A 57,671-nucleotide genomic window follows, 5' to 3' on the forward strand; every position below is an offset into this window, starting at 1 on the left:
CCCAGGTCTCCCAGTCGTTCAGCAGCAGGCCGCCGGTGTCACCGGAGTTGGGGTTGAGGCACCAGAAGGTCTGGTGGATGCGGTGCTCGACGACGAGGTCGCGCAGCGCGGTCATCCACTTCTCGTTCGGACCGCCGTCGAGGAAGCCGCCCCACTCCCCGATGAGCAGCGGGGCCTTGTTCTCCTTGTGGAGGTAGAGCCAGTTGGGGTCCCAGACGTCGCGTTCGAGGGTGGTGCGGTTCCAGTCGCCGGTGAACCAGGGCTGGAGGTGGACCAGCGGTCCGTAGTCGTGCGGGGAGTACACCAGTTGGTCGCTCTGCGCGCCGAGGTCGACGGGATGGTCGCGGACGCCGCGCAGGTTGCCGCCCCACCAGGTCGAGTGGTAGTCGGTCGGGACGGTGGAGGCCCAGTCCGCACCGGCCTTGGGGTAGATCTCGATGCCTTCGCAGAGCACCAGCAGGTTCGGGTTGACGGCGAGCATCCGCTTGCCGGCGGTCTCGCAGACGTGCTTGAAGTTGTCCTGGTCCGTCGAGCCGTCCCACTTGGCGCGCGGGCTCGTACCGGCCGTGCCGTGCGGCTCGTTCTTGACGTCCACGGCGACGATGGTGTCGTCGTCGCGGTAGCGGGTGGTCACCCACTCCCAGGCGGTGTAGAAGTCCTCGGACGTGATGGTGCCCTTCCACCACACCGGGTGGACGTGGCCGGAGTTGTCGGCCTCCGCGCTGTGCACGTCGAGCATGACCTTGATGCCGAACTGCTTGCACAGGTCGAGCCAGTGGTCGAAGACCTCCAGGGAGGTCCTGCCCGCGATCTCGGGATTGGCGTAGGCGTTGACGCCGCTGGGGACGGTGGCCTGGCCGTTCTTCCACTCCAGCAGGAGCTGGGTGGAGATGGGGACGCGGACGATGTTGATGCCCCGGTCGGCCATGGCCTTGGTGATGTCGGTGATGTTGCCGGACCACAGCCCGTGGAAGACCCGCTCGGTGGCGTTGAAGCCGAACCAGTTGGCGCCGGTGAGCCAGACCTCGTCGCCGTTCGCGTCGACGATCTTGTTGCCTTCGGTGTGCAGCCAGTCGTCGCCGGGTGCGGCGACGGACGCCTTCGGCGCGGCGGCTGTGCCGGCGTGCGCGGCAGCCGGCCGGTCGGCCGCCCAGGCCGCGGGCCCGGCCGCCGACAACAGCCCCGCGGCCAGCACCGCGGTGAGCAGGGCTCTGACGCGCCGGAGCGGACCACGGGGTCGGCTCCGTGCTGATGGTTGTCCCACGGTGTGCCCTTCTGTCGTTTTGCCGAACGAGAAGCACGTACGAAGGTGGGAGCGCTCCCATGTATGCGTTGTTCATGAAGCCAGGCGTCCCAGGAGCTGTCAACCGCCCGGACGGCACCGGATGGCCCTCTGCGACGCTCCGCCACAGCGGACGAGCGGGAACCTGGCCTGTCCCACCGCCGGCCCCGGTCCGGGAGGCCGCGTTCCGGGAGGCCGCGTTCCGGGAGGCGGTGCGGAGGCTCGGCCGAGCTGGTCCGGGCCGGGCCGGAGAACCTGCTGCTGCCGCGCGCCGGACGCGCGCGTGTCCCACCGGCGCTCCACCGGGTGGCCGCCGGTCCGCTCTCTGCGCCGGTACCGCGCGGTGCCCTCCGGGGCAGCGTCCTGGCCTCGCCGGATGACCGCGTCTGCGGGGACTGCCGCCCGGGGCGACTGCGGGGACGCTCGGACGTCCGGCACCGCCGATCGCCTCCGTGGCGACGGTCGCGGTCCGTGCCGCGGACGGCGACGTGCCCGGGGTGCGGCCCGGAGCAGGCGGCGGCGCGGTGGTCGGCGGGACGCCGGCCGTGGCCCGAGCGGACAGGGGAGCCGAAGGAGCCGGGCCGGCGGGACGCGTCGCGGGGAACGGGCGTCGGCCGGCGTCGACGGCCTGCGGACTTCCGTCTCCGCGACCGAGCAGGAGCACGGCGTCCACCACCGGGGCGAGGGCGGCGAGAAGGCGACCGGGCCACCGACGCGAGAACGAGGGCGTCCCGTTCCTCGCCGAGCAGATGGTTGCCGACGGCGAAGAGGCCGACCGGCACGGCGTACGCGGCGGCCAGGGGCAACGCCTTCACCGGACCACGTCGGCCGGGCGGCCGGTGCCGCGGCGCGCCGTGGGGGAAGCCCGCCGAGGCGAAGGCGAACACCCGGGGAGCGACGGACCAGGCCACCTCGGGAAGCCCGAACGGTTCGTGCGGCGTGCCGCTGAGCGCGTCACCGGGCAGCGCGTGCACCCGGGCCGGCGAGTCTGCGAGGGGCGCGGGGACGGGGACGGCGTACCGGGCGCCCGCGCCATTCCCGACGAGGCCCGGGCCCGTCCTCGGCATCCGCACGCGGAGCGAGACCGCGCGCACCCGCACCGTCGAACCGGACCGTGACGCGCACCGCGAGGTGTTCGGCCCGGAGGGGTGCTGGAGTACGACCCGACGACGGGCGGAGAGGACTCCCTCCTCCTCGGAGTGCGCGAGCACAACGGCGGTGCGGGGCGGCACGCCCCGGCCGGTCTGGAACGCGGTGCGGGACAGCCCGGCCGTCGAGGACGAAGCGCGCCGCCGTCAGCTCAGGCCGAGGACGCTCATGGTGTGCTCGGCCATGCGCCGCTCCCCGAGGGCGTTGGGGTGGACGGGGACGAGGCTGTTGCCGAGGAGGAGGGGTTCGATCCAACGGGTGCCGCCGGGCTTGCACGCGTCGTGGCCCTCGGACACCCGGGAGAAGTCCACGTAGGTGGCGCCGGTCTCTTCGGCGGCGCGCTCGACGGCCGCGTTGAGGTGTGCCTGTATGCCGCGTACGTAGGGCACGTCACCGGCGGCGACCGGCAGCTTCACGAAGCAGGACGGGTCGGCCTCGGCGGGTGTGATCCACGGGTAACCCAGCACCGCCACACGGGCGTTGGGCGCCTTGGCACGCACGGTCCGCAGGGCGGACCGGAGCGCGGGGTAGGTGTTCGCGTCGATCTGGTCGGTGAAGGACGTGCCGTAGGTGTCCTTGCAGGGGCTGCCCTTGCCGCCGGTGAGGACGCCGGCGGTGCCGCAGGCCGTCAGGGCGTTGACGAAGGTGCCGTTGTCGTTGCCGCCGATCGTCAGCGTCACCAGGTCGGTGTCCGCGCCGAGTGCGTCCGCCTGGGGTGCGACCCCGGGGTACTGCGACTCGGTGAAGTCCTTCGTCCGGGCGGCGCCGCAGGTCACGTCCTTCAGGCGGGCGCCCGTCCGGGCGGCGATCACGTGGGGGTAGTTCGCGGTGGAGCGCAGGCACAGCAGGTTGGTGGGATCCACGGGCAGCACGCCCGAGCCGGCGCTGTAGCTGTCGCCCAGGGCGACGTAGTCCAGCGACGTGGAGGCGTGTGCGGCGCCGCCGGTGAGGCTGAACGCGAGCGCACCGACGAGCGCGGATGATGTAGTCATGACATTCCGGAGGGTGTGCTTCGGCATGGGGTCCCTCTTCTCGGGGTGGGTGCGGAGCGGCGGTGCGGCGGCCCGCCGGGCGCGTCGACGGCGGGAACGGAGCGGCTCGAGCGTGGGGGAGTGCCGGACTGCGCGGTTACCGAGTGGTTCTACCGTCAGGTAATGTGCAGGCCCCCCGACGGGGAGTCAACATTGTTGACCGAACTTCTCGAAAGGCTCACGAAAGGCGTCCGGCCCGCCCCGCGTACGTGCGAACCCGCAGTTGCGAAGCAGCAGGTCCCCTATCCTGTCCCGCATGCTGCAGACCGGCTCTCGTACCACGACCCGCGAGGCCATCCACTCAGCCGCTGCCCGGCTGTTCCAGGATCAGGGCTTCTCCAGGACCACCGTCCGTCAGATCGCGGCGGCGGCCGGCACGGATCCTGCGCTGGTGATCCGCCATTTCAAGAGCAAAGAACTCCTGTTCCTGGAGACGATGCACCTGACGATCGACGACGAGCCACTGCTCGACGCGCCGTTGGAGCATCTGGGGGAACGGCTCGCCGAACTCCTCGTCGAACTCGACGGTCCTGCGCGGGGCGTGTTCCTGGCCCTGGTGCGCGGCAGCAACGAACCGCAGATCCACGAGCGCCTGCGCGACACGCACGAGCACGTCTTCATCGCGCCACTGCGCCGCCGCCTGTCCGGTCCCGACGCCGACGTCCGCGCGCGCATGGCGGCCGCCTTGGCCGGGGGACTGCTGTACGCGCTGTGGGTGGCCGGGGACGAGGGCCTGCTCCGGACGGACCGCACGGAACTGGTGTCACGGTACGGCGCCCTGTTCCAAGGGGTGCTGACCCCTCGGAGCGGGTGAGCCGGTCCCGAGGCCTCGTCCCGCCACGTGAGCCGTTCCCCGTCTCCGGCGAAGCGAGCGCGGACCGTTCCGGCCTGCGCCGAGGGACCGGGCGACACCGCGGTGACCGCCCGCCTGGACACCGACCGGGCAACGGCGGCCCGATGGCGGGACGGCGTCGGAGGCGTCCGGCAGTTCCGGGCGTCGCCGAGCGCACCATGCCGACGAAGTCGGCATCGGCGTCCAGGCCACCGGAGGTGCCGTCGGTGAAGTCGCTGATCAGGCGTCGGCGTGCGCGGCCGTGACCTGGGGCACCGAGACCCTCCGGTCCGGCACTGCAGGGTGACGACCAGGTCGAGCCCCGGGCCACGCAGGATACGCACCGGGTCCGGACGCGCGAGCGCGCCGATGCCGCAGAGAGCGGAGCGATCACGCGGGGACGGTGCCGGCCGACGCCGTGCCGGTCGTTTATTCGTTTGGTGCTCGCGCCCGTCCGTGATGGGATCAGGGGCAACGGGGGCGGCTCCCCGGCGTGCATCCTTCTCACCTTCTGCAAAAAGACCCAGCGCGCCCACTCTCCGCCCCCGTTCTTCCGCCCCCGGATCGTCGTGGAGGGGATCCCCTGTTGCTCGCTGCCGAGTCCGTACTGCTGCGCCGTGTCCAGACCGTGTACGTGGACGGGACGTCCGCGTCCGGTGGGGGAACAGGACCGGCACTGCGCCGGCTCGAGGCCGAACTGCTCGCCCGCGGTCACGTCCTCTCCCCCCGACTGCACGCGGCACTCGGCTCACTGGCCCCCGAGGAACTGGCGGCCGCGCACGCGCGCCTGGTCGGGCTGGCCGACGGCCTGCTCGGCTCCGACCGCAGCCACGTCCCGCTCTTCCGCCGCTTCCCGCGCACCGTGCCGCGGAACACCGAGGCGCTGTACGTGGACCGGGTCTTCGCCTTCCTGCTGCAGCAGCCGGAGCAGCCGTGCGTGCTGTGCGGCGAGGCGCGCACGGTGTTCCCCGTATCGCCCTGCGCGCACCTGGTGTGCCGACTGTGCTGGGACGGATCCGACTACGCGGGCTGCCCGGTCTGTCACCGCCGGATCGACGCGGACGACCCCTTCCTGAGGCCGGTCCGTGCCGTCGGCGCCGCCAAGGCGCCGGTGCCCGGCCCGCTGCGCCTGCTGCGCCTGGGCACCGACCGGGCCGCCGACGCCACCGCCGTGGTGGACACCCTGCTGGCCCGTCGCACCCCGCTGTCCCCGCAGGACCGCGACGACCTGCTGACGCTGCTGCCCCTCACTCCGGTCGGCCGGGGCCTGCTGCCGCAGGACATCCCGGTCCGGGAGACCAAGGCGACGGTGCTGGGCGCGCTGGTGCGCGAGGCGCCGGACGGCCTGTCGGTGCGGAAGCTGCTGACCGAGCGGCTCACCACCGCCACCGACGTACTGCGGCTGCTCACCGTGCTCTCCGGCGGTGACGCCGGACTGGTGACGCCGTCGCGCTTCACGAGCCCGCCGCGCCCGCTGCGCCGCGAACTGCTCTCGGTCCTCGACGGCTTGCCGACGCCGTACCTGGTGGAGGACGTACTGCGGCACCCCACGGCGTGGAAGCGGGCCGCGGAGGTCCTGCACCCCTTCGAGCATCACGCCCGGCACCCGCGCGCCGCCCTCGCCTTCGCGGTGCTGCGCGGCACCGCGGTGGATTCCGGCACCGCGTTCGGCGCCGCCCTGCTGGAGACGGCCGCCGTCCACCCGGACGCCGTCCGGGTGGACGGCACCCGGATCCGTCCGGCCACCTGGGCCGGCCGGCTGGAGCAGGCGGTGGCCGAGGGCGACGCCGGCGCAGCCGCGGCCCTCGCCGGGGAACGCCCCGGCGAACTGGTGCGCCGCCTGGACCAGTTGCTGCGCCTGCACACCACCGAGGCCCTCGAACCGGAGCTCGAGAAAGCCCTCCTGCGCGGACTGCCGAAGGTGGGTCCGGGCCCGCTGCTGTCGGCGCTCGGGGCACTGCGGGTGCGGGCCGAGGACCGCGCCGGCCGCCGCCGCGTGTTCTTCCCCCGCGGGGAAGTCACCCGAGCCCTGGCCGTTCCGGAGCGACGGACTCCACTGCCCGCCGGGCTGGTGACGGCGACGGTCACGCTGCTGCAGGCGGAGGTGCTGCGCCGGTTCGCCGCCGGGGAGCCGTACGAACTGGCGGTGCTGGACACCGGCCTGGCCGACCTCACCGTGCCGTTCACCGAGCGGTCCACCGCCAAGGCCCTGGTCGCGGTGCCCCGGGGCAGCATGCAGAACCTGCCCGAGGGCGCGGTGCTGCGGCTGTTCCTGCACTGGACCGAACCACCGGGCAACCGCACGGACCTGGACCTCTCCGTCGCGTTCTTCGACGCGGAGTGGAAGTTCACCGGCTTGTGCGACTACACCGGCCTGGTGCACGGCAAGGACGCCGCGGTCCACTCCGGCGACCTCACGTCCGCCCCGGCGCCGCGGGGCGCCACCGAGTACGTGGACCTGGACCTGGAACGGCTGGCGGAGCGGGGGGACGTGTACGCCGTCCCGCTGGTCTTCAGCTACAACAACGTGCCGTTCGAGGAGTTGCCGGACGCCTTCTCGGGCTTCATGGCACTGCCCGCGCACGGTCCGCGGGACGCCTCCTACGATCCGCGCACGGTCCGCCAGCGCTTCGACCTGGCGGGCGACTCGCAGGTGTGCCTGCCGATGATCGTGGACCTGGGCCGTCGCAGGACGCTGTGGACGGACACCCACCTGCCGTCCACGGGCGGCTTCCAGAGCATCGGCTCGCACGGCGGTGGCGTGCTGGCCGCCGTGGCTCGGGACTTGTGGGAGCAGTTCGGCTCCGGCAGCCGGACCACCCTGTGGGACCTCGCGGTCTGGCGAGCGGCGGCGCGCTCCGCCGAGGTGGCCGTGATCTCCCGGGAGCCGGAGCCCGCACTGCTGCGGTACCGGCGGCGGCCGGACGAGGACGCGGCCGCATTCGCCGCCAGGGTGTCTTCCGGGGAAGACGGCGAAGAGCACCTCCCGCACCCCGACCCTGACGCGGCGGCGGCCGAACTCGCGTCCGGCAGGCGGGTGTTCCTGGCGACGGTCCACGGGACGGTCGGGCCGGCACGGGCCTCGGGCACCCTCTACCGGCTGTTCCCCGGCCCCGGAGAGGTCTCGGAGGCCCTGATCCGTGTGACAGCCGGCGACATGGTCGCCGAGCTCGAGTGAACGGGCGCCGGGGGAGGGGCCGCCGGATTCCGGCCGCTGCCGGTACGGCCGTCGTGCGGAGGCGGGAGCGCGCCGTCCGGCACCGGCCCTGCGGGCCCCGGAAGCTGTCCTCGACCGGCCGCGGGTGCCCGCACGGCACCGGCCTGCCCCGGCTGCCGGAGCACCGGACCGTCCGTCACCCGCGAGGGCCGGGCCCGCTCGGCGTTCCCGCGCTTCGGCCGTTGACCGGCATCGGCACGACGCTCCCGGAATGGACGAGTCGGTGCGGGGGTTCGAACAGACATGACGAACGATCAGCGCGCCATCACCAATCCGCCCGCCCTTCATGACCCGACACCGTTCGGCTACAGCCACGCGGTCTCGGCACCCGGCGAACTCGTCTTCATCGGTGGCCAGTACGCGTCCGACGACACCGGCGCTCCGGTCCCCGGTGACTTCGCGACCCAGGTGGACCTGGCCTTCGACCGGTTGCGGTCGGCGCTGGAGGGGGTGGGCCTTCGCTATGAACACGTGGTCCGCCTCGGTACCTTCGTCGTCGACCACGACCTCGGCAAACTGGAGATCCTCGGCAAGGCGCTGCACGCCCGTTTCGGCGACAGGCTGCCGGCCCAGACGCTGAGCGGCGTGGCCTCGCTCGCGCTGCCGGGAATGCTGTTCGAGGTGGACGCGGTGGCAGTACGCCCGTAGCGGGTCTTCGTGCCCTGGGGCCTTCCACGGCCCGCCCTCCTGGAAGGGTTGCCTCCGAAGGACCGGCCGGTCGGCGGGGCGGCCTCCCGGCCGCCCCGCTCCGGCGCCTCCGCCGCGGAGGCCGTCCGCATCCGGAAGCCGGCCGTGCGGGACGAGGAGGCGGTCGCCTCCGGAGCGCCGCGACGTGCCGGCCGGCGGCTGCCTTAAGGTCGTGCGCATGTCGAGGACCACACCGCCGCGCCCGCTCGATGTCGAGGCGCTGTTCCCGGAGCTGTCGGCCCACCGGGGCACCACCACCCGGCTCCACCCGCGCCCGGGCCGCCCGGACGTGGCGGACAGCTCCGTGGGCGGCCCGTTGCTGTGGCCGGCGGACGAACCCTGGCCGGTGTGCACCGAGCCCCACAGCCACGCGCGTGGCCGGCGTCCGGCGGACATCCACCAACAGCGGCGGATCCTGGCTTCCGCGTGGCTCCGCGAACCGGATCCCGGCCCCACGGACGAGGAACGGCGGCTGCTGGAGCGACTGGGCCGCAGACACCGCGTCCCAGAAGCCGCCGCGCGCGGTCCACTGCCACTGATCGGCCTTGCCCAGCTCTACGCGAGAGACATCCCCGACCTGCCGGCCGGGCCGGACGGCAGTGATCTGCTCCAGGTGTTCTGGTGCCCCTTCGACGCACACGGTCCGACCGGCCACGGCCTGCTGCTCGACCTGCGCCGGCGCCGGTCGTGGGAGGTCGCCGAGGTGATGACCGCGCCGCCGCAGCCGCAGGTCGTCGGCTCCGAGGGATACGTGCCCGAACCGTGCGTACTGCACCCGGAGCAAGTGGTCACCTACCCGTTCGCCGGCCTCCTCCCGGAGGCCCTGTGCGCCCGGATCGACGCCTGGGAGGAGGAGCTGGAGGACGAGGCCGAGCAGTCGGCGGACGAAGACGCCGCGATGCCGGTGGGCTACCAGTACGACCTGTCCATCCCGCCGGGCTGGCGCGTCGGCGGTTTCGCCTCCTGGCACGTCACCGACCCGTCCCCCGTGAACTGCCGGACCTGCTCGGCACCGATGCGCCTGCTGCTGACCGTCGACAGCTCGGAATGGGACGGCGGCAGCGGCAGCTGGAAGCCCCTGGAGGAACAGGACCTGCCCCGGCACCGGTCCGCCACGCCGACCGGGGTCACCGTGGGCCGCTGGGGCGAGCTCAACGTCTTCGCCTGCCCGGAAGAGCCCGGTCATCCGCACCGCTGGAGCATCCAGTAGGCCTGCTCGGCCGCGGTGACGGGCCCGGCCCCGACGCGCCGTGGCCCCCCGCCGCGGAGACCAGGGGCAACGTGGGCACCGTCCCGACGCCGCGGTCGGTGCCGGGCGGCTCGACACGAGGTTGCGCCGTGTGCCCGCGCCGACGGAGGATGGCCCGTCGTGATCTCCAAGTTCTCCGCGGTGCTGCCCGACCTCTCGCCCTGGCGTTCCTCCCGTGACTTCCGGCTCCTGTGGGTGCAGGGACTCATCACGTACTTCGGCAGCTTCATGGCACTGGTCGCCCTGCCGCTCCAGATCAAGGAGCTGACCGGGTCACCGCTCGCGGTGGGCGCGATGGGCGCGGTCGAGCTGGTGCCGCTGGTGGTCTTCGGGCTGTACGGCGGGGCGCTCGCGGACGCGGTGGACCGGGGCAGGGTCATCCTGCTCACCGAGGCCGGGCTGGGGCTGCTGGCGGTGGTCCTGCTGGTCAACGCGATGCTGCCGGAACCACTGCTGTGGCCGCTGTACGTGGTGGCGGCCGGTGTGTCTGCGCTGGCCGGGCTCCAGCGGCCCGCGCTGGACTCACTGCTGGCCCGGATCGTGCCGCACGACCAGCTCGCGGCGGCGGCCGCGCTGAACGCGCTGCGCTGGCAGGCCGGGGCGATCGCAGGACCCGCGCTGGCGGGCCTGGTCGTGGCCTACGCCGGCAACGCCCCGGCCTACGCGACGACGGTGGTCTGCTTCACCGTCTCGGTACTGTTGTGCCTGCGCCTCTCGCCCGCGCCGCCCGCCGAGAACGCCGGCAGGCCGTCGCTGCGCGGCATCGCCGAGGGCGCCCGGTACGCCTGGTCGAGACCGGTACTGCTGGGAACCTACGCGGTGGACCTGGCGGCGATGTTCTTCGCCTTCCCGAACACGATCTTCCCCTTCCTCGCCGACGAGCTGGACGCCGACTGGTCGCTGGGGCTCATGTACGCGGCCGGATCGGTCGGCTCGGTACTGGTGAGCCTGACCAGCGGCTGGGTGTCCCGGGTACGGCGGCACGGGCTGCTCGTGGTGTGCGGCGCGGCCGGCTGGGGACTGGCCATCGCGGCGGCCGGCTGGCTGTCCGACGTCTGGCTGGTACTGGTGTGCCTGGGGCTGGCCGGTGCGGGGGACATGCTGAGCGGCCTGGGCCGCTCGACCATCTGGAACCAGACCGTCCCCGACGAGTTGCGCGGCCGGCTGGCCGGCATCGAGGTCCTGTCGTACAGCGTCGGTCCCCAGCTCGGCCAGGTCCGCGCGGGCGCGATGGCCGGCTGGACCGGAACCCGGCCGGCCTTCTGGACCGGCGGCCTCGCCTGTGTGGTCTCGGTGGGTCTGCTGGCCACCGCACTGCCGAAGCTCCTGACCTACGACGCGCGGACCGACGAGGACGCCCGCCGTCGCCGCGCCGCCCGCACGGGCGAGGCCGCCGGACAGGGCGCGGTGGAAGCGGCGTCCGCCGACCCCGAGCCCGCCGTGGGCCGTACGGCACCGGACCGGCTTCCCGGGGCCTGAAGCGTGTGCGGGGAGGCGGCTGCAGAGCGTCTCCCGTGCCGGGACGGGGAGCCGAGGGGCCCGCGGGCGTCCCTCCGCTCCCGCGGGCGAACGACGCCGGGCGGTGGACGACCGCCGGACCACCGTCGAGTGCCACCTCTCCCGCCGCGACCGCGTCGGCGGGACGGGAGCGGCGGCCGATCACCGCGCCCGGAACGCAGTTCCTCGTCGATCCCGTCGCCGGTGAGTCCGACGTCGGCGCACACGGCGGACCGCAGGGCGGGACGGCCCTTGGTGACCGTCCCGCCCTGTCCGTCGGGTCTCCGGCCGGTCACACCGGCCCGACCGGCTTCGCTGCCGCGGTCCGCGAGTTCCTCGGCCCGCGGTGGGCCCCTGCCGAAGGGGCCCTCGTCACCTTTGCGGGCGCCCGGCCTTCTCGAGCCGTCGGCGGGGACGGTCCCCGCCCCGGCTGCGCAGGGGGACGTCCGTCTCGGTGAGGACGCGGTGGACGAACCCGTACGACCGCCCGTGCGCTTCGGCGATGGCCCGTATGGACAGGCCGTTCTCGTACTGCTCCTTCATCTCCCGCGCGAGCTCCTCACGGGCCGCGCCCGTGATCTGTTTGCCCTTGTCCACGGCTCGTCTCCTTCGATGATCGACGTCTGGCCGTGATCGTCGTCTACCCCCGACAAGGGACGAGCCACAGAACGGAAACGTGTTGCCCGGGCTCGACGAGCAACCCCTGCGCACCAGCGGGCGGCCGGAAGTTCACGCCGTCGGCCGCAGGGACGATCGTTCGGCAAAAGCCCCGCGGTGTCTTCCGCCGCGTGGGCGACCGCCCTCCACGGTCACGCATCAGGTGGCTCCGGCCCCGGAAGGCCGACACCCGCCCACCACGGCACGGTCAAGACCGTTGTGAGCAGCAGCACCGGCGACCTCAGCACCGGGACGACCGCCGCCGCCTCAGCGGGCAGCCCCGGTGCGGGTGGACGCGGCGCACCGCGAGGCTGGTGGACCGGGCGGGGCGCCCGGGCTGGTACGAGTCCCGGACCTGCGCCGTCGCTCGCCCCGGATCCGACCGGCGCGTTCGCCTTCGGGCCGAACGGGGCGCTGACGGCGGTGCGTGCCGCGCGGCCGGACGTGGTCGGCGCGGCAAGGCACCGGAATCCGGGCTGGGCGTCGCGCCCGCGCTCCCGTTGGAGTACCGCTCCACCCTCGCGGGACCCCGGACCCACCACATGCGGCGTCGCCGTCCATCGCCTCCCGTCCCGGCCTGCGGCGTCGTTCTCGCTCGCTGGTCGGTCAGCGCTCCAGGTCCCCGCGCATCCCGACGTAGAGCTTCCCCGCATCGGCGAGCGTGCCGTCCTCGAAGGGCGCGACGGCCGCCGTGCCCTCGTCGGCCCGGCCGCAGATGACGTCGCCGTCCCCGCCCGGCGAGGCGAGCAGGCACTCCACCGAGCCGCCGAGCGGTCCCGGCTCCACCGGCCGAGCCTCGGGGTGCCCCGGCTCCGGATCCCACCGGATGCGCTCGAGCACGCCCCGGAACAGGCGCTCACGACGCCCGTTGGTGTCCTCGGGCACATGAGCGACGCCCTCGAACAGCACCGGCGTGCCCTGCCCGAAGCCGACCGGGTGCGCTGGTCGTCGGTGAGGTGCAGGGCCCGGACGACCGCCGAGGCCGTTGTGGCCGCGGGCCCGGGACTCGGTGACAGCCGTGCGGGAGGGGCGGGCGGGCACGGCCCCGGGACGTTCCACCGCTCAGAACACCCACCGCGTATGGGTGTAGACCCCGTGGTCCCGGCCGAAGCCGTACGCCGTGACCGGGGCCACCGCGAACACCACCGCGTCCCCCTTCCGAAACGCGTCCCCGATCCCGTGGAAGGTGCCCCGGGGCGAGGTGATGTGCGGCCCGTACTTCGCCTCGTACGCCGCGATCACCTCCTCCAGCACCGCTGGATCGGCAACCGGCGCGGCCTTGCCCTCGACCACGAGGTCGAGCCCTTCGGTGAGCGAGTTCCCGCCGGTGGTCAGCGCGCAGTGGGCGTCATGAGCGAGGTTCCTCGCCTTCTGCTCCCCCGGCCCGGTGGAGAAGTAGAGCACACCGTCGTGCCAGGCGGTGATCACGGGCGTGACGTGCAGCCGCCCGTCGGGCCGCACCGTGGACACCCAGAAGACCTCCGCGGTCTCCAGCTGCCGTCGGGCCCGGGCCCACTCGACGGCGGTGACGTCCGCGGCACCCGGGCGGGGATCGAGCGCGGAGCTGTAGCGGGCGTCGAGCTCGGCCGTGGGTTGCTTCTCGGGTCCCCGTGTCGGCATGGCGGACCTCCTTCCTCTTCCTCCTCCTGACCGCCGGCAGCCCGAGCCGAAACCATCACCGCACCCGTTCGTGTCCCGCTGCACGCCCGGTCCGGGTCCCTCCGCCGGGCCGTCGGGCGCGTCCTCTCCCGGCTCCGGCGGCTCTGCCGGGGGCTCCTACCCGTCACGGCGGGGGCGCGGGCGGCTCTGGTGGGTGCGGGTGCGGAGGGCGAAGGCGGCGAGCGCGGTGGCGGTCATGGCGATCAGCCAGGCCGTGCTGTGGAGCAGAGGACTCAAGGTGGCGTTCCGGGTGAATCCCGCGGCGAGGCTGGTCTGGAGGGAGCCGTAGCTCGGGAGCAGCTCGACCAGGGCTTTGTCGGCGGTGGTGCTGGCGACGGGATTCTGCGGTGCGAGGTCGATGATGCTGGTCATGATGATCGTGACCAGTCCTTCGACCTCGCCGCGCAGGAAGAGGGCCAGGCACATGCCCATGGCCCCGTAGACCAGACAGACCGCCAGGACCGCGACGCCGAGGAGGAAGGGCTGCAGGGGAGACCAGAACAGCAGCATCCAGGCCGTGGCGTAGGTGCTGACCAGCACCGATGAGACCAGGAGCGTGGTGAGCTTGGCGCCGATGAGGGCGGTCCGGGGGTAGCCGGCTGCCGTGAGGCGACGGTCGAAGGCCCTCGTGCGGCGCGCGGCGCTGAACATCAGGAACCCCACGAGCAGGGACACGGCGTTCAGGGAGCCGCTGATCATCGTGATCTCGTCTCCGCCGGCGCGCAGCCAGGTACCGGTGGCGCGCAGCCGGAAGGGAAACGTCTTCGGCGTGGTGAGGGTTTTCGCCACGGTGATCCACAGCGGGATGAAGGCGATCAGGAGCACGGCGGCCAGCCGGTTCTTCGCCATGGCCAGCAGGGCGTAGCGGCAGGCGACCAGGTAGGCACTCATGCGGTGCCCGCCGCGGGTGAGGGCTCGAGGAGGCCGTCGCGCAGATGGTGCAGGACGTCCAGGCGTTCGGTGTCATGGGCGAGGTGGGAGACGATGACCACGGTGCGGCCGCGGTCCTTCAGCTCTTGGGCGAGGTCCCAGAACCGCAGGTAGGTCTCCCAGTCGAAGCCCTGGTACGGCTCGTCGAGCAGCACGACGTCCGGATCGTGCATCAAGGCCAGGACCAGGTTCAGCTTCTGCAGGGTGCCACCGCTGAGGACTTTCACCGGCGCGTCCAGATAGCCGGCCGCGGAGAGGACGTCGATCAGCTGGAGCGCGCGGCCGGGACCCGGGAGACGGTAGGCGACCTGGAAGAGACGCAGGTGCTGGCGCACGGTCAGTTCCTCGTCCAGGACCGGATGCTGCGGGCAGTACCCCCGTGTGCCCATCAGGTCGACGCGTCCGTCGTCGGGCCGCAGGTCGCCGCTGAGGACGCGCAGCAGGGTGGTCTTCCCGGCGCCGTTCTCCCCGACGATGCCCACCAACTGCCCTGCCCGCGCCTCGAAGCTGATCCCGCGCAGGACCTGCCGGGCACCGAAGCCCTTGCGGACCGCTGTGACGCGCAGCACCACCGTCGGCTGCTGCCTCACGTCCGGGCCCGGACGGCTGAGCCTGCGCACCGCCGGTTCCGCGGGCCCCGGCAGCGGCCGGATCCCCGCTGCCGGGACGGAGCGCCGGTGCCGGCGTGGGGACCGGGTCCCGCGGCCCACTGCGGCAAGGCCCCGCCGAAGCCGACGGGGCGGGCGTGCGCGCCTTTGACGAACGGACACCGCAGGGGCGGCGGGCCCTCGTCCTGGTCGACGGGCAGCGGGCTCGGACTGGCCACGAGGGCTCCTCGAGGGCGGTGGGGTGCACAGGTTCCGACCGGCCAACGACGCACGGGCCCTTCGGGACACGTCGGGAACGCCTCCGGCGTGCGCTTCGGGACCGGGGCGTGAGCCGGCCCGGGGGACAGGATCCGGAGCGGCGGTCCCGTTCACCTCGGGGACCACGCCCGGCCGGCGGAACGGACTGCTCGAGTCGGTGCCGGATCGTTCTCCCCGTTCCGCCCCGGTCGTCGTGGGAGTGTGAAGGGCGGCCGGGTCGACCACGACGCCCGCCAGGAGCGGCCCGGACACCGGCAGGCGGCGTGCAACGCCCTCCCCCTCACGTCGCCCGCCGGGGGACGGCTGCCGGGCGAGGAGCTCCTCGAACGCCGCCTTCTGCCTCGGGTCCGTGAAGCCTCGGCGGGCTCCAGGAGTCCGGCGACCACCGCGCCTCCGCGAGCGACCGCCGTACGCCCTCCGGCGCGACGACGAAAGTGGGTGAGGCCCGGGGCCGCGTTCCGTTCCCCGGTCGGCCGGGCGCCGGTCACCGGCCGGACGCTGCGCCGGCGTAAGAGGGTGTGACGGCAACGCGGCGGTGCCGTGCCGCCGGTGCTGTGCCCCGCGCCCGTACCCGCCCCCGGCCCGGAGGACGAGCGCGACGAGGCGCTCCGCGAGCTTCCGGTCACCGGACGGTCGCAGAGCTCCTCATCGCGCGACGGCCTTGACGTGTGCCAGATCCTCGCCCGTCAGTTCCGCGACGCGGTGTGCCGGGACACCGGCGGCCAGCGCGCGGGTGAGCAGTGCGTCGCGACCGGCCGCGCAGGAACGGTAGGCCAGCAGCTCCTCCTCCACCTGGGCGACGTTCCGCGGCGCGGCATAGTGGCGCACGAGGTTCAGTTCCTCGTCGCCGAGGGGTACGGGCAGCCGCTCGGCGTCCTCCGGTATGGCCGCCGTCTCCTCCGGGGGCAGCAGCCGGAGTTCGGCGGACGTGGCGGTCACGCCCTGCGCGTCCAGCCATGCCCGCACTGCCGGGGTCTCCATGCAGGCCAGTTCCCCGATGGCTGCGGGCGGCACCCCGAGCTCCCCGGCCGGGCCGTTCAGCAGGACTAGGTAGGCGTCGTCGGTCATGATCGGTTCCTCACGGGCGGTGGTCCTGTCCGGATGGCGTCTCCTCTACCCCGATCGCCGACGATGGAACGGTCCGCTCTGCGACGCGGCGCCGGCCGGGGGATCGCGGTCGCGTCACGGGCTTCGTGGAGGGCCGCCCCGGGCGGCGGTCGCGCCCCGTGCCTCCGCCGGTGCTCGCGCACGGTCACCGGGGCGCGTTCGAGGCGGAAGCACCGCCGTCAGGGGACAGGGGTGAGCCGCCTCTCATCCGGAGGCGGCGACTTGTATATGCAACGAGTTGCATAAGAGGATCGGAGCATGGCGCTCGAACACGCGATCCTCGTCTCGCTGCTGGAGAAGCCGGGCTCGGGTTACGAACTCGCTCACCGGTTCGAAAGGTCGATCGGGTACTTCTGGACCGCGACCCACCAGCAGATCTACCGCGTGCTCGGGCGCATGGAGGGCGACGGCCTCCTGGACGTCCGCGAAGTGCCGCAGCAGGGCCGGCCGGACAAGAAGGAGTACTCCGTCGCGGCGCCCGGCCGCGCGGCGCTCTCCGCATGGCTGCACCAGCCCGTCGAACCGGAGAGCATCCGGCACGAGCTCGCCGTGAAGATCCGGGGCGCCGCCTTCGACGACCCGGCGGCACTGATCTCCGAGGTCGAGCGCCACCGCAAGGCGCACAGTGACCGGCTCGCGCGCTACCTCACCGGAGAGCAACGGGACTTCACCGGGCCCGAAGCCCCCCGGCCGCTGGACACCGGCCGGGAGCTCCAGCACGTCGTCCTGCGCGGAGGCATCGCCTTCGAGCGCATGACCGTCGCCTGGCTCGACGACGTCCTCGACACCCTCCACCGGCTCCGCGCCGAACGGCCCGGCGCCACCTGACCCCACGCGCCCGCCCCGGTGCGGGCCGCCCTCCCCTCCGACCCGGATCCCCGGACCCCCGGATCGCAGTGATCCACACCCAGCGACGCACCCCGACCCGATCCCCGGAAGGCGTACCTCATGGCCGACCAGCTGCTGTTCAACCCGCGCACGTACGACCCGGCGCACTTCGACGCCGAGACCCGCAGGCTGCTGCGGGCCACGGTGGACTGGTTCGAGACCCGCGGCAAGCGCAGGCTGATCGAGGACTACCGCTCCCGCGTCTGGCTGGAGGACTTCCTGGCCTTCGCCGCCAAGGAGGGCCTGTTCGCCACCTTCCTCACCCCGGCCGCCGACGGCGACCGGCCGGACCAGCGCTGGGACACCGCCCGCATCGCCGCCCTCAACGAGATCCTCGGGTTCTACGGCCTCGACTACTGGTACGCCTGGCAGGTCACCATCCTCGGCCTCGGCCCGGTCTGGCAGAGCGGCAACGCCGCCGCCCGCACCCGGGCGGCCGAACTCCTCTCCCAGGGCGAGGTGTTCGCGTTCGGCCTCTCCGAGAGGAGCCACGGCGCGGACATCTACTCCACGGACATGCTGCTGGAACCCGACGGCAGCGGCGGCTTCCGGGCGACCGGCTCCAAGTACTACATCGGCAACGGCAACGCCGCCGGGCTCGTCTCCGTGTTCGGCCGCCGGACGGACGTCGAGGGCCCCGACGGCTACGTCTTCTTCGCGGCCGACAGCCGTCACCCGGCGTACCACCTGGTCAAGAACGTCGTCGACTCCTCCAAGTACGTCAGCGAGTTCCGTCTCACGGACTACCCGGTGGCGCCCGACGACGTCCTGCACACCGGCCGCGCCGCCTTCGACGCCGCCCTCAACACCGTGAACGTCGGCAAGTTCAACCTGTGCACCGCCTCGATCGGCATCTGCGAGCACGCCATGTACGAGGCCGTGACCCACGCCCACAACCGCATCCTGTACGGCCGCCCCGTCACGGCCTTCCCGCACGTGCGGCGCGAACTGGTCGACGCCTACGTGCGCCTCGTCGGCATGAAGCTGTTCAGCGACCGCGCCGTCGACTACTTCCGCTCCGCCGGCCCGGACGACCGCCGCTACCTGCTGTTCAACCCGATGACCAAGATGAAGGTCACCACCGAGGGCGAGAAGGTCATCGACCTGATGTGGGACGTCATCGCGGCCAAGGGATTCGAGAAGGACAACTACTTCGCCCAGGCCGCGGTCGAGATCAGGAGCCTGCCGAAGCTCGAGGGCACGGTGCACGTCAACCTCGCGCTGATCCTCAAGTTCATGCGCAACCACCTGCTCGACCCGGTCGACCACCCCGAGGTGCCCACCCGCCTCGACGCGGCCGACGACACCTTCCTCTTCCGGCAGGGCCCGGCCCGGGGGCTCGGCTCCATCCGGTTCCACGACTGGCGCGCCGCCTTCGACGCGTACGCCACGGTGGCCAACGTGGCCCGGTTCCGCGAGCAGGCCGACGCCCTGTGCGACTTCGTCACCACCGCCGCCCCCGACGAGCGGCAGAGCCGCGACCTGGACCTCCTGCTCGCCGTCGGACAGCTGTTCGCCCTTGTGGTGCACGGTCAGCTGATCCTCGAACAGGCCCGGCTCACCGGCCTCGACGAGGACGTGCTCGACGAACTGTTCGCCGTCCTCGTCCGCGACTTCTCGGGCTACGCCGTCGAGCTCCACGGCAAGGACTCCGCCACGGAGCGGCAGCGGGACTGGGCTCTCGGCGCCGTCCGCCGCCCGGTCGTCGACGAGGCCCGCTTCGCCCGCGTGTGGGAGCGCGTCGAGGCACTGTCCGGCGCCTACGAGATGGCGCCGTAGGCGGCGTACACCCGGCCGCCCGCCACGGCCGGGCCTCTGCCCCGCGCGTCCGCGGGGAGGGGCTCGGCCTCGGTCCCACGTGCCGCGGACGGAGGTTCGCCTCCCGTGACCCCGGCCTCGCGAACGAGGCCGGGGTGGCGATGGCGACGGGCAGGGCGACCATGCCCCCGGCGCTCCGGCCGACGGGATGAGCCGGACCACAGGACGCGCGGTGCCGCTGCCGTTCGTCGAGGTCGACCACTGCCACGAGGCGGCTGCCGCGCAGTTCGGCGGCCGGCTCGGCGAAGCCCTGCACGCCGACGGCGCCCGGCCGCACCGCAGCGAGCAAGAATCCGGACGGTCGACTCCCCGCCTCTGCCGCCGATCCCTTGCTCAGGAACTGTTCTTCCGACCGCCCGCCGATCCTCGGGCCGCAGGGGAGGGCGATGGCCCAGTGGGGCGCCGGTCGGATCGCCGACGGAACCCTGGGCCCCGCCACCGGCGTCCACCCCCTCCGCGCAGACGTCGCCCACGGCATCGGCCGCCCCGAAGAACTGCATCCCCTCGTCTCGTGCGCTCACGACCCGGACGAGCAGGAGGAGGGCCGGGGGAGGCCGGCCGACATGGCGAGGGAGGGACTCCCCACTATCGCGTATCTCTCCGAGCCGACCGTGTCGGCGAAGGCCCGGTGACCGCCGGCGGCGCGGCGGACGTGGGCGTCGGGCGGCAGGGGATGCCCCACTGCTTCGTCCAGCGCTGCGTGCCGGGACTCGGCGGCCGGTGTTCACGGCGAACGGGATTCCCTTGGTCGGGGCGACGGCCGCCCCCTCTTCGCACCGCCCCGGGGCGGCGGCGATCGCGTGCGGTGAAGCCGCGTGACGGGAGTGCCGGCAGGGCGAGGACGGACGCGGCGAGCCGGGTGCGACGGCTCAGGGCCGTGTATGCGGGCGGTGGGGTCACCTGGTCCTTCCGCTGTGGTCGACCCGGTGCCTCTGGGAGGCCGGGACGCGCCGTTCGGCGGCGCACGGCGAACGCGCAGGCCGAGCGGTCCTGGCGGAGCCGACGGCCGGGCACGGCGCGGACCCGTGGGGCGGGGCGGCCCCCGGCTCGGGGCACCGGACCGACGGGCACGCCCGGGACCCGATGAGTTCTCGATGCGCAGGAAGTCTGCACGGTCATGACGACGCAGATGCTCAAGACTTCCGGGGCCGACCTCGCCTACGACGTCCACGGCCCGCTGACCGCCGGCGGACGTCCCCCGCTGGTCATGATCGGCCAGCCCATGGACGCCCGTGGTTTCGGCGCGCTGGTGTCGCACTTTCCCGAGCGCACGGTGATCACCTACGACCCGCGCGGCATCGGCCGCAGCACCCGCAGGGACGGCCGGGTCGACCATGCGCCCCAGGTCCACGCCGCCGATGTGCACGCTGTCATCGAGGCGCTCGGTGCGGGCCCGGTCGAGATGTTCGCGAGCAGCGGCGGTGCGGTGACCGCGCTCGCTCTCGTGGCGGCGTACCCCGACGACGTGACCACCCTGGTGGCGCACGAGCCGCCCCTCGTCCCGGTGATTCCCGACGCCCGGGCCGCCGAGCGCGCCCGGGCCGGTGTCCGGGACGCCTACGAGGAGAAGGGTTGGGGCGCCGGCATGGCGGCCTTCATCGCGATGACGTCGTGGCGGGGCGAGTTCACCGACGACTACTTCGCCCGGCCCGCGCCGGATCCCGCTGCCTTCGGGATGCCGACCGAGGACGACGGCTCCCGTGACGATCCGCTGCTCTCCGACCGGTCCTGGGCGGTCAGCAGCTACCGGCCGGACGTCGACGCGCTGGTCGCGGCGCCGACCCGGGTCGTGATCGCAGTGGGCGAGGAGTCCGGGGACCTCTTCACCGGACGCGCATCGGTGGCCGTGGCCGGACTGCTCGGTCAGCGGGCGACGGTGTTCCCGAGCCACCACGGCGGCTTCCTCGACGGCGAGTTCGGGTACGCCGGGCAGCCCGAGGCCTTCGCGCGCAAGCTGCGCGAGGTCCTCGAAGACGCCGGCTGACGATCGTCCTGTTCGTCGTCACGCGGTGCTCGTCCGGCTCCCGACGCCCGGACACCTGGTGAGCCGCCCCGCCCCTGCGCGTCACGCGGGGGCGGGGCGGCCGACGAGCGGGCCGTGCGCTTGACGCGCACCGTCCCGCCATGGGTCACTCTCAACGCCGGGGACGCCGCCGAGACCGGTCGCCGTCTCGGCCGGGGGGCATGGGGCCCCGCCGAACGCGGTGCCACCCGGTCGGATGCCCGTCCCTACGAACGAGGTGGCAGTCCCATGGACATCATCGATCTCGCCGCACTGGGCGAGTCCTTCACCCGCGACCCCTACCCCGTGTACGCCGGATTACGGGCCCGGGGCGCGGTGCACCGCATCCGGATGCCGGAAGGGGGAGCGGAAGCCTGGCTCGTCGTCGGATACGAGGCGGGGCGTGCCGCACTCGCCGACCCCGAACTCTCGAAGGACTGGAGCAAGGCGTCCCCCTCCCTGCCGCTGCGCTCCGTCTCCTCCGGCCCGCACATGCTCAGGGCCGACCCGCCGGACCACACGCGGCTGCGCAAACTGGTCGCCCGGGAGTTCACCGCGCGCCGGGTGGAGGAACTCGCCCCGCGCATCCAGAAGACCACCGACGCGCTGCTGGACCGGATGCTCGCCGCCCCCGACGGACGCGCCGACCTCGTCGAGGCGCTGTCCTTCCCGTTGCCGATGTCCGTGATCTGCGAACTCCTCGGCGTACCGGACCTGGACCGCGCGTCCTTCAGGACCTGGTCGAACGACGCCCTCGGCGCCGTCGACCCCGAAGAGCGCAGAGCCGCGGCGAACTCGATGGCGCAGTACATGGCGGACCTGGTGGAGGGCAAGCGGAAACGGCCCGGCGACGACCTCATGAGCGCGCTGATCCACGACTCCGGCGAGGACGGCGACCGGCTGTCCCGTGAGGAACTCCTGGGCATGGCCTGGCTGCTGCTCGTGGCCGGCCACGAGACCACCGTGAACCTCATCTCCAACGGCGTCCTCGCCCTGCTCACCCACCCGCGGCAACTGGCCGCCCTGCGCGCGGACCTCTCCCTGATCGACGCCGCGGTCGAGGAGATGCTCCGTTACGAGGGCCCCGTGGAGACCCCCACGTTCCGCTTCACCACCGGTCCCGTGACGATCGGCGACACGGTCATCCCGGGGGGCGGTGAGCTCGTCCTGATCGCGATGGCCGACGCCAACCGCGACCCCGCCCGCTTCCCCGCCCCCGACCGCTTCGACATCTCCCGTGACGCCCGCGGTCATGTGGCGTTCGGCCACGGCGTCCACCACTGCCTGGGAGCCCCGCTGGCCCGCCTGGAGGCGCGGATCGCCGTCAGGACGCTGCTGGAACGCTGTCCCGACCTGACCCTGGACATCCACCCGGCGGCGATCACCTGGCGGCCGGGGATGATGATCCGCGGTCCGCGCAGCCTGCCCGTGCGTTTCACCGGGTAGGCCGACGGCGGGCGCGGGCCGACCGCGTCCGCTCACCCGGCTCGGTGCACGTGTGCGGCGCACGCCCCGCCGCACACGTCAGACCAGCAGTGCGGCGGCGTGGTGACGTGCCTGTCGCAACCAGGACGCGCGGGTCTCGTGGGAGGAGCCGGTGACCGTCCGGAAGACGACCCGGCGGACGTCGGTCACTCCCACGTACGGCAGGACACATGCCGACCAGATCCTGTCCAGCGGGTCTCCGAACTCGGTCTCCTCGCGGTCGGCGGGGGTGTCGGAGGTGTTCAGGACGAGGGCCCGGCCGGCTTTCAGCAGCCCCTCGGGTTCTCCCTGCGCCGTCCCCAGCTTGTAGGCGACGCCGGGCACGAGCACACGCTGCACCCAGCCCGCGAGGACCGCGGGCGGCATGCCCCACCAATTGGGATGGACGAACACCATGGCATCGAGCGTGGCCACCTCCGACCGGTGCAGCGCCACCTGCGGATCGTGGGAACCCGCGGCGGCCCGGACCGTCTCCGTCTCGTCGGCGGAGAGACCGGGTGCGAATCCCTCGGCGCAGAGATCGTGCGCGAGCACCTCGCATCCGAGGTCGCGCAGCTGTTGCACGACGGCATCGAACACCGCGTGATTGAAACTGCCGGGCCGTGGGTGCGCGAGGTAAACCCCTACACGTGGCATTCATTCCCCCAGAGGCATCGATGCTCATCGTCCGTGAGGGCCCTGCAGTCGGCCCCACTCGGCTGATCATCATGCCGGTGGGACGCCGCTTGCGGGGCCGGTCGACAGGATCCGGGTGAAATCGCCGGCTGTCGTGACACGGCGGTCCGCTCGGGGACGCCGGTTGCAGGCCGCCCGCCCGGCGGGTGAGCCGGGCGGAGCAGACGGCGGTCCGCCGCTGCGCGCCCCCCTCACGGAGGAGGCCTCCCCCTCCGCTCCATGGTGGGCCGGCCCGGAGAGAGCGGCCCCGACGGCGCGTGACCGCAAGGGAAGGACGGGAAGCGAGCGATCAGCACCGGGGCCGCCCCGCACGCTGAGCGGTCATTCGTCGGAGGAGGGCGGTCGAGGGCGCCGGCGGCGTCGGTACCAGAGCGCGCCGATCGCGGCGGACGCCGCGGCCAGGGCGATGCAGAGGACCGGCCAGTGGCTGTCGGCGATGCGCAGGCCGGTCAGGAAGGTCACGGCGGTCAGGACGAGCGGCACGAGGAGGGAGAGGAACGCGCGGAGCGCGGCCGCCGCCACTTCCGGTTCGGGACGGGAGACCCGGTGGCGCGGGGCGGGCGCGGCGCCGGCGAAGTAGTAGGCGAAAACGCGGTGTGCCAGGCGGGCGTCGGCGCGTTGGTAGGTCACCGCCATGTACGGGAGCCAGACGAGAGGGGCGACCAGCCCGACCAGGAGGACCGTGCCGAGGAGCAGCCACCGCCAGGTCTGGACGGCGATCCGCCGTACGCGCCGGCCCGCGTCCTGGCTCTCGTCGCCTGGCGTGAGCATGCCGAGGAGGTGGGCCATGCGCAGGGTGACGTCCCACAGGGCCCTCCACCGCTTCCACCGGGAGGGCGTGTCGGCGGTGCGTCCCGTCCGGGCGAGTGCCTCCTGCGCCTGCCGGATGTCCTTGTACGCGCCCTGGAGGACGAGGAGTTCACCGGCGCGAGCGCTCGCCGTGGGGTCGCGGCCGTCGAGGGCGGCCAGCTCCAGGACCGTGCGTGCCTGGCGGAGCAGTGCCGCGCAGAACGCCACGGGGACGAGCACGAGGAACGGGCCGCCCACGAAGGATCCCTCCGACACGACGGTCCGACGGCCGCGGGCGACCACCAGGGCCCGGAGCTCCGCCTCGGTGGCGTCGGGGTGCTTCCGCCGGAGCCGGGCGATTGTCCCGGGCACGGCCGGACCGATGCGGCGGACGGCGAAGTCGGCGAGGAGTTCGGGGAGGCGCCCGGGATCGGTGACGACCGACGCCAGCAGTGGGCGTTCAGGAGAGGGGTCCTCGCGGGAACCCCCAGCGTTCCGATTCTCCCGGTGTGGCACGGATCGTACCTATCATGGAAAAGCCCGGCCGTGGTGCACGGGTGGCTCTCGTCCTTCCCGCCCCGCCTGTCCGGGCTCCCGGCCGGTTGCCGGCCCGCCTGAACGGTCGACGTGCGCCGGAGCGCGCTCCAGGTCGTGGCGTCGCAGACACCACGGTGCACGGAGCACGTGCCGCCCGATACCTCTCACGAGATGCCGGACGGCGGAATTCGTCGCTAGATGGATGAAGGGCTTCGTGCCGTCCGAACGACGAACGAGCGTGCAGGGAAAGGCTGGGACACGGCATGCAGAAGCGCAGCCTGCGGGACCTCCGGGTATCGGCCGTCGGCCTGGGGTGCATGGGCATGTCCGCCTTCTACGGATCCGCCGACCGGGAGGAGGCGATCGCGACCATCCGGCACGCCCTCGACCTCGGGGTGAACTTCCTCGACACCGCGCAGGTGTACGGACCGCTCACCAACGAGTCGCTCGTCGGCGAGGCGATCCGGGGGCGTCGCGACGAGTACGTGATCGCGACGAAGTTCAACTACCGGATGGACGACGCCGTACCGGGCGACATCAGCACGGTCGGCCCGCAGGACGGCTCGGCCGCGCACGTCCGGAGCTCGGTCCACGGCTCCCTGGAACGCCTGGGGGTCGACCACATCGACCTGTACTACCAGCACCGGGTCGACCCGAACGTACCCATCGAGGAGACGGTCGGCGCGCTGGGCGAGCTGGTCGCCGAGGGCAAGGTGCGGCACGTCGGGCTGAGCGAGGCGAGCGCGGAGACCATCCGGCGTGCCCACACCGTGCACCCGATCACCGCGGTGCAGAGCGAGTACTCGCTGTGGTCACGGGACGTGGAGGCCCAGGTGCTGCCCGCCTGCCGGGAGCTGGGCATCGGCTTCGTGCCGTACTCGCCGCTCGGCCGCGGCTTCCTCGCCGGGCGGTTCACCTCGCCGGACGAGCTGGACGCCGACGACTGGCGCCGCGAGAACCCGCGCTTCCAGGACGCCAACCTGGAGGCGAACCTCCGGCTGGCGGCGAAGGTGAAGGAGATCGCCGCCGAGAAGGACGTGACCCCGGCCCAGTTGGCCATCGCCTGGGTGCTGGCCCGGGGCGAGGACCTGGTGCCGATCCCGGGCACCAAGCGCCGCACCTACCTGGAACAGAACGCCGCCGCGGTCGACATCGAGCTGACCGCGGACGACCTGACCCGCATCGATGCGGAGCTGCCCGAGGCGGCGGGCGAGCGGTATGACGAGGCGGGGATGCGAGCCGTCGATCGCTAGTCCTCCGCGTCAGGGATCCCGTCCGGACGTGTCGGGTCGCCCGGTGGCGCGTACCGGGCGGCCGGAGGCCGGGGCGATCCTGTCGGACGAGGAACGGGCCGTGCCGGAGGGACGGGTGCGGCGCCGTTCCACGCCGCAGGCGTGGGCTTCGCGGTGCCGGACCGTCCTGGCGCGCGCCACCGGTGCGTCCAACGAGGACGTGGCCACACAGCCGGGCCCCACCACATCGTTCACGGCCCTGGGGGCGGCCACGAGGGGAGGCGATCGGCTCCCTGCTCGGTCGACGGTTATTCGGTGGATCCGCTCCCGTCGGGCTCGTACGGTGACCGGACCCGACCTCGTCACGAAAAGCGGATCATGCGTGTGCCCTACCCCCGTACGCCCCATCTCCCGTGGTCGCCGGGGGCGGCCCCGGACGACATACGAGCCGGTGATCTGTCCGGGCTGCGCGGCCGCGAGGTCGTGGTCACCGAGAAGCTCGACGGGGAGAACACCACCCTCTACGCCGACGGGCTTCACGCCCGGTCACTGGATTCTGCGCACCACCCCTCGCGGGCGTGGGTGAAGAGCCTGCAGGGGCGGATCGGCGCGGGGATCCCACGGGGCTGGCGGGTGTGCGGCGAGAACCTCTTCGCGCGGCACTCGATCGCGTACGAGGACCTGGAGAGTTGGTTCTACGGGTTCTCCGTCTGGGACGGCGGCGACCGCTGCCTGGACTGGGACCGGACGGTCCGGTTCCTGCGGCGGCTGGGGGTTCCGGTGCCGCAGGTGCTGTGGCGGGGTGTCTTCGACGAGCGTGCGCTGCGTGCGCTGCGGCTGGACACCGTGCGCCAGGAGGGCTACGTCGTACGCACCGTCGAGGGGTTCGACCGGCAGGAGTTCGGGCGGCGGGTGGCCAAGTGGGTGCGCGCACGACACGTTCGAACCGATGCGCACTGGATGCACGCCGCCGTCGCGGAGAACGCCCTGGGCCCGAGCGCCGCGCTGTGGGCGGTGCGTTCGGGGGCGGCCGCCGACGTGCCGTCGCTGTCGGCCGCGCTGGGCGTCGCCCCGGAGGATCCGGCCGCCGCCGAGGCCGCCGTCGCCGATGTGTCCGCGAGACTGGACGTGCTGGGCCGGTCCGGGGACGCACGACTGGAGGGCGTCCTGGCCGCGATGCTCCACAGCACGCGCCGGGCGTGGCTCGGGCCCCGCCTCGCGGGGCCGCTGGGCATGCGGAGCGCCCGCCGCATCGCGGACCTGGTCGGACTGGCCCCAAGGCTTCAGCGCCCGTACCCGGACGGCGACCGCCGGACCGGTCTGGTGCGCATCGCCCTCGCCGTCGACCCGGGGGTGCTCCACGCGGTCGCAGGGGCGGTCGCGCACACCGCCGAGGCCCGTGAACAGGTCGAGTGGTCGGCGCTGCACGCCGAGGACGCCGGGCTGCTCGGCGCATCGCCGCTGAAGCCGCTGCGGGCCGGGCTGCGGGACGCCCTGGCCGGCCTCGGCTCCGCTGCCGCCGACCGGTGCTGGGCGGAGGCGCGGGAAGCGTTCGCCGAAGGGCGGGTCTCCACCGTCGACGAGGCGGTGGCGGTGAGCTGGCGGTGGCGTTCCGGGGCGTTCCCCCGGCTGGTCCACCTGGTCGGGCCGTCGGGCAGCGGAAAGAGCACCTTCGCCGGAGGCCTTCCCCGGACCGACTCGTGCGTCTCCCTCGACGATCTGCGCCAGGCCCGGGGCTCCCGGGCCGACCAGCGGGCCAATGAGGACGTCCTGAGGGAGGGCCTGGGCCGGCTCGACTCGGCGTTGGCCGGCGGTGGGACCGTGGTGTGGGACGCCACGTCCCTCAACCGGCACCAGCGTTCCCTGGTGCGAGGGGTGGCACGGCGGCGTGACGCCCTGGTCACTCAGGTGGTCGTGCTGGTCGACGAGGAGGAGTTGGCACGGCGCAACGAGGGGCGTGCTCACCCGCTGCCGCCCGGGGCGCTCGCCTCGCAGCTGCGCCGGTTCGTCCCGCCCTACCCGGGCGAGGCCCACCGCACTTGGTACGTCGGAGCGGGCGGAACCGTCGATGACACCGAGGGCGCGTTGGGCGGCGCCGTGGACGGAGGAGAGGCGTGATGCGCACGAGTGACGAGGTCTATCACCGGGTCCGCTGGGACCCGCGGTTCGATCCGGCCCGGTTCGTGCTGGGGATCGCCCAGCGCGGTGCCGCCCCCAAGCGGGTCCCGCTGCCCTCGTTCGTACCCGGCGGCGACGTTCCGTGGCACCGGGTGCTGTTCGTCGAGGCGGACGGCGAGCTGGTCTGGGACCGTGCCACCGGTGTGGACCGCATCGGCACGTCGGACGCCGGCCGGGTGCGGTACCCGCGTCTGCTGCGGGCGCCCTTCTTCACCGCCGGGACGCCCTGCGCGTGGGAACCGGCCAAGGGGTGGCGGCCCACGGACGGCGCGCCCCGGACGACCGCGCCGAGCGCGGGAGGTCTGCGCGTACTCACCTGGAACACGCTGTGGGACCGGTACGACAGCGACCGCATCGACACCGCCCGGCGCCGCCCCCTGCTGCTCGCGGCCCTGGAGGAGGCCGACGCGGACGTCATCGCGCTCCAGGAGGTCGAAGCCGGTCTGCTCGCCCTGCTGCTGCGGACGCCCTGGGTCCGCGCCGGTTACACCCTGGGCGCCGATCCGGGAGGGAAGGACATCGAGGACAGCGGGCTGCTGTTGCTCAGCCGGCTGCCCGTACGGGAGGCGGGGCGGCACGAACTCGGACCGCGCAAGGCCGTCACCGCCATCACCGTGGAGACCGGCTCCGGTCCACTCGTGGTGGCCACGACCCATCTGAGCAGTGACCACTCCCGCAACGGTCCGGCCCGGCGGCAGGCCGAACTGGACCGGCTCGCCGAGGGACTCGGCGGCGTGGACGGCGATCTGGTCCTGGTCGGTGACTTCAACGACGGCGGCGACGGACCGGCCGCCGCGCTCGGGCTGCGGGACGCCTGGACGGAGGTCCACGGGCCCGGCGACCGGACGCCCACCTTCGACCCGGGCGCCAATCCGCTGGCCGCGGTGTCCTCGCTGTCCGGCCGGGCCTCCCGGCTGGACCGGATCTTTCTGCGCGCGGGGCGGCTGCGGGCGACCGGGGCGTTCCTGCGGGGTGACTCGCCCGCGGCGGACGGGCTGTACCTCTCGGACCACTACGGTGTGGGGGCGGACCTCCAGCCGAGCGGTACCGAGTCCGCGGATGTCCTCGACGCCCGGCCGACAGCCCGCACCGCGCTGGCGTGGATACCTCCCCGGGAGCTGTGGCCGACGCTCCAGGGCATCCGCCAGGAGCACGATCCGCAGTTCCACCGCTGGCCGCCGCACGTCAATCTGCTCTTCGGGTTCGTGCCGGAGTCCGACTTCGAGCAAGCCGCCCCGCTGCTGGCCGAAGCGGCGGCCGGCACGGCGGCCTTCACCGCCCGGCTGGACGGGGTGCACACCTTCGGGCACCGGGACGGTGCCACCGTCTGGCTCGACCCGGCGGCGGCCGGCGAAGCACCGTGGGCAGGGCTGCACCGCGCTCTGGGGGAGCGCTTTCCGCGCTGCCGCGGGCGAGCCGAGGGCTTCACCCCGCATCTCACCCTGGGCCGGACGAGGGACCCCCAGCGCCTCGCCGCCGCGTGCGCCGCCCGGCTCGGCGGCACGTCGGCACAGGTGGGGGAGCTGGTCCTGCTCTCCCGCCGGGGCGACGAACCGATGCGTCCGCGCGCCACGATCGCTCTCGGAACGGGCGACGTACGGTGGCTGCCCGACACCCCTGGCCCCGCCGTCACCGAGCCGGCCGCGGAGGGCGAGGCCCGGGCCGCCCTGGCGCGCAGGACGGCGCGGCGCATCTCCGCGGCGCTGGGTGAGGGAGTCGTCCACGTCGTCGGATCACGGCGCATGGGCTGCGCCCTGGCCGGAGCGGACCTGGACCTGGTCGCGGCGCTGCCGGGCAGCGTCGACCTGGCCGACGTCCGGGCACGGGTGACCGCCGCGCTGCCGGACGGCACCCGGGTGCGGCAGGTGACCGGTGCCCGGACGCCGGGCCTGCGGCTGCGCACCGGCGGTCTGGACGTCGACCTGGTCGTCGTCGCCACCGGAACGCTCGACCCCGGCGAAGCGGTGGACCGCCGCACCGAGTTGGACGAGGCGGCGGCGGTCGCCCTGAGCGCGGTGAGCGACGCGGACGCGGTACGGGCCGCGGTAGGCGACCACCACACCGCTTTCGCCCGGCTCGCCGGACAGGTGAAAGCGTGGGCCGGGGCGCGCGGCCTCGACTCGGCCCCCTTCGGCGGACTGCCCGGCCTGGCCTGGTCGGTGCTCGCGGCCCGTACGACGCGCGAGGCCGCGGACGCGGCCGCTCCGGACCTGCTCCGCCACTTCTTCGGCACCTGGGCCGCCTGGGACTGGCGGGACCCGGTCGGCCTCACGCCCACCGGAACGGGACCGCACACGCCCGTGGTACTCATGACGCCCACTGATCCCGTCCGCAGCTGCACCGGGCAGGTCAGCGCCGGCTTCCGGGACCTGCTCACCGACGAGCTCTACCGTGCCTGGACCGTCCTGGAAACGGCAGCGGACGCGGACACGGACCCCTGGCCCGAGCTGTTGTCGCCGCCCTCCCTGCACCGACGGCACGCGGCCTGGGCGGTCCTGACCGTACGCCCGGTCCCCGCCGAGGAGTTCGAGGAGACTCTGGGGCGCGTCCGGGGGCGCCTGCGAGCGCTGCTCACCGCTCTGGAGGAGGCCGGAGCGGCGGACGCGCACGCCTGGCCCCGCCCGTTCGGGACCGGGCCGGGGTCCGCGCGGTACGCGATCGGCCTCGGCCGCACCCCGCCCGGCGCTGCCCGGCTCGCGGAGATCTCCGGAGAGTGGGGCAGGGGCCTGCGCGGGGTCGACGTCACGTGGGCGGAGTGCGGCACCGTACCGACCCTGCGCTGACGGGGGACGGTTCCCGCAGCAGGCCGGTCGCGTGAGGTCCGCGAGCCGACGGGTTCGGCCTCGCGCCATGCCGGTGCGGTGGCGGCTTCACCCGTGCAGCGGGCGGCCCCGGACGGGCTGGAGCCTGTGAATCGTCCGGTGCGACTCCCGATCATGGAGCATGCGCCGATGACCGGCGAGGGCGGAGCCACCGACCACCTCGGCCGTGACAGGCACGATCCTGCGGGCAAGGGCCCGGCCCGCTGGACCATGCGCTGGAGGACCGCGCCGAACGCCTCCGCCATCACCTTCGACGGCCGTCGGACGGCTGTCACACGACCACCCCGAACGTCAACGGCGACCGGGTCCGCGGCGGCGAGAACGTCGTCCCGGCCGAGTCCTGTCCGCCCGGACCCGCGCCCCTGCCGCAGGCCGCCACCCCGTCCGGCTGACATCGCGGGGCGGCGGCCGCGGGGGTGCACCGGAAACCGTGCCGGATCCTGAAAAAGGGCAGAATCCAGACACTTGACCGATTCAAGAAAAGGCGTACGGTCGTGAGGGAGATTGCAACCGTCCTCGAAAGCGCCCTCTCATGGATCGCACAGCTCCCCGGAAGACCCTTCCGAGTGGAACGATCACCGATGTGGCCGTCCCCGGCCCTCAGCGGCCGACTGCCGCCCTGCCGTCCGGTGCGGCGGCAGGGACCCGCGTGGAATCGTTCGTGGGTGGGCCCTGGTCCCTGCCGTGGTCGCCGACCGCCTGCTCCTCGGCGAGGACCGTCATACGCGACGTGCTGCCGCAGTGGGGTCTGGAGGACCTCGTACCGACCGCCGAGCTGCTGGTCAGCGAACTGGTGAGCAACGCACTGCGGCACGCCTCCGGCCCGCTGTGCCTCACCCTCGAGCGGGTGTCCGACCTTCGCTGTCTGGTCAGCGACGGCACCGCGGACCTTCCACGCCCGGCCGATGCGGGCCCGGAGGACGAGAGCGGTCGCGGACTCGTCCTCGTGGACATGCTGGCCGCGCGGTGGGGCTGCGAGGGCGGGCCCGAGGGCAAGAGCGTGTGGTTCGAGCTCTCCGGCGACCCCTGCGCACCCCGTCTCGACGGTGACACGGAGGGCGAGGCGGCATGACGACCTCCGGCACGGCCGATGAACCGATGGCGCTGGCCGCCGAACGGCTGCGTGCGGCGGGTATGCGAGTGACCGCTCCGCGCATGGCGGTGCTGACGGCCGTCTCCGACTCGGGCGGCCACCTCGACGCCGAGACCCTGCGTGAGCGCGCCCAGCGGGTCACCGGCCGCCTGTCCCTGCAGGCCACCTACAACGTGCTGCGCGCCCTCACGGACGCCGGTCTGGTCCGATCCACCCAGATCGCGGGTCACCCCACCCGCTACGAGACCGAGCGCCACGACAACCACCACCACTTCGTGTGCCGCGCCTGCGGCTCCATCCGCGACGTGGAGTGCGTGGTGGGCGCGGCCCCCTGCATGGAGCCACGGCTGCCGGAGGAATACGACACCCAGGAGGCCGCGGTCACGTTCTGGGGCCTGTGCCCCGGCTGCCGGGCCGCGACGCCGGTTCCCTGACGAACCCGCCCCCGTGGTCCCACGACGTGCGAGGAGGGCCCGTGCGCTGCCGTCCGACCGTGCCGGAGAACCGTACGAGCGGCTGATCACCGGACACGAGTACCTGCGCTGTCGCGGATCGATGTCCGCATCATCCCGATAGGATCCCTTTTGTGATCAGCTCAGGAAGGCTCTGGCGCCGCCATCGTCCGAGCAGTGGCGGCCAGCGGGAAGCCGTGCTGCTGTCACCGGTGATCGTCACCGTCTTCATCGCCGGCCTGGCGCTCTCCACTCCGAGGGAGATCGCCTTCAGCCGCCTGCTGCCCGCGGCGCCCGCCCTCGCCGCCGCACTGTGGCCCGTGCTCCCGACGGTCCTGCTGGGGACCTTCTGCCTGCTGATCATGATCGGCCTCAGCTTCGTCTACTCCGATCTGGGGACGCCGTACACGGCCGCCGCGATCATCGCCGTCACCTCGGCGGCCGCATACGCGAGCCATCTGCGACTCCAGCGGGAGGAGACGCTCTTCCAGGTCCGGCTCGTCGCCGACGCGGCTCAGAAGGTGCTGCTGCGGCCGCTGCCGCGCCGGGTCCGGGACGTCGAGATCGAGTCGCTGTATCTGGCGGCCCAGGAGCAGGCCCGGATCGGAGGCGACTTCTACGAGGCCGTCGACACGCCGTACGGAGTCCGGCTGCTCATCGGCGACGTGCGCGGCAAGGGCCTGTCGGCGGTGGGGGCCGCCTCCGCGGTGATCAACTGCTTCCGGGAGAACGCGTACGACCAGCCCGACATCAGGGCCATCGTCCGTCGGCTCCAGATCACCATTTCCCGCTACAGCGCCGCGGTCCCCGCCGATGATCAGGCGGAGCACTTCGCCACCGCCCTGATCGCCGAGATCCCGCACGGCAGCGGGCACGTCAGAATCCTCAACTGCGGGCACCCGCCGCCGGTGTTCGTGCGCGGCGCGGAGATCCAGGTCCTCGAGCCCACCCTCGCCTCGACCCCCCTCAATCTCTCGGCGCTCCTGGGAGACCACTACTACGTGGACACCGCCGCCTTCGTCCCGGGGGACCGGATGCTGCTCTACACCGACGGAGTGACGGAGACCCGTGACCGAGCCGGCGAGTTCTTCCCGCTGGCGGACTGGGCGCGGCGGCACCACCAGGCGCCGCCCCGTGAGCTGCTGGACCGGCTGCACGCGGACCTGCTCCACTACGCGGGCGGAAGGCTCGACGACGACATCGCGGCCCTCGCCGTGCGCCGCCGGCACACCGGGGCCCCGGAGCGGTAGCTCGCTCTTCGGACCGACGGGGGCCGGACTCCGCAGGGCGCCGACCGTTTCCGCGGGGGCAGGCAGACGACGGCCCGCGCCCGGGTGGGCGACGCCCTCCGCATCCCTCCCGAGCCTCTCCCGCCCGCCGGCCCTCCCGTCCCGGGTGCCCCGCCCTCCTTCCGTGCCGTGCTGCCCCACCGGCACTGCGCCCGCCCGCCGGCCGCCCCGGTCGCCGCGTCCTCGCTCTGCCGCGAGCCCGCACAACGCCGCCCGCGGCCGGGATCGCCTGCTTCTGCCGCGGCCCCACCCGCTCACCGAGCGCGTCGGGGACGGGTGCGGCACCAGCGGACGCGGGCGGGTCCGCCGCAGATCGGGGTGCGTCCGCGGCCGCGTCCCGGGCCGGCCGGCGTCCCGGGTGGTGCACTCGGCAGTCGGGGCACCCCGGGTCCGGGCGGTCGCGGCTCGCCCGGCGTGGGCGGAGTCGGCCCGGATCCGGACGATCCGCGGTTGGGTGGGCGAAGGCGTCAGGGCAGTTCGCGGGCGGCGCCCCGGTCGGTCATGCCGGTGGGCGTCACCGTGATCGCCACGGGGCGCCGGCGGCCACGTCGGAACTCTCCGGCCCTGTCGTCCGTCTCCGCCCGGTTGCGGACTTGACCGGGGCACCGGGGTCTCCTGACGGCAAGCCGGACGACCCCGCTTCTGTGCCTCGAGCGCTCCGGTCGGTCCGACCGGAGCGCTCGAGGGAAGTGTCGGGCGGAACGGTCGCCGAAGACGGGGCCGCCGTCCCGGCGTCCGGTCAGCGGGTGGCGAGCAACTCGAGCGTGTCGATCACGCGGTTCGAGAAGCCCCACTCGTTGTCGTACCACGCGACCACCTTGACGTGGCGGCCGTCGACGCGGGTGAGGGCCGAGTCGAAGATCGACGAGGCGGGATTGCCCGTGATGTCGGACGACACGAGCGGGTCGTCCGAGTACTCGAGGACGCCGGCGAGCGGTCCCTCCGCCGCGGCGCGGTACGCCGCCAGCACGTCGTCGCGCGTCACGTCGCGGGCGACGGTCGTGTTGAGTTCGACGATCGAGCCAACCGGCACCGGTACGCGGATCGAGTCGCCCGACAGCTTGCCGTCGAGGTTCGGCAGCACCAGGCCGATCGCCTTGGCGGCGCCGGTCGTGGTCGGCACGATGTTGACGCCGGCGGCCCGGGCGCGACGGGCGTCGCGGTGCGGACCGTCCTGCAGGTTCTGCTCCTGCGTGTAGGCGTGCACCGTCGTCATGAATCCGTGCTCGATGCCGGCGAGTTCGTCGAGCACCTTGGCCAGCGGTGCGAGCGCGTTGGTGGTGCAGGAGGCGTTCGAGACGATCGTGTGCACGTCCGGGTCGTAGGCGTCGGTGTTGACCCCGAACGCGAGCGTGACGTCGGCGCCGTCCGACGGCGCGCTGACGAGCACCTTCTTCGCGCCCGCGTCGAGGTGGGCGCGGGCGGCCTTGGCCGAGGTGAAGCGGCCGGTGGCCTCCAGGACGATGTCGACGCCGAGGTCGGCCCACGGAAGCCGCGCCGGTTCGCGCTCGGCCAGCACCGTGATCCGGCGGCCGTCGACGACGAGGACGTCCCCGTCGACGGTCACCGGACGTCCGAGCCGGCCGGCCGTGCTGTCGTAGGCGAGCAGCCGGGCGAGCGTGGCGGGCTCCGTCAGGTCGTTGACGGCGACGATCTCCAGGGCGCTGTCGCGCTCCAGCAGGGCGCGCAGCACGTTGCGTCCGATGCGGCCGAATCCGTTGACGGCGATGCGAGTCATGAGTGATGTCCCTTCCTCTCGCCACCAGACTCGCCTGCGGTCAGCGCCGCTGACAGTGGCGGGATCGCCATGGTTCAAAAGGATCCCGCCACGCGGTGCCGGAGGGGTCACTCGCCCCGGGTGAAGGTGCGCCGGTACTCGGTCGGTGTGGTGCCGAGGATGCGCTGGAAGTGCAGGCGCAGGTTCGCGCCGGTGCCGAGGCCGACATCGGCGGCGATCTGTTCGACGCTGCGCTGCGAGCGCTCGAGCAGTTCGCGGGCCAGGTCGATGCGGGCACGCATCACCCACTGCATCGGCGTGTAGCCGGTCTCCGCGACGAAGCGCCGGGAGAACGTGCGCGGCGAGACCCCCGCCTGCCGCGCCAGTGTGTCGAGGGTGAGGGGCTCGCCGAGCCGGTGCAGCGCCCACTCGCGGGTGGCGGCGAACCGCTCGCCGAGCGGCTCGGGGACGCTGCGCGGCACGTACTGGGCCTGGCCGCCGCTGCGGTAGGGGGCCGCGACCAGGCGGCGGGCCGCGTGGTTGGACGCGGCCACTCCGAGGTCGCCGCGCAGGATGTGCAGGCACAGGTCGATGCCGGAGGCGGCGCCGGCCGAGGTGAGCACGCTGCCCTCGTCGACGAACAGCACGTTCTCGTCGACCCGGACGAGTGGATGCCTGGTTACGAGTGCCCGCGTGTAGTGCCAGTGCGTCGTGGCGCGCCTGCCGTCGAGCAGGCCCGTGGCGGCGACCGCGAAGGCGCCCGTCGAGATGGCGGCGAGCCGCGCGCCCCGAGCGTGGGCGGCGATCAGCGCGTCGACGACGGCCTGCGGCGGGTCGTCGCGGTCCGGGAACCGGTAGCCGGGGACGAAGACGATGTCGGCCCACGCGAGCGCGTCGAGACCGTGGGCGACGTGGTACGCGAGGCCGTCGCCGCCGGTCACGAGACCGGGCGTCGCCCCGCACACCCGCACCTCGTACGGCATGCTCGCGCGGGTCGTGAAAACCTGCGCGGGAATGCCGACGTCGAGCGGCTTGGCACCCTCGAGCACGAGGACGGCGACGCGATGCAGGCGGGAGGCTGGCACGGGGAAGAGGCTACGTGGCGTGACTTCGGTACGCCCAACCCGCGCTCAAGGAGGACCTCCGCAGGACGGCACCGCCCAGGCGTACGGCTCGGCGGTTGCCTTGCCCGGCCCCCGCCGCCGGTTCGGCGTCTCGCTCAGTCCACCGCGCCGCCGTCGACGGCAATGCCCAGCCGGTCGGCCACGGCGGTCAGGGCCGCGCCCAGGGGGAGCGCGACCCGGGCGTGGGCGTGCCTGTCGCCGCGGGTCGGGTCCCGGTTGATGATGACGACCGGCTTCCCGGCCTGGGCCGCCTGGCGGACGAACCGGAGCCCCGACATCACCGTCAGCGAGGAGCCCAGGACCAGGAGCGAGGAAGCCTCGCGGACCAGCGTGCGGCAGAGCTCGACGCGCCCCGGCGGGACGGCTTCCCCGAAGAACACCACGTCCGGTTTGAGGATGCCGCCGCAGACCGTGCAGGGCACCACGCGGAAGTCCCCGACCTGTTCGTCGGTGAGATCGGCGTCGCCGTCCGGGTTGATCCCCGCGGCCACCGGATCGAACCCCGGATTGGCCTCCTCCAGCCGCCGGGCGAGTTCCCGACGCGTACGGAACGCGCCGCAGGAGAGGCAGACGACCCGGGCGAGGCTTCCGTGGAGTTCCACGACGTCCTCACTGCCGGCGGCCTGGTGCAGGCCGTCGACGTTCTGGGTGATCACACCCGAGAGCAGACCGTGCGCTCCGAGCGCGGCCACGGCCCGGTGCCCCGCGTTGGGCAGGGCGCGGCCGAACGCGCGCCAGCCGAGGTGACTGCGCGCCCAGTACCGGCGCCGAGCCCGGGCACTGGCGACGAATTCCTGGTACGTCATCGGCGTGTGCCGGTTCAGGCTCCCGTTCGCACCCCGGTAGTCGGGAATCCCCGACTCGGTGGAGATGCCCGCCCCGCTCAGTACCAGCACACCGCCGGCCCCCAGCGCGTCGGTGACCGGCCCGAGGTCGGTGGTGCCCGGAGGCAGGTCCTCGGGGGGCGTCCAGCTCAGAGTGGGGCGCATGCGCATGCCGCCAGGGTACGGAACCGGCCGCTCTGCGCGGCCCTCGTCGACGCGGGCGGGGGCACGGATCGGGGCGGGCCCGGGGTCCGGTGGCGGACGCGGGCCGGAACCAGGACCGTGTCGTCGCCCGGCGGGCCCGGGAGCGGCTCGGACGGCGTCCGGCCGGCCGCCTCCTCCGCTCCGTCCGTCGCGTCACGCGGTACCGCCCGCGCCTCCCGGGGAAGCGGACCGTCCCATGCCCGGACCTCATCGGCCGGGATCCCGGAAGCGCCGGGACCGAACTCCGGATTCAGCACGTTGCCGCGTACACGGGCATGAGCACCCCGAAGCGTGGGGGCGTGACACGACAGGACCCTTCGCCCAGGTCCTGCTCACTGTCGTCCAAGCGGGATGTGCCCAGGTGATCAAGGTGCGTGGGGAACGGCCACGATCAGCCGCGGCCGCGGGCTTCCTGTGCCCGGGATCCGCCTCCCCCTGCTCTCACTGCCCGTGACGGTACGACAGGCCGCCCACAGCCGGACGCAGGCTCCGGACCCGCCGGGGCCCTCCGCGCGGCCGGAGCGAAGGACATCACGATCGGCCTGCGCCGCAACGCCCGCAACCCCGCCTCCCCTCGCGCTCCTCGGCCTCGGACGAGCACGAACCGGGCATCGCGGGACCACGTCGAAAGTCCTGGCTCCCGGACCAGCGACGGCAGGGACCACGGCTGCGGTGTCAGTCCGCTGAAGTATCCTTCCCGCCACCGCACACCGACCGGGAGGACCAGGAGAATTGACCGGCCTGTCTGCTTTCCCGCTGCCCTTTCATGCTTCCCGTTCCATATCGTTCGCGACACCCCGAACGCTGCGGGAGCTTCAGATGATGCAGTGCAGCTCACACATTCGGGCGAAGCCGGGGTGGTTCGACAAGATGAACGATGCCGATATCGTCGCCAAGTGGAAGCAAGAAGCGGTCGCCCAGGGCCTCACCGAAGCGCAGGTTCGTTACGTGCTTGCCGAACTCCTGCATTACGCCGCGCTGCGGGACGGACGAACCGGTATCGAGGTGTCAGCGGTCGACGGGGTGTGGCAGGCGGACACACTGGTCGACGACAAGCTCAGATCCCGGCTGCGTGAGGCGGTTCGGGTTCTGGAGCAGGTCCCCGAAGCAGAACAGGACTGGCATCCCGGATCCGACGGCCAGGTGCTGGACCTGGTTCATCCCTCGCTTTTCTGTCTGGTGAGAGGGGTGAGCGGCGAGCCCGAGCGGGCTTGGCGGAACCCGACGAACCGCTACTCGAGGTACGAATTCTCGGAGAAGTTCCAGTGGCTGCCCACGGACGTCGACGTCAGTGACGACGGCGACGTCGCCTTCCGTTCGTACGTCAACAACGTCCACCCCGAGACGCATCGCGAACTGGCCTCCGTCCTGCCGGAATTGTTCGCGCGGTTGCGCCCGCTGCTGGAGAACGTGCTCACCGATCTGCGCCGTCCGCGGCCCCCGAGGATCGAGGCCGATCCTTTCGGATGGTACGACTCGGAGCCGGAGTACCCGGTCAAATCCTCCTACAGCGATGACGAGGCCTACGCAGAGGCCCTCCGTGCGTGGGAAGAGGCCCAGGACGACTGGTGGGAGAACCGCCGCCCGGTCATCCCGGACGCCCCGGTCTTCACCCCGCCCGAGTTGCCCGGTGAGTCCGACCGAGTCGACCTGCGCGGCCGCCGTCTCCAGGTCATCGTCAAGCTCGCCACCATTCACCTCACCCCGGACAAGCCCGAGTACCCCGGCGGTTCCTGGCATGTCGAGGGGATGTTGAACGAGCGGATCGTCTCGACCGGAATCTATTACTGGGACAGCGAGAACATCACCGAAAGCCGGTTGGGTTTCCGGGCGGCACTCGACGACCCGGACTACGAACAGAACGACGACAACGGCCTGCGTGAGGTCTACGGTCTGGAGGACGAAGACGCACTGAACCAGGTGCTGGGATCGGTGTCGACCCCGGCGGGCCGCTGCCTGGCGTTCCCGAACATCCTGCAGCACCGTGTCGGCTCGTTCCGCCTCATGGACCCCACCCGCCCGGGACACCGCAAGATTCTCGCGTTCTTCCTGGTCGACCCGTCGGAAAAGATCGTCTCGACATCCGATGTGCCACCGCAGCAACCGTGGTCCGACACCTCGACCATGACGCTCGAACAGGCCAAGGAGTACCGCGAACAACTCATGCAGGAACGCAAGTTCTTCGTCGACGAACACAACGAGCAGCTCTACGAACGAGAATTCTCCCTCTGCGAGCACTGAACTCCTTCTGTCCTGAACACGTGCAGGTCAGGAAGGTGAGTACGGTCCGGACGACGGGCCGGGTCGCCTCCGACCCTGCCCCGGGCTGTGGAGCACGGCGCCCGCCCGATGCGACAGTCGGGCCGCCGGCCCGCCCCTCATCAGCCACGGAACGCGGAACGGTCCGCCGACTTCGCCGACGGACCGCCACGAGAGTTCGAGGCTAGGCTGCCGGTCATGAACCCAGCCATGACCAGAGGCGCGGCCGCGGAGCCCGCCGTCCTCGACACCGGAGAGCTGACTTCCGATCCGGAGCTGGAGGCCCGGTTCGCCGAGTCGGTCCACCGGATCCTGGCGGACCTGGTCGGCGGAGGTGCCGCGCTGGGCTGGACCGAACCGCCCTCGCGGGACGAGGTGGCGGAACTTCTCGGCCGTGTCGTCTCTGCGGTGCAGGCCGGGGACGGGGCCCTGCGTGCTGCTTACCTCGACCGCCGGCTCGTCGGGGTGGGGTACTGGCTCCGTTACGACCGGCCGACCCATCGGCCACACGCCGATCTGGAAAAGATCGCGGTGGACGCCGCTGCCCATGGCCGTGGTGTCGGCCGGGCGCTGGCCGCTGCCCTGATCGCTGACGCCAGGGAGGCGGGCATCGAGGTCCTCACCCTGGACGTCCGTGGCGACAACACCAACGCCCTGCACCTCTACCAGTCGCTGGGCTTCACCGAGTACGGCCGTCTGCCGGACTTCGTCGCCGTCGGCGAACGCCGCTACGACAAGGTCCTCTGCATGCTGGACCTCCGTCGGCGAGGCTGACCACTGCCACGCCCCGGGGCCCGCCGCCTTCGCGGGGTCTGTTCGGCGTGCCCCCGTGCCGTGGGCGCTTCGGCGCGGCCGGGACCTGAACCGCCGGCGGCCACGGCGGTCAGCGGAGGCTTCTCCGGCAGGTCGAGGGCTCGCGCGTCTTCCAGTCCGACGACGTGGCCGTCGAGGCGTTCGCCGGAACCCACGCCGAGGACGAAACGGCCACCGGAGACCAGGGCCAGGGCCGCGGAGGCCTGCGCGACGACCGCCGGGTGGTGGCGGACGGTCGGACACGTCACTCCGGTCACCGGCCCTGGACGTCCAGCCGCGGACGGAAGTGGCCGCTCGTCTCGCCGAAGCCGAAGCCGAAGCCGCGGCTTCCGCGCCTACCGCCTGGCGGCCGAGCTCCTCCGGGCCGCGGGCCTCCGAGGCCAGCTTGTAGCCGATCTCCGCACGGACGGACTCCGGCAGCCGACGCGCGCGGAGGAGGGCACCGGCGCAGTCGCGGCCCGTGCGCCACTCGGACGGAAGGACCGGCGGTGCCCGGGCACCGGATCCGCGGTTGCGCCCGTCTGCGAGAAGCGGGCGTCGCCGCCCGGATGAGGACGGGGACGGGGATGCCCCGGCTGGTCCTGACACAGGAGGAGGCCGACGGCCGCAGCGCGTTCGTCACCCGCCTCACCGAGCAGGGAAGGGCTCACCAGGAACCTCTCGGGACTTGCGGAGAACCAGCGTGTCGATTCCCTGCGAGCCCTCAGCCGGAAGCCGCGGATGAGCCTTCCGGGTGTGGTCGGTCACGGCAGGATCTCGACGTACCCGTCGGTTCCGTGCACGCGGATCCGCTGCCCGTCCCGGATCAGCCGGGTGGCCTGGTCCACGCCCACGACGGCCGGCAAGCCGTACTCCCGGGCGATGACCGCGCCATGGGTCATCAGACCGCCCACCTCCGTCACCAGGCCCGTGATTCCGACGAACAGGGGCGACCAGCTGGGGTCCGTGTAGGTCGTGACCAGGATGTCGCCCGCCTCGAGATCGGCCTCCGCCATGTCATGGATGACGCGGGCCCTTCCCTCGACGGTTCCGGCGGAGACCGGTAGGCCGATCAGGGCACCGGCCGGCACGTCGTCGCGTCGGTACGCCCCGGTGACGGCCTCGCCGTCCGACGTGAGCACCCGGGGCGGTGTGAGCGCGTGGTACGACCGGAACGCGTCCTTGCGCCGCTGGATGAGCCGTTCGTCCACCCGGTGCGAGCGCACGACGTCGTGGAACTCCTGGAACGTGAGGTAGAAGACGTCCTCCTTCTCGGGAAGCACGTTGGCCCGCACGAGGCGCTCGGCCTCTTCCAGGAGGGCCTGCTTGTAGACGAAGGAGCGGCTGACGATGTCGTACTTCGGGTACTCCCGGTATCCGATGAAGGTCCGGACCCGGTCGATCATCCGCTTGGTCAGGTCGGCCTTCCGTTTCCCGTCCGGCAGGGCCCGCAGGCGTGACAGCACGTCCTGCTCCTTCTTCCGCGCCTCCTGCCGCCCTCGTTCGAAGCGCCGCGCGGCGGCGCCCGGTTCGAAGTTCCTGACGTTGTCGAGGATCGCGGGCACGAGAGCGGCGGGGCGCTCGCGCCAACGCGGTCTCGTGATGTCGATCTCGCCGACGCAGCGCATGCCGTACCGGTCGAGGTAGGCCTCGATGGCGTCGCGCGCCTCGGTCCCGCCCGGGAGTTTCGCCAACCCGTCCAGGAAGTCCTCGTCCTCGACGCCCTGGAGGAACGCCGTCACCTCCGGATGCGGACGGATGACATCCGCGACGTCGAGCAGCGCCAGTCCCATCTCCGACGTGATGTTGTCGGGGGCGGACAGCGTGAGCGTGTCAGCCGCGTTCTTCTCGCCCAGCCATTCCTGCAGCTTGTCGTTGAGCCACCACGTGGCCTCCATCCCCGCCGTGATCACCTGCATGCTCAGGGGACTGCCGAGGACTCGCTTGTGCTCCTCGAAGGCCTCCAGCAGGAAGTCGAACAGCTCCGGCCCGGTCTTCGTCCGAATGTCACGCCTCAGGGTGGCGATGGACGCCCGGCTGTGCTCGATCAGCTCCTTGACGATGGCCGGGTCGGTCTCGATCGGGGCGGAGGCGCCGCCGGCCGGCGGCCCGCCGGGGCCCGCGTCCGGGAGGGACGGGACGAAGTCGTCGCGGTCGAGGACGGTCTCCAGCGCGTCCCTGGTCAGCGGATCGGATCTCCCCACGATGTCCAGGAGGCCGGCGCGGCCCGCGGGCGAGGCCAGGCGCGGGGTGGCGTCGACGAACAGCCTCCCGCCGGCCTCGTGCATCGGCGCCATGGACGTCAGCTGCCACACGGAGAGCCCCAGGGGCCTCATGGGGTCGGTCATCATCTGCTGATGACCGACGGAGAGGTAGACGTGGTTCTCCCGGTCGCCGGTCCCGGGGACGGGGACGGGGAACAGCGTCGTGATCGGCCGGCTCTGGACGATCTGGAAGCCCTCGTCGGCCAGGCACCACTCGATGTCCTGCGGGCAGCCGAAACGCGCTTCGATCCGCCGTCCGAGCTGCACGAGTTCCACCACCTGGGCATCCGTCAGCGTCGGCTGCTCCTGCCGCTGCGAGTCGATCGCCACTTCCTGGGTACCGCCGGCCGGCAGGGCGCGTACGGCACGTTGTTTGGCGGCGATCGTCCTGGCGACGACTTCGCCGTGCCGCACCTTGAAGACGTCGGGGTTCACCAGACCGGAGACCAGGGCCTCGCCAAGGCCGAAGCCGGCCTCCACGGTGGCGGTCTTCCGGTTGCCCGAGACGGGGTCGGCCGTGAACAGGACGCCGGCCGCGTGCGGGAAGACCATCTTCTGCACCACCACGGCCATGTGGACCGCGCGGTGGTCGATGCCGTTGCGCTGACGGTAGGTCACGGCCCGCTCGCTGAACAGCGAGGCCCAGCACCGGCTGACGTGCCGGAGGATCGCCGAAGACCCCGTGACGTTCAGGTACGTGTCCTGCTGGCCGGCGAAGGAGGCCGTCGGCGAGTCCTCCGCCGTCGCGCTGGACCGGACGGCGCAGGCGGCTCGCCCGCCGAGCCGGGTGAGTGCGCGGGTGATCGCAGCCGCGAGATCGTCCGGGACGACGACCTCTTCGACGGCCCGGCGGATCCGCGCACTGAGCGTGCGGACGGCCTCCCGGTCGTCCGGGTCCGAGCGCGACAGCTCATCGAGCCGGTCCTCGACCGACGGCGCTTGCGCCATGATCCGCCGGAAGGCGTCCGTCGTCACGCAGAAGCCGTCCGGCACACGGATGCCCTCGATCCGCGACAGCCCGCCCAGGTGCGCGCCCTTGCCGCCGACGACCGCGACCTGTGCCTCGTCGACCGCTCGCAGATCCAGCACGTACTGTCCGGTCATCGCGATACCTCCGAGGCCGCCGAGCTCCGTCGCACTGCACCAGCCGGTCGAACCACCCGGGTCCCCGGCTCCGTCGAACCCCTTGTCGGGCGCACTCTCGGCTTCGCCCGCCCTCCCTCCGACGAGCCGGACGGCAGGCGCCCGTACCCTCCGTACGTCGACAACGACCCAGGCACGTGGTGTCCCCATTTCCGCAGGTTGTGGTCTTGGCCGACGATTCTGCGCCGCGACCCGGGTCTTGCCGCAAGCCCCCCTGCGTGCTATACGTTGAGAGTGGCAAGGAGAGACCTCCTTGCCTCTGTCTTTTGTCGGCCGTGGATCCGACGACTTCTCGCGACGCGGTGGCACGCCGCGCAGGCGTACGCGGCGTTGATCGCCGACAGCCCCCGACCCCGCCCGTCCCCGTGGTTCCCGAAGAAGCGAGCAGCCACGCGGCTCTTCGGGCCATGAAGCGCCGACGCCACTGCGCATGGCGCGATCAGGGCCCGGGCCGGTGGAGGAGCTGGTCCCGGCCGTGCCCCGGGACGGGCGTCGGTCTCACCCGCAGGCGTGGACGACGTCGCGGAAGCGGCGCACGGGAGGGCCGGACCCGGTCACAGGAACCGCGAACTCGCCACCGGACCGGACGACAGCAGTCGGGCCCGGTCACCCCGCAGCCACGTGTCGCGCACGGCCGAGACGAAGTCGGTGAGCCGTTCGACGGGGTCGGCGGGCGTCTGTCCGTCACCTTCGTCCGGTGTCGGGTCGGCCGCCACGACCGCCGCGGCGATCTCGGCCTCCGGCCGTTCGTCGGGCTCCCCGGGCTCCACGCCACCGTCGGCGTCCTGCCGCAGGCCGGCCGCCCACGGGGCCACGACCGACTGGTGGAGCAGTGTGACGCTGTCGGCGGTGACGTCCGGCGGGTCGGTCCAGCAACTCGCGTGCTCGTGCAGGACCTGACCGGGCGTCCGGTGGAACAACTGGTCCAGTATCTCGGGGCCCTGCTCCTCGTCGGCGGTCGCGTTGAGGTCGTAGGCGACGACGAGGGTGTCCTGCCGACCGGCCTCGAAGGGCTCCGCCGGGAGACCGAGCACCTCGGCGGCCGCCAGACCCAGGATCCTGCTGCCGCGGTCCGGCAGCAGGGACACCGAGCGCGGGCGCGTGCCGGCGGCGGCGAGCACCGACTCCAGCCGCAGCAGGCCGTGCAGGCACTGGCCGTGGGTGTCCTGGAGCCAGGCGTACCGGCCGGCCATCCCCGCGTCGTAGCCGTACGGGGAGCACGTGCCCAGCACCGTGCCACCCATCACGTACTGCCAGCCCCGCAGGTCTGCGCCGTCCAGCGGGCTGCACGCGCCGGCACGCGCGGCGCGTTCCAGGACGCGGTTCTGCCGGTCCCGGGCGTCCAGCCAGATGTCGTCGTCGGGGGCGGGCAGCAGAGCGTGCTGACGCCGGGCCAGCTCCAGGTCACCCGCCAGGACGGCGTTGAAGACCAGCAGGTAGCGGTCCGGCCAGTCGGACAAGCCGCCCTCGTGCGCGAGCAGAACGTCGGCGGCGTCACGGTGCAGGCCCTCCGACTCGTACGCCGAGACCAGCTCCCGCAGCACCGTGGGGGAGCCGGAAGACAGGCGCAGGGCCTCGCGCAGCGCGGGTATCGCCAGGTAGGACACGCCGCGCTCCACGCACGCGTACCCGTAGTCGTACAGAGCGCGTGGCTGGTCGGGATGCTTGGCCACGGCCGTGGCGGCCTCGTGCAGGTCGTCGAATCCCGTCGTCAGGGCGGCCCGGCCGACGACGAGGGCGACCTGCGCCAAGGGCGCCCCGGTCGCCCGCCGCAGCTCCCGCAGGCAACCGGGGACGTCACCTGCGTCGAGGCAGTCCCAGGACTTGAGCAGTTCGGGGGAGGTGGGGCGGCGATTCCTGCGCGAGAACATGCCCAGGATCTTCTCCGGAGACCGGAAACGGCATCAACTGCATTGTTCGGTGCCCCGGGACGGCCGTCAGCCGAACTGCCAGTCGTGCACCTCGACGTCGACGTGCCGGTCCGGGGCCAGGACAGCGCGTGCCGTGTCCGGGCACCGGCCCGTACGCGACCAGCCCGTCCCGGCCGGGCGGCACGGCGGGGTCGGCGGCCCGCCCCGTGCCGAGCACCAAGTGGCGGTTGCCGCCGGCCCGGCCGCCGGGGAAGTCCCACATCGTGCGTCCCAGCGTGCTGTGCCACCGACGCGGCATCACGTCCCGGCGCGCGCCGGCCTCAGGGGCAGCCTCTCCGTCCCGTCCCCCGACGCTCGCAGGAGCGTGGTGGTCCCTCGCCGCCTCGCTCCGGACACCACCGCTTCGCCGGCTGTCCGCCCTCCTTTCCCCGGGGCGCCCGGGGCCGGAAGCGCTGCCGGAGGGCTGCCCCCGGGTGCCGACGGGATGCCGGCAGCCCCTGTCAGGGCTTCGGGATCTCTGACCGGTGCGGGGCATCACGGGTTGGTCGGTCCGGACCGGTCAGCCAGTGATGGACTGCGAGAGCGGTGGTACGGGCGTGCTCCTCCAGCACGGTGAAATGGTCCCCGGGTACGACGACTTCGGCGTGCGGCAGGCTCCAGGCCGGGGCGGGCTCCGCGCCGGGCAGCGGGTCCCGGGCCCGTACGAAGAGCGTGGGGGAGGCGAGCGGTGAGGGCTCCCAGCCGGCGAAGAGCTCGAAGTACCCGGCCATGGCGGTGAGCCGGCCCGGGTCGGCCGAGGGGAACTCCGCCGCCCGGCGCAGCATGTCCGACGTCATCGCGGAGAGCGCCTGCCCACGGTCGTCGCCGCTGCCGGGATAGGTGTCCACCAGAACGACGGCGAGCGGGGCGGAGCCCTCGGCCTCCAGGCGCTCGGCCACGGCCTGGGCCACCCAGCCACCGGCCGAGCGGCCCAGCAGGACCGACGGCCCGTCACCCGCGACCGCGCGGACGGCGGCGGCCTGGGCGGTGACGAGGGCGTCCAGCGTGGCCGGCAGCGCCTCCCCGGGCCCGAACCCCGGATGCCGCACCGCCGAGACCGGCCGCAGGCCCCGCAGCCCGACGCCGAAGCGCGCGTACTCCTGGGGGCCCGAGAGCGCGCTGAGGGCCGGGAAGCAGATCAGCCGGGGTCCCGCGCCGCCCGGTGCGAGCGTGACGGGTTCGAGCGCCGCGCCGGGCGCCCCGGCGCTGTCGAAGACCGGACGGAGGCGTGCGGCGAGGGTGAGCAGCGCCATGCCGTCCCACGTCCGCCCCCGGTCGCAGGCGGTACGGAAGAGCGTACTCAGGGAATCCGGAGCACCCCCGGCGTCCGGGGCGTCCCCGGCCCGCACCGGGGCCTGCGGCGAGCCGGCCGTCCCCGGACCGCCGGAAGCCCCGCCGTCCGCCGGACGACCGGAGCCGCCCGGACGGCCGACGGCATCCGGCCGTCCGGGGACGCCGGGGGAGCCGGAAGGAACCGCCTCCCGGTCGTACCGCTCCGCCAGCTCGGCGGCGACCGCACGCGGGGTCGGGAAGTCGAACAGCAGCGTGGGCGGCAGCGCCAGCCCCGTTGACGCCACGAGCAGGTTGCGCAGATCGACCGCGGCCAGGGAGTCGAGCCCCAGGTCGGCCAGCAGGTCGTCCCCGTCGATCGCGCCCGCGCCTTCCGGGTGACCCAGTACCGAGGCCGCCAGGGCCCGCACCTCCGTGAGCAGCAACCCGCCCCGCTCGTCCGGGGAAGCGGCCGCCAGCCGTCGGCCGAACGGAACCCCGCCCCCACCGCCCGCGCCCGCCGCGACGGGAACGGGAGCCCGGGACCGGTCCGCCGTCGGATCGCCACCGCCCAGGGCGGCCGGATCGAGGCGGGCCGCCACCACCACCGGTTCGTCACCGGTCACGGCCGCGTCGAAGAGGGCCAGGCCCTCGTCCTCCTCCAACGGGCCGAGACCCGAGCGGGCCATCCGTCGCAGGTCCGCGTCGGTGAGGTGCGCCGTCATGCCCCCGCTCTGCCGCCAGGGACCCCAGACGATCGACGTACCGGGCAGACCGAGCCGCTTCCGGTGCCGCGCCAGGGCGTCCAGCACGCAGTTGGCAGCCGCGTAGTTGGCCTGACCGGCGGAGCCGAAGGCACCCGCCACCGAGGAGAACAGCGCGAACATCGCCAGGTCGCGCCCCCGGGTCAGCTCGTGCAGGGCGAGGGCGGCGTCCGCCTTGGGCCGCAGCACCCGCTCCAGACGGCCGGCGGTGAGCGACGGGACGATGCCGTCGTCCAGCACCCCCGCGGTGTGCACCACACCGGTCAGCGGACGGTCCGCCGGCACCGAGTCGAGCAGGGCGGCGAGCGCGGCCCGGTCCGCGACGTCGCACGCCCGGACGGTCACCTCGGCGCCCGACTCGCCCAGTTCCGCGACGAGTTCACCCACCCCCGGTGCGTCCGGCCCGCGTCGGCCGACGAGCAGCAGGCGCCGGACGCCGTGGGCGGTGACCAGGTGCCGTGCCACCAGCATGCCCAGGGAACCGGTGCCGCCGGTGACCAGGACGGTCCCCTCCGGATCGAGCCCCCGCTGGGGCCGCCGTTCCTCCGTGGCCCCGGCCACCCGTACCAGCTTCGGTACGTACGCCGTTCCCCGTCGCACGACCGTCTCCGGTGCCGCGGCGGCCAGCAGGGCGGGGAGGAGGCGCACGGAGCCGGGGTGGTCGTCCATGTCGACCAGGGCGAACCGGCCCGGATTCTCCCGCAGGGCCGAACGGACCAAACCCCACACCGGTGCGTGGGCCGGTACGGGAACGCCTCCGCCGGAATCCCCGGAACGGGTGCCGCCGCCAAGCGGACCGCCGTCAGCCGAACCGCCGTCGTCCGGGGCGACGGCGCCGGAGGTGACGAGGACCAGACGGGAGTTCGCAGGGCGCGGTTCGGCGAGCCACTCCCGCACCAGCTTCAGTGCCCAGCCCGCCGCCCACCGCGTCTGCGCAGCCGGGTCCTGCGCCTCACGGGTCGTCTCCGGCGGCGGGCACGGTGCGACGAGAACGGCCGGTGACGCGCCGTCCGACGCCGGGTCGGCGCACACGGGAACGCCGGAGCCCCGAGGCGCGAGCACATCCACCAGCGGTGCGCCCGCCGCGCCCAGGACGCCCCACGGGGGCACCGCCACGGGGACGGGCGACTCGGGCAGCGGCACCCAGTCCATCCGGTGGAGGACTCCGGTGACCGGGCCCGCCGTTCCCGGTCCGGTGCGCGGAAGCGGCCGGAGCGTCAGCGAACGCACCGCGGCCACCGGTGCGCCCGCCGTATCGGTCAGCTCCACCCCGGCCCGTCCGTCCGGTCCGGGCGTGATCCTCACCCGCAGCCGCCGCGCGCCGGCGGTGAGCAGGCGGACCCCGTCGAAGGCGAACGGCAGGGACACCCCGCCACCGCCCGTCCCGCCCGGCCCGGTACGGTCCGCTGCGCGGCCGTCGAGGGCCAGGGCATGCAGCGCCGCGTCGAGCAGCGCGGGGTGCAGGGCGAATCCCGGAGCACCGGCCTCCGGCAGCGGGGCCCCGGCGGCCTCGGGCAGCGCGACCTCGGCGTACAGCTCCTCCCCGAGCCGCCAGGCGGCGCGCAGGCCCCGGAAGGCGGGACCGTAACTCAGCCCGTTCCCGGCCAGCCGCTCGTACGGATCGCCGGCGTGCAGCGGCACCGCGCCCGACGGCGGCCAGGGCGCGGCCCCGGCCGCGGTCGCGGCCGCTCCGCGGTCCGCCGGCCGCTGCTCCGGCACGAGCGTCCCGGAGGCGTGCCGCTGCCAGGGCCGGTCACCGGCCGGCGTGTGCGGCCGGGCGTGGAAGAGCACGGTCCGCCGTCCCGCGCCGTCCGGCCCCGACACCTTCACCTGCAGCTCGACCGTGCCGTCCGCGGGCAGCGACAGCGGCGCGGTCAGGGCGAGTCCGTCCAGGACGGGCGCGTCCGCCGACGCGCCGGCGTGCAGGGCCATCTCCACGAAGGCGGCCGCCGGCAGCAGTACCGCGCCCGCCACCACGTGGTCGGTCAGCCAGGGCTGGTCGTGCGCCGAGAGCAGCCCGCCCAGCAGCAGCCCGTCGTCGTCGGCCGTCGCGGTGCGGGACGACAGCAGCGGATGGGCCGCAGTGCCCGGCGGGGGAGTGGACCGATGCCGCGGAGTGGCGTCGAGCCAGTACCGGCGGCGCTGGAAGGCGTACGTGGGCAGGGTGACCCGCCGCCCGCCGCGTCCGGCGAAGACGGCCCGCCAGTCGACGGGCACGCCATGGGTGTGCAACGCGGCCACGGTGTCGAGCAGGGCGTCCGCCTCCGGCCGCGCCCCGCGCAGGGTCGGCAGGACCAGCGGCGTCGGGGTCCGCTCACCGCCGGACGTTCCGTCCGTGCCCGGGCCCGCCGGAGCCGTTCCGGTCGCGGCGAGGCAGCTCCGGACCAGCCCGGCGAGCACCCCGTCCGGGCCCAGCTCGACGTAGTGCGCCGCGCCCCGGTCCTGGAGGTACGCCACCGAATCGGCGAAGCGGACCGGGCGGCGGACGTGCTCCACCCAGAACTCCGGTGAGCTCAGCTCCTCCTCGGTGGCAGCCCGGCCGGACACGGCGCTGACCAGGGGAATCCGCGGCGCGGTGAAGGAGAGGCGCCGCACCGCGTCCGCGAAGTCGGCCAGCATGGGTTCCATCCGCGCGGAGTGGAAGGCGTGGCTCACCCGCAGTGGCGTCGTGGACCGGCCCCGTTCCCGGAAGTACGCGACGGTCTCCCGCACCGCGGCCTCGTCCCCGGAGACGACCACGGAGGCGGGCCCGTTGACGGCGGCGATCTCCACCGCACGCCCCGTCCCGGCGAGTCGGGCGGCCGCTTCGGCCACCTCGTCCGCGTCGGCGGCCACGGCGGCCATCGCACCGCCCGCGGGCAGCGCGTCCATCAGCCGGCCCCGGGCCGCCACCAGGGTGCAGGCGTCCGCGAGGGACAGCACACCGGCGACATGCGCCGCGGTCACCTCGCCCACCGAGTGCCCGGCCACCAGGTCCGGGCGTACGCCCCAGGCCTCGAGCAGCCGGAACAGGGCGGTCTCCAGGGCGAAGAGCGCCGGCTGCGCGAACCGGGTCGTGTGCAGGAGCGCGCCCGTCTCCGTGCCGGGGCCGGCGAACACGACGTCCCGCAGAGGCACCGGCAGCAGCGGGTCGAGCAGGGAGCAGGTCTCGTCGAACGACCGGGCGAAGCTCGGATGCAGTTCCCGGGACCCGTACAACTCGCGTCCCATGCCCACGCGTTGGCTGCCCTGGCCGGTGAAGAGCAGGGCCAGCGGGCCCTGGTGGCGGGACGTGCCCGTCCGCACCCCGGGCCGGCTTCCGCCCTCCGCCACCGCCCGCAGGCAGGCGAGCAGTTCCGTACGGTCCCGGGCCACCACCACGGCCCGGTGCTCGAAGACCGTGCGGGTGGTGGCGAGCGAGTACCCGATGTCCACCGGGGCCGCGTCCGGGTCGGCGGCCACCCGGTCGTACAGCCGCCGCGCCTGGGCCCGCAGCCCCGGCCCGCTCCTCGCCGACACCGCAACGACCACGGACGCCGGCACCGCCCCGCCGTCGACGCGGCCGCTCCCGGCCCCGTCGTCCGCCACGGAAACCGGCGGCGGGGTACCCCGATCCGCCGGGGCCTCCTCCAGCACCACGTGGGCGTTGGTGCCGCTGATGCCGAAGGAGGACACCCCCGCCCGGCGCGGGCGGTCCGTCCTCGGCCACTCCACCTCCCGGGTCAGCAGTGCCAATCGTCCCGACGACCAGTCGACCCGGCCGGTCGGTTCGTCGGCGTGCAGCGTACGCGGCAGCACGCCGTGCGCCATCGCCTGCACGGTCTTGATCACGCCCGCCACCCCGGCGGCGGCCTGGGTGTGACCGATGTTCGACTTCACCGAGCCCAGCCAGAGCGGACGCTCCCGCTCCTGACCCCCGTACGTCGCCAGGAACGCCTCCGCCTCGATGACATCGCCCAGCCGGGTGCCGGTGCCGTGCGCCTCCACCGCGTCGATGTCCCCGGGGGCCAGCCCCGCGTCCGCGAGGGCCTGCCGGATCACCCGCTGCTGCGCCGGGCCGTGCGGTGCCGTCAGACCGTTGCTCGCCCCGTCCTGGTTCACCGCCGACCCGCGCACCACGGCCAGCACCGGAAGCCCGGCGCGGCGCGCCTCGGACAACCGGCTCAGCAACAGCATGCCGGCGCCCTCCGCCCACCCCGTGCCGTCGGCGGACGCGCCGAACGCCTTGCAGCGGCCGTCCGGGGCCAGCGCCCGCTGCCGGCTGAACTCCACGAACGACGAGGGCCCCGACATCACCGTGACCCCGCCGGCCAGCGCGAAGGAGCACTCGCTCCGGCGCAGCGCCTGGGCCGCCAGGTGCAGGGCCACCAGGGACGACGAGCACGCCGTGTCCACCGTGACGGCCGGCCCCTCCAGACCGAAGGCGTAGGAGATACGGCCCGAGGCGACGCTCCCGGCGCTGCCGATGCCGAGGTAGCCCTCGACGTGCTCGGGCACCTCCGTGAGGCGGCCGGCGTAGTCGCTGTACATCAGCCCGACGTACACCCCGGTCGACGAGCCGCGCAGGCTGCGGGGAACGAGACCGGCGCGCTCGAAGGCCTCCCACGCCACCTCGAGCAGCAGCCGGTGCTGCGGGTCCATGGCCAGGGCCTCGCGGGGGGAGATGCCGAAGAAGCCGGGGTCGAAGCGGTCCGCACCGGAGAGGAAGCCGCCCTCACGCACATACGTCCGGCCGGGCCGCCCGGGGTCCGGGTCGTACAGCTCCTCCGTGTCCCAGCCCCGGTCCGTGGGGAACGGACCGATGGCGTCCGTCCCCTCGGCCACCAGCCGCCACAGCTCCTCCGGGGAGGTCACGCCCCCGGGATAGCGGCAGGCCATCCCCACGATCACCACGGGGTCGCCGTCCGACCGGGCCGCGCCCCGGTGCGCGGTCCCGGCGCCGGACGGTGCGGCGGCGCTCCGCGAGCGGAGGTGGGCGGCGAGCGCGGCGGCCGTGGGGAAGTCGAAGGCGACGGCCTCGGAGAGGGGCAGGCCGGTCACCGCCGACAACCGCTCCCGCAGCACCGTCGCCGCCAGCGAGTCCATGCCCAGGTCCCGGAGCGCCGTCCCGGGCTCCACGGCCTCCGCCGTACAGCCGAGCACGGCCGCCGCCTCGTTCCGCACCAGGGCCAGCAGGTCCGTCGACTCCCCGGCCGCCCCCGTGCCCAGCGTCCGCGCGGGCCGGTCGGCGAGGGCATGCCGCCGCACCTTCCCGGAGGCGGTACGGGGAATGTCCTCCACCTCGTACAGCTCGGCGGGCACCTTGGAGGCGGACAGTTCCGCACGACAGGCGGCGAGGACCGCCCCCCTGTCCAGCACGCCGCCCGGCTCGGGGACCAGGTAGCCGACCGGCACCTCGCCGAAGGCGGGGTGCGGACGTCCGGCCACGGCGGCGTCCGCCACCCCGGGCAGCCGCCGCAGCACCGCCTCCACCTCCGAGGGGTGGACGTTCGCCCCGCCCCGGATGATCAGCTCACTCACCCGGCCGGTGATCACGAGTTCGCCCGAGGCCTCGATCCTGGCCAGGTCGCCGGTGCGGAACCAGCCGTCGCGCAACACCTCGGCGGTGGCCTCCGGCCTGCCGTGGTAGCCGGCCATGACCCCGGGCCCGCTCACCCACAACTCGCCCTCGCCGGCGTCCTGTCCGTCCGCGCCACCGCCGACCCGGACCCGGGTGCCGGGCAGCACCCGGCCGCACGACCCGGCCTCCGGGGTGCCTCCCGGTGCCGCCATGGTGACCGGACCCGCCTCGGTACTGCCGTAGTGCTCCAGGTAGGGGACCCGGCAGATCGCCTCGAAGGACCTCCGGAACTCGGGCCCCGCCGAAGCGCCCCCGCTGATGCAGCCCCGCAGCGCGGGCGTCCCGAGCCCGCCGCCGTCCCCGCCGCCCTCCTCGCTCCGGACCGCGTCGAGCAGGGCCGAGTACGTCGTCGGCACCCCGCCGAGGAGGGTGTAGGGAGCGTCCGTGCGGCGCAGTTCGCCGAGCACCTCCGTCACCGAGAACCGGGGCGGGAGCACGGCGCTCGCACCGGTCGCGGTCACCCCGAGGACGCAGACCACCTGGCTCATGGCGTGGTGGAGGGGCAACGGCCACAGCACCCGGTCCCGTTCCGACAGGCCGAGGACGCCGACGAGGCCTGCCGCGACCGGCGCGAGGCGGTTGCGCTGGGTGGACAGCACTCCCTTGGGGGTCCCGGAGGACCCGGAGGTGTAGAGCAGCCACGCCGTCTCGTCCAGCCCGAGATCGTCCCGGGCGGACGTCCCCGGCTCCGTACGCGCCAGCTCCTCGTAGCGCGGAACCCCGCCCGCCGCTCCGGAGTCCCCGGACGGGGGAGCGTCCCCGTCCTCCTCACCGCCCTCGGCCACCACCACGATCAGCCCGGGACGGGACAGCAGCCCCCGCCGACGCGTCAGCCGGGCCTCGTCGGTGATGAGCACGCGCGCACCGCAGTCGTCCAGCAGACGGGCCAGCTCCGCCTCCGAGCTCCCGGGATCCAGCGGCACGCCCACCCCGCTCGCCCGGGTGACGGCGAGCAGGCTCTCGACCGCCTCCACGCGGTTGCCGAGCAGGACGGCCACCCGTTCGCCCCGGGCCAGGCCGAGCCCCGCCATGTGGCCGGCCAGCCGTCCGGTCCTGCGTTCCAGGTCCCGGTAGGTCCGCCGCGTACGGCGGTCCTGGAAGGCGACCTTCTCCCCGAAGCGCCGGGCGTGTTCCCGGAGCGACTCCGGCAGCGGCCTGATGGTGTTCGTGTCTGCACCCACTCGTTCCAACCCTCCCGTGAACCCCTGGAGAAGATGGTGGCGCGGTTCACCCGGTTCCCTGTGGCGGCGGCGCCGCCCGGTACCGGGACGGCCGGAGCCCGTAGTGGCGGTCACCCGCGCGGTGACGACGAGCACGGTGCGGCGTTCGGCGCGGTCTCCGAGGCCGAGGGGCTGGGGGTGACCTTGAGCGCCCCGCGGGCTCCTCGGAGGAACGCCCACTGCGAGAGGACCATCGGCGGCGTCCGCCGTGAGGCCCTCGGCCATGTCCTGATCGTGGACGAGGCCCACACCCGCGCCGCGTCCTGGCGGCTTGCCGACGGCACTGCGACGCGCACCGCCCTTGCCGGTCCCGGCAGCAGCCACCCCCTGACGCCCGGAACCAGTCCGACGCCGCGGTGCACGACCCCGACACCCGCCGAGTGCCGCGGACCCGGATCCCGGGCGGCCTGGTCAACGAGTGCAGGCACGCGGCGTGACGTGCGGCGACAACTTCTCGAGCAGCACACGGTAGGCTGCGGCGGTGCGCACGGTCGAGCTTCTGTTGGACGAGGCGGCGGAGCTGGCGGTTCGGGAGGCCTGGCGGCGGCTCGCGGACGCGGGGCTGCCCAGCCAGGCGCGCCACCGCTCACCGACCAACAGCCCGCACCTCACCCTGGCCGCCTGCCCCGAGCTGACCACCCCGATCCGCTGGGAGCTCGCCGAGGTGGCCGCCGCCCTGCCGCTGCCGGTGCGGTTCACCGGCGTGGTCCGCTTCGAGAGGCCCACCTCGGTGCTGGCCTGGGCGCTGGATCTCGACTCCGCGCTGGCCGGCCTGCACCGCCGGGTGTGGGAGGCGGTGGCCTCGGACAGCCCGCCCGAGTCCCTCAGCCCGTTCCACGAACCCGGGCGCTGGAGCCCGCACGTCACCCTCGGCCGTACCCGGCGGGCAGGTGCCTTCGCCGGCCGGCGCATCCCCGAACTGCTGCCGGCACCACCGCTGTCGGTCCGGCTCGTCACCCTGCGCAGCTACGACACCGAGACCGGTGCCCTGGAGGTGCTGGAGCCCCGCCCCTGAGACGCCCCGGCGCCAATCGGCCGGCGCCCCCGCCGAAGCGGTGGCCCGGCGGCCGGCGGCACCGTCCGCAACGCCCCTGCCGCCACAGCACTCCCTGATCCGGTCGTCCTGCCCCGGCCTGCAGGTCGGCGATCCGGGTCTCCCACGCCCACGTGCCGTACCGCCGCCGTACGGACGCGGGCGTCCGCACGACCGGGCCACGGAGCGACCTCGGGCTCGGTGGGTGGCGGGCTCCAGGAAGGAGGACCGGGGCCGGGCTCCTGCCGGTACGGGGCCGGTCCCAGTCCGCGATCTCCCGCTCGTCGGACCAGCGCAAGCCGGCCCGGACGACGTCGGCCGGTTGCACGGGCTTCGCGTGACGCGCTGCTGGTTGCGCCGCCACCGCGGTCATTTCAGGGGGTCGTGCCCCCAGTTCATCAGGGAGTGGCGCCAGGGGGTGTCTGTCACGTCTCCGTCGGGACGCTGCTTGATGTGCCGGTGGACGTAGCCGACGACCTTGCGCATGTGAGCGATGTCGTCGTCGCTCAGGTCGTCCTTCTTGGTGGAGAGCAGGTCGATGATGCGCCGTCCGGAGGCGTGGCCCACGCTTTCTCCGCCGTCACTCTGCCCGACGCTCTTCGACTCGTCGGTGTCCAGCCACTTCTTCAGTTCACCGGGGGTCATGTTGACCGCGTCGTTGAAATCCTTCCGGACGCTGTCCCGGTCGTCGTCCTGCTGTTTGGCTGCGGTCATGAGTTCCTGCCCCTCTTGCGCAGGGCGCCGGGCTTGTGCACGGCGGAGCGGCCGGACCGGTCGCTCTCCACTTCGTACTGCGGGTCGTCCCCGGAGGCGTCCACGGGGCGTCCGGCCGCCCGGGTCCTCTCGGTGATCTTCTTCTTGATCTTTCCCGTGACGCTCTGGCCGTGGCTCTTCCACGAGACCTTGTCGCCTTTTTTCAGGCCGTCCTTCTTCGGCACAACGTGCTCCTTCCGTCGGACACGGAGCTGTATGAGGAGCCGCGCCCTTCACACGGGGAAGGGAAGCCTGCGCAGGTGATCATGTGGAGGCGGACATGTGAGGGCACGGCGAGTGCGCGGTCGGTTTGCGTGTCCTGATCGCCCGCGGAGGTCCGCCCGCCGGAAAGCCGTCCCGCAGACACCAGGAGGGACCGTACGCTTCCCAGACTCGTGCAGCTTGTCGTATCGCGCACCCGCTGTGCCAGTCGTGGGAGGTGACTCGCCCGGGGGCGGGTCGCTGATCAGGCGACGAATGCCGCGGGCGGTGTCAGCGCGTGGTGCCGTTGACGTACTCGTACAGTGCCTGGCCGGGGCGCAGAGCGGGGCGGTCGTCTTCGAGGTGGAAGTCGCCGAAGCCGAGCACGGTGACCGTCTCGCCCTGCCTGAGGCCTTCGGCGATGGCCCCGGCGTACTCCACTGTGCCGAACAGGGCGTCGAGCACGCGTTCCACCTCGTCCGGTGGCAGCTGCGCACCGGTGTGCGCTGTCTTCGTCGCCGTCGCCTCGATCAGTGCATTCTTGTCCATGAAAGATCTTCCGCCTTCCGGAGTCGCACGGTTGCAGACAGGGGCTGTCAGACGCTGCCGCGCCGGGCGCCGGTCTCTTGCCCGCGGGTTTCGAGGAAGTGCTCGAAACCCTCGAGGTCACCGGTGACCTGCTCGCGGACGAGGCCCGGCTTGTCGCCGACCGTTTCGGCCGGCCCGTCGGGGTCGAAGTCCATCTGTAGCACCACTTCGGTCCGCGTGCCGTCCAGGCGGTGGGAGGTGACCACGCCGGCCTGCTCGGCCTCGCCGCCGACCGCGGTCCGGGCGAACCGCTCGTCCGGGATCCGCTCGGTGATCTGCGCGTCGAACTCCCGCTCGACCCCGCCGACGGAGGTGGCCCGGTGGGTGAGCGTCTGCGTGCGCTGCTCGATCCGTTCGACGCCCATGGGCTTCGGGAACGACTCGAACCGCGTCCACCGGTCGTGGGCGGTGTTCACCGGCACGTGAACCTCGATCGACTCTTCGACCTGCGCCATGGTGTACACCCCTCGTCCGCTGGGAGGGGGACGTGCTGGTTGCGGCAGCCCTTACGGGTCCATGCCCGTACCGCCGGGGTACCCGCGCCCGGGTGCGCCATGACCACCCGGGCGGGTCAGCCCCCGCGA

Annotated in this window: 40 protein-coding genes and 2 pseudogenes (1 of these 42 only partly in view); 19 read left to right on the top strand and 23 right to left on the bottom strand. The window is 73.4% G+C overall.

What is annotated here, in order from left to right:
• From FHS37_RS15870 to FHS37_RS15875, 3 genes and pseudogenes are all read right to left on the bottom strand, one after another.
• Window positions 1-1,195: the 5' portion of a cellulase family glycosylhydrolase gene (locus FHS37_RS15870; protein ID WP_311136966.1), read on the bottom strand. 893 nt of this gene lie to the left of the window's left edge; only the first 1,195 of its 2,088 coding nucleotides appear in the window; its start codon is at window positions 1,193-1,195; its stop codon lies beyond the left edge, outside the window.
• An 812-nt stretch (window positions 1,196-2,007) separates the two neighbouring features.
• Window positions 2,008-2,349 (bottom strand): annotated as a pseudogene (locus FHS37_RS41050) (DUF6185 family protein); the annotation flags it as partial.
• Between the two features lie 228 nt (window positions 2,350-2,577).
• Entirely contained in the window at window positions 2,578-3,450 is an 873-nt protein-coding gene (locus tag FHS37_RS15875; protein ID WP_184821609.1) for an SGNH/GDSL hydrolase family protein, read from the bottom strand.
• 268 nt (window positions 3,451-3,718) lie between these two features.
• On the opposite strand from FHS37_RS15875, the gene FHS37_RS15880 reads away from it, so the two are divergent.
• The 5 genes from FHS37_RS15880 (at window position 3,719) to FHS37_RS15900 (ending at window position 10,926) form a co-directional block, all read left to right on the top strand.
• The gene (locus tag FHS37_RS15880) at window positions 3,719-4,276 is read left to right on the top strand and encodes a TetR/AcrR family transcriptional regulator (protein ID WP_184821610.1); all 558 of its coding nucleotides are present in this window, start codon (window positions 3,719-3,721) and stop codon (window positions 4,274-4,276) included.
• 604 nt (window positions 4,277-4,880) lie between these two features.
• On the top strand, window positions 4,881-7,472 hold the full coding sequence (locus FHS37_RS15885; RefSeq protein WP_184821611.1) for an MXAN_6230/SCO0854 family RING domain-containing protein: 2,592 nt from the start codon (window positions 4,881-4,883) through the stop codon (window positions 7,470-7,472).
• A gap of 282 nt (window positions 7,473-7,754) precedes the next feature.
• Complete coding sequence (locus FHS37_RS15890) at window positions 7,755-8,159, top strand: RidA family protein (RefSeq protein ID WP_184821612.1); 405 nt, start codon at window positions 7,755-7,757, stop codon at window positions 8,157-8,159.
• A gap of 217 nt (window positions 8,160-8,376) precedes the next feature.
• Window positions 8,377-9,408 (top strand): hypothetical protein, encoded by a 1,032-nt coding sequence (locus FHS37_RS15895; protein ID WP_184821614.1) that lies wholly within the window; start codon window positions 8,377-8,379, stop codon window positions 9,406-9,408.
• 159 nt (window positions 9,409-9,567) lie between these two features.
• Complete coding sequence (locus tag FHS37_RS15900) at window positions 9,568-10,926, top strand: MFS transporter (RefSeq protein ID WP_184821616.1); 1,359 nt, start codon at window positions 9,568-9,570, stop codon at window positions 10,924-10,926.
• Between the two features lie 390 nt (window positions 10,927-11,316).
• On the opposite strand, the gene FHS37_RS15905 is transcribed toward FHS37_RS15900, so the two are convergent.
• The 6 genes from FHS37_RS15905 to FHS37_RS15930 all read right to left on the bottom strand — a co-directional run bounded on the left by FHS37_RS15905 (window position 11,317) and on the right by FHS37_RS15930 (window position 16,124).
• The gene (locus tag FHS37_RS15905; protein WP_184821618.1) at window positions 11,317-11,541 is read right to left on the bottom strand and encodes a helix-turn-helix domain-containing protein; all 225 of its coding nucleotides are present in this window, start codon (window positions 11,539-11,541) and stop codon (window positions 11,317-11,319) included.
• Between the two features lie 666 nt (window positions 11,542-12,207).
• Complete coding sequence (locus tag FHS37_RS15910) at window positions 12,208-12,510, bottom strand: hypothetical protein (RefSeq protein ID WP_230534781.1); 303 nt, start codon at window positions 12,508-12,510, stop codon at window positions 12,208-12,210.
• 153 nt (window positions 12,511-12,663) lie between these two features.
• On the bottom strand, window positions 12,664-13,221 hold the full coding sequence (locus FHS37_RS15915) for a pyridoxamine 5'-phosphate oxidase family protein (RefSeq protein ID WP_184821620.1): 558 nt from the start codon (window positions 13,219-13,221) through the stop codon (window positions 12,664-12,666).
• Between the two features lie 156 nt (window positions 13,222-13,377).
• The gene (locus FHS37_RS15920) at window positions 13,378-14,151 is read right to left on the bottom strand and encodes a hypothetical protein (protein WP_184821622.1); all 774 of its coding nucleotides are present in this window, start codon (window positions 14,149-14,151) and stop codon (window positions 13,378-13,380) included.
• Window positions 14,148-14,762: an ABC transporter ATP-binding protein gene (locus tag FHS37_RS15925; protein WP_184822138.1), complete on the bottom strand. Its 615-nt coding sequence runs from the start codon at window positions 14,760-14,762 to the stop codon at window positions 14,148-14,150. The genes FHS37_RS15920 and FHS37_RS15925 overlap by 4 nt, the downstream gene beginning before the upstream one ends.
• Window positions 14,763-15,701: 939 nt before the next feature.
• A complete protein-coding gene (locus FHS37_RS15930) occupies window positions 15,702-16,124 on the bottom strand; it encodes a DUF6003 family protein (RefSeq protein WP_184821625.1) in 423 nt (140 codons plus the stop codon).
• Between the two features lie 297 nt (window positions 16,125-16,421).
• On the opposite strand from FHS37_RS15930, the gene FHS37_RS15935 reads away from it, so the two are divergent.
• The 5 genes from FHS37_RS15935 to FHS37_RS15955 all read left to right on the top strand — a co-directional run bounded on the left by FHS37_RS15935 (window position 16,422) and on the right by FHS37_RS15955 (window position 22,317).
• Complete coding sequence (locus FHS37_RS15935) at window positions 16,422-16,991, top strand: PadR family transcriptional regulator (protein ID WP_184821627.1); 570 nt, start codon at window positions 16,422-16,424, stop codon at window positions 16,989-16,991.
• A gap of 120 nt (window positions 16,992-17,111) precedes the next feature.
• A complete protein-coding gene (locus FHS37_RS15940) occupies window positions 17,112-18,830 on the top strand; it encodes an acyl-CoA dehydrogenase family protein (protein WP_184821629.1) in 1,719 nt (572 codons plus the stop codon).
• A 425-nt stretch (window positions 18,831-19,255) separates the two neighbouring features.
• Window positions 19,256-19,501: a hypothetical protein gene (locus tag FHS37_RS15945; RefSeq protein ID WP_184821631.1), complete on the top strand. Its 246-nt coding sequence runs from the start codon at window positions 19,256-19,258 to the stop codon at window positions 19,499-19,501.
• A gap of 485 nt (window positions 19,502-19,986) precedes the next feature.
• A complete protein-coding gene (locus tag FHS37_RS15950) occupies window positions 19,987-20,853 on the top strand; it encodes an alpha/beta fold hydrolase (protein ID WP_184821633.1) in 867 nt (288 codons plus the stop codon).
• A 267-nt stretch (window positions 20,854-21,120) separates the two neighbouring features.
• The gene (locus FHS37_RS15955; RefSeq protein ID WP_184821635.1) at window positions 21,121-22,317 is read left to right on the top strand and encodes a cytochrome P450 family protein; all 1,197 of its coding nucleotides are present in this window, start codon (window positions 21,121-21,123) and stop codon (window positions 22,315-22,317) included.
• 78 nt (window positions 22,318-22,395) lie between these two features.
• Here the strand turns inward: FHS37_RS15955 and FHS37_RS15960 are convergent, their stop codons facing one another.
• Window positions 22,396-22,992, bottom strand: coding sequence for an NAD(P)H-dependent oxidoreductase (locus tag FHS37_RS15960; RefSeq protein WP_184821637.1), 597 nt, complete (start codon window positions 22,990-22,992; stop codon window positions 22,396-22,398).
• Window positions 22,993-23,352: 360 nt separating this feature from the next.
• Complete coding sequence (locus FHS37_RS15965) at window positions 23,353-24,336, bottom strand: hypothetical protein (RefSeq protein ID WP_184821639.1); 984 nt, start codon at window positions 24,334-24,336, stop codon at window positions 23,353-23,355.
• A gap of 284 nt (window positions 24,337-24,620) precedes the next feature.
• Between FHS37_RS15965 and FHS37_RS15970 the strand changes: the two genes are divergently transcribed.
• The 6 genes from FHS37_RS15970 (at window position 24,621) to FHS37_RS15995 (ending at window position 33,384) form a co-directional block, all read left to right on the top strand.
• On the top strand, window positions 24,621-25,610 hold the full coding sequence (locus FHS37_RS15970; RefSeq protein ID WP_184821640.1) for an aldo/keto reductase: 990 nt from the start codon (window positions 24,621-24,623) through the stop codon (window positions 25,608-25,610).
• A gap of 357 nt (window positions 25,611-25,967) precedes the next feature.
• Entirely contained in the window at window positions 25,968-27,707 is a 1,740-nt protein-coding gene (locus tag FHS37_RS15975) for an RNA ligase family protein (protein ID WP_184821643.1), read from the top strand.
• Window positions 27,707-30,550, top strand: a complete 2,844-nt coding sequence (locus tag FHS37_RS15980; RefSeq protein WP_184821645.1) for a poly(A) polymerase — start codon at window positions 27,707-27,709, stop codon at window positions 30,548-30,550. The genes FHS37_RS15975 and FHS37_RS15980 overlap by 1 nt, the downstream gene beginning before the upstream one ends.
• Before the next feature lie 688 nt (window positions 30,551-31,238).
• Window positions 31,239-31,661 carry an ATP-binding protein gene (locus FHS37_RS15985; protein ID WP_193474098.1) on the top strand — a complete coding sequence of 141 codons (423 nt, stop codon included), beginning with the start codon at window positions 31,239-31,241 and terminating at the stop codon, window positions 31,659-31,661.
• Window positions 31,658-32,116, top strand: a complete 459-nt coding sequence (locus tag FHS37_RS15990; protein WP_221499851.1) for a Fur family transcriptional regulator — start codon at window positions 31,658-31,660, stop codon at window positions 32,114-32,116. Before FHS37_RS15985 ends, FHS37_RS15990 begins: the two co-directional genes overlap by 4 nt.
• Before the next feature lie 152 nt (window positions 32,117-32,268).
• Window positions 32,269-33,384 (top strand): PP2C family protein-serine/threonine phosphatase, encoded by a 1,116-nt coding sequence (locus FHS37_RS15995; RefSeq protein WP_373304245.1) that lies wholly within the window; start codon window positions 32,269-32,271, stop codon window positions 33,382-33,384.
• 778 nt (window positions 33,385-34,162) lie between these two features.
• On the opposite strand, the gene gap is transcribed toward FHS37_RS15995, so the two are convergent.
• The 3 genes from gap to FHS37_RS16010 form a co-directional block, all read right to left on the bottom strand.
• On the bottom strand, window positions 34,163-35,161 hold the full coding sequence (gene gap / locus FHS37_RS16000; RefSeq protein ID WP_184821657.1) for a type I glyceraldehyde-3-phosphate dehydrogenase: 999 nt from the start codon (window positions 35,159-35,161) through the stop codon (window positions 34,163-34,165).
• A gap of 107 nt (window positions 35,162-35,268) precedes the next feature.
• Window positions 35,269-36,225 carry a GlxA family transcriptional regulator gene (locus tag FHS37_RS16005; RefSeq protein ID WP_184821659.1) on the bottom strand — a complete coding sequence of 319 codons (957 nt, stop codon included), beginning with the start codon at window positions 36,223-36,225 and terminating at the stop codon, window positions 35,269-35,271.
• 134 nt (window positions 36,226-36,359) lie between these two features.
• Entirely contained in the window at window positions 36,360-37,259 is a 900-nt protein-coding gene (locus FHS37_RS16010) for an NAD-dependent protein deacetylase (RefSeq protein WP_184821661.1), read from the bottom strand.
• 765 nt (window positions 37,260-38,024) lie between these two features.
• On the opposite strand from FHS37_RS16010, the gene FHS37_RS16015 reads away from it, so the two are divergent.
• A complete protein-coding gene (locus tag FHS37_RS16015; RefSeq protein WP_184821663.1) occupies window positions 38,025-39,533 on the top strand; it encodes a DUF4246 domain-containing protein in 1,509 nt (502 codons plus the stop codon).
• A gap of 228 nt (window positions 39,534-39,761) precedes the next feature.
• Window positions 39,762-40,325, top strand: a complete 564-nt coding sequence (locus tag FHS37_RS16020) for a GNAT family N-acetyltransferase (RefSeq protein WP_184822144.1) — start codon at window positions 39,762-39,764, stop codon at window positions 40,323-40,325.
• Here FHS37_RS16020 and FHS37_RS41055 read toward each other — a convergent pair.
• From FHS37_RS41055 to FHS37_RS16040, 5 genes and pseudogenes are all read right to left on the bottom strand, one after another.
• Window positions 40,280-40,621 (bottom strand): LLM class flavin-dependent oxidoreductase, encoded by a 342-nt coding sequence (locus FHS37_RS41055; protein ID WP_375372306.1) that lies wholly within the window; start codon window positions 40,619-40,621, stop codon window positions 40,280-40,282. The two genes, FHS37_RS16020 and FHS37_RS41055, sit on opposite strands and share 46 nt — an antisense overlap.
• Window positions 40,622-41,107: 486 nt before the next feature.
• Window positions 41,108-43,711 (bottom strand): rifamycin-inactivating phosphotransferase, encoded by a 2,604-nt coding sequence (gene rph, locus FHS37_RS16030; RefSeq protein ID WP_184821665.1) that lies wholly within the window; start codon window positions 43,709-43,711, stop codon window positions 41,108-41,110.
• A 593-nt stretch (window positions 43,712-44,304) separates the two neighbouring features.
• Window positions 44,305-45,621 carry a tetratricopeptide repeat protein gene (locus FHS37_RS16035; protein ID WP_184821667.1) on the bottom strand — a complete coding sequence of 439 codons (1,317 nt, stop codon included), beginning with the start codon at window positions 45,619-45,621 and terminating at the stop codon, window positions 44,305-44,307.
• Window positions 45,622-45,687: 66 nt separating this feature from the next.
• A pseudogene (locus tag FHS37_RS39395) lies at window positions 45,688-45,943 on the bottom strand (YciI family protein); the annotation flags it as partial.
• 178 nt (window positions 45,944-46,121) lie between these two features.
• Window positions 46,122-54,473 (bottom strand): type I polyketide synthase, encoded by an 8,352-nt coding sequence (locus FHS37_RS16040; RefSeq protein WP_229889863.1) that lies wholly within the window; start codon window positions 54,471-54,473, stop codon window positions 46,122-46,124.
• Window positions 54,474-54,993: 520 nt separating this feature from the next.
• On the opposite strand from FHS37_RS16040, the gene FHS37_RS16045 reads away from it, so the two are divergent.
• A complete protein-coding gene (locus tag FHS37_RS16045; protein ID WP_184821669.1) occupies window positions 54,994-55,527 on the top strand; it encodes a 2'-5' RNA ligase family protein in 534 nt (177 codons plus the stop codon).
• 387 nt (window positions 55,528-55,914) lie between these two features.
• Here the strand turns inward: FHS37_RS16045 and FHS37_RS16050 are convergent, their stop codons facing one another.
• The 4 genes from FHS37_RS16050 to FHS37_RS16065 form a co-directional block, all read right to left on the bottom strand.
• Window positions 55,915-56,259 (bottom strand): DUF3140 domain-containing protein, encoded by a 345-nt coding sequence (locus FHS37_RS16050; protein WP_184821671.1) that lies wholly within the window; start codon window positions 56,257-56,259, stop codon window positions 55,915-55,917.
• On the bottom strand, window positions 56,256-56,483 hold the full coding sequence (locus tag FHS37_RS16055) for a hypervirulence associated TUDOR domain-containing protein (RefSeq protein WP_184821673.1): 228 nt from the start codon (window positions 56,481-56,483) through the stop codon (window positions 56,256-56,258). Before FHS37_RS16055 ends, FHS37_RS16050 begins: the two co-directional genes overlap by 4 nt.
• Window positions 56,484-56,790: 307 nt before the next feature.
• On the bottom strand, window positions 56,791-57,048 hold the full coding sequence (locus FHS37_RS16060; RefSeq protein WP_184821675.1) for an HU family DNA-binding protein: 258 nt from the start codon (window positions 57,046-57,048) through the stop codon (window positions 56,791-56,793).
• A gap of 47 nt (window positions 57,049-57,095) precedes the next feature.
• A complete protein-coding gene (locus FHS37_RS16065; RefSeq protein WP_184821677.1) occupies window positions 57,096-57,542 on the bottom strand; it encodes an SRPBCC family protein in 447 nt (148 codons plus the stop codon).
• Window positions 57,543-57,671 lie beyond the last annotated feature (129 nt).

It is taken from the genome of Streptomyces griseomycini, from assembly GCF_014203535.1.
In the GTDB taxonomy this organism is placed as follows: domain Bacteria; phylum Actinomycetota; class Actinomycetes; order Streptomycetales; family Streptomycetaceae; genus Streptomyces; species Streptomyces griseomycini.

Excerpts from the sequence above, each read along its gene's own strand:
- FHS37_RS15950 (WP_184821633.1), top strand. The coding sequence starts at position 19,987 with ATGACGACGCAGATGCTCAAGACTTCCGGGGCCGACCTCGCCTACGAC.
- FHS37_RS15980 (WP_184821645.1), top strand. The coding sequence starts at position 27,707 with ATGCGCACGAGTGACGAGGTCTATCACCGGGTCCGCTGGGACCCGCGG.
- rph (WP_184821665.1), bottom strand. The coding sequence starts at position 43,711 with ATGACCGGACAGTACGTGCTGGATCTGCGAGCGGTCGACGAGGCACAG.
- FHS37_RS16065 (WP_184821677.1), bottom strand. The coding sequence starts at position 57,542 with ATGGCGCAGGTCGAAGAGTCGATCGAGGTTCACGTGCCGGTGAACACC.
- FHS37_RS15960 (WP_184821637.1), bottom strand. The coding sequence starts at position 22,992 with ATGCCACGTGTAGGGGTTTACCTCGCGCACCCACGGCCCGGCAGTTTC.
- FHS37_RS16010 (WP_184821661.1), bottom strand. The coding sequence starts at position 37,259 with ATGCGCATGCGCCCCACTCTGAGCTGGACGCCCCCCGAGGACCTGCCT.
- FHS37_RS15920 (WP_184821622.1), bottom strand. The coding sequence starts at position 14,151 with ATGAGTGCCTACCTGGTCGCCTGCCGCTACGCCCTGCTGGCCATGGCG.
- FHS37_RS16035 (WP_184821667.1), bottom strand. The coding sequence starts at position 45,621 with ATGTTCTCGCGCAGGAATCGCCGCCCCACCTCCCCCGAACTGCTCAAG.
- FHS37_RS15935 (WP_184821627.1), top strand. The coding sequence starts at position 16,422 with ATGGCGCTCGAACACGCGATCCTCGTCTCGCTGCTGGAGAAGCCGGGC.
- FHS37_RS15895 (WP_184821614.1), top strand. The coding sequence starts at position 8,377 with ATGTCGAGGACCACACCGCCGCGCCCGCTCGATGTCGAGGCGCTGTTC.
- FHS37_RS16020 (WP_184822144.1), top strand. The coding sequence starts at position 39,762 with ATGACCAGAGGCGCGGCCGCGGAGCCCGCCGTCCTCGACACCGGAGAG.
- FHS37_RS15970 (WP_184821640.1), top strand. The coding sequence starts at position 24,621 with ATGCAGAAGCGCAGCCTGCGGGACCTCCGGGTATCGGCCGTCGGCCTG.
- FHS37_RS16060 (WP_184821675.1), bottom strand. The coding sequence starts at position 57,048 with ATGGACAAGAATGCACTGATCGAGGCGACGGCGACGAAGACAGCGCAC.
- FHS37_RS15945 (WP_184821631.1), top strand. The coding sequence starts at position 19,256 with ATGGCCCAGTGGGGCGCCGGTCGGATCGCCGACGGAACCCTGGGCCCC.
- FHS37_RS15990 (WP_221499851.1), top strand. The coding sequence starts at position 31,658 with ATGACGACCTCCGGCACGGCCGATGAACCGATGGCGCTGGCCGCCGAA.
- FHS37_RS15930 (WP_184821625.1), bottom strand. The coding sequence starts at position 16,124 with ATGACCGACGACGCCTACCTAGTCCTGCTGAACGGCCCGGCCGGGGAG.
- FHS37_RS15955 (WP_184821635.1), top strand. The coding sequence starts at position 21,121 with ATGGACATCATCGATCTCGCCGCACTGGGCGAGTCCTTCACCCGCGAC.
- FHS37_RS15880 (WP_184821610.1), top strand. The coding sequence starts at position 3,719 with ATGCTGCAGACCGGCTCTCGTACCACGACCCGCGAGGCCATCCACTCA.
- gap (WP_184821657.1), bottom strand. The coding sequence starts at position 35,161 with ATGACTCGCATCGCCGTCAACGGATTCGGCCGCATCGGACGCAACGTG.
- FHS37_RS15940 (WP_184821629.1), top strand. The coding sequence starts at position 17,112 with ATGGCCGACCAGCTGCTGTTCAACCCGCGCACGTACGACCCGGCGCAC.
- FHS37_RS15875 (WP_184821609.1), bottom strand. The coding sequence starts at position 3,450 with ATGCCGAAGCACACCCTCCGGAATGTCATGACTACATCATCCGCGCTC.
- FHS37_RS16050 (WP_184821671.1), bottom strand. The coding sequence starts at position 56,259 with ATGACCGCAGCCAAACAGCAGGACGACGACCGGGACAGCGTCCGGAAG.
- FHS37_RS15915 (WP_184821620.1), bottom strand. The coding sequence starts at position 13,221 with ATGCCGACACGGGGACCCGAGAAGCAACCCACGGCCGAGCTCGACGCC.
- FHS37_RS15975 (WP_184821643.1), top strand. The coding sequence starts at position 25,968 with ATGCGTGTGCCCTACCCCCGTACGCCCCATCTCCCGTGGTCGCCGGGG.
- FHS37_RS15890 (WP_184821612.1), top strand. The coding sequence starts at position 7,755 with ATGACGAACGATCAGCGCGCCATCACCAATCCGCCCGCCCTTCATGAC.